This is a genomic window from Hydrogenophaga sp. GW101-3F08, assembly GCF_059424585.1.
Map to the genome: position 1 here is coordinate 1 of NZ_JBWKZP010000004.1, position 54,262 is coordinate 54,262.

General features: G+C 65.8%; 56 protein-coding genes and 4 tRNA genes. 37 read left to right on the forward strand and 23 right to left on the reverse strand.

The window, feature by feature from the left end; translation table 11 throughout:
* The first annotated feature begins 391 nt into the window (after positions 1-391).
* From AC07YZ_RS12055 to AC07YZ_RS12075, 5 genes are all read left to right on the forward strand, one after another.
* The gene (locus AC07YZ_RS12055; protein ID WP_494794904.1) at positions 392-1,417 is read left to right on the forward strand and encodes a putative phage abortive infection protein; all 1,026 of its coding nucleotides are present in this window, start codon (positions 392-394) and stop codon (positions 1,415-1,417) included.
* Positions 1,418-1,492: 75 nt separating this feature from the next.
* Positions 1,493-1,792 (forward strand): DUF705 domain-containing protein, encoded by a 300-nt coding sequence (locus tag AC07YZ_RS12060; RefSeq protein WP_494794905.1) that lies wholly within the window; start codon positions 1,493-1,495, stop codon positions 1,790-1,792.
* Positions 1,793-1,884: 92 nt separating this feature from the next.
* Positions 1,885-2,583 carry a tetratricopeptide repeat protein gene (locus tag AC07YZ_RS12065; RefSeq protein ID WP_494794906.1) on the forward strand — a complete coding sequence of 233 codons (699 nt, stop codon included), beginning with the start codon at positions 1,885-1,887 and terminating at the stop codon, positions 2,581-2,583.
* A gap of 61 nt (positions 2,584-2,644) precedes the next feature.
* Complete coding sequence (locus tag AC07YZ_RS12070; protein WP_494794907.1) at positions 2,645-3,085, forward strand: DMP19 family protein; 441 nt, start codon at positions 2,645-2,647, stop codon at positions 3,083-3,085.
* 61 nt (positions 3,086-3,146) lie between these two features.
* Positions 3,147-3,482, forward strand: coding sequence for a hypothetical protein (locus AC07YZ_RS12075; RefSeq protein ID WP_494794908.1), 336 nt, complete (start codon positions 3,147-3,149; stop codon positions 3,480-3,482).
* An 18-nt stretch (positions 3,483-3,500) separates the two neighbouring features.
* Here AC07YZ_RS12075 and AC07YZ_RS12080 read toward each other — a convergent pair whose 3' ends face one another.
* Complete coding sequence (locus AC07YZ_RS12080) at positions 3,501-4,391, reverse strand: IS110 family RNA-guided transposase (protein WP_494794909.1); 891 nt, start codon at positions 4,389-4,391, stop codon at positions 3,501-3,503.
* A 1,015-nt stretch (positions 4,392-5,406) separates the two neighbouring features.
* Between AC07YZ_RS12080 and AC07YZ_RS12085 the strand changes: the two genes are divergently transcribed.
* Positions 5,407-6,042 carry a L,D-transpeptidase gene (locus AC07YZ_RS12085; protein WP_494794910.1) on the forward strand — a complete coding sequence of 212 codons (636 nt, stop codon included), beginning with the start codon at positions 5,407-5,409 and terminating at the stop codon, positions 6,040-6,042.
* A gap of 142 nt (positions 6,043-6,184) precedes the next feature.
* Here the strand turns inward: AC07YZ_RS12085 and AC07YZ_RS12090 are convergent, their stop codons facing one another.
* Both AC07YZ_RS12090 and AC07YZ_RS12095 read right to left on the reverse strand, forming a co-directional pair.
* Positions 6,185-6,862 (reverse strand): helix-turn-helix transcriptional regulator, encoded by a 678-nt coding sequence (locus AC07YZ_RS12090; protein ID WP_494794911.1) that lies wholly within the window; start codon positions 6,860-6,862, stop codon positions 6,185-6,187.
* A 181-nt stretch (positions 6,863-7,043) separates the two neighbouring features.
* Positions 7,044-7,172, reverse strand: a complete 129-nt coding sequence (locus tag AC07YZ_RS12095; RefSeq protein WP_494794912.1) for a hypothetical protein — start codon at positions 7,170-7,172, stop codon at positions 7,044-7,046.
* Positions 7,173-7,221: 49 nt separating this feature from the next.
* Here AC07YZ_RS12095 and AC07YZ_RS12100 point away from each other — a divergent pair, with 49 nt between their 5' ends.
* Positions 7,222-7,779, forward strand: coding sequence for a DUF2127 domain-containing protein (locus AC07YZ_RS12100; protein ID WP_494794913.1), 558 nt, complete (start codon positions 7,222-7,224; stop codon positions 7,777-7,779).
* 96 nt (positions 7,780-7,875) lie between these two features.
* On the forward strand, positions 7,876-8,235 hold the full coding sequence (locus AC07YZ_RS12105) for an RcnB family protein (RefSeq protein WP_494794914.1): 360 nt from the start codon (positions 7,876-7,878) through the stop codon (positions 8,233-8,235).
* A 15-nt stretch (positions 8,236-8,250) separates the two neighbouring features.
* Here AC07YZ_RS12105 and nifA read toward each other — a convergent pair whose 3' ends face one another.
* Positions 8,251-9,978 carry a nif-specific transcriptional activator NifA gene (nifA, locus tag AC07YZ_RS12110; RefSeq protein WP_494795171.1) on the reverse strand — a complete coding sequence of 576 codons (1,728 nt, stop codon included), beginning with the start codon at positions 9,976-9,978 and terminating at the stop codon, positions 8,251-8,253.
* Between the two features lie 292 nt (positions 9,979-10,270).
* On the opposite strand from nifA, the gene AC07YZ_RS12115 reads away from it, so the two are divergent.
* From AC07YZ_RS12115 to AC07YZ_RS12195, 17 genes are all read left to right on the forward strand, one after another.
* A complete protein-coding gene (locus AC07YZ_RS12115; RefSeq protein WP_494794915.1) occupies positions 10,271-11,515 on the forward strand; it encodes an IscS subfamily cysteine desulfurase in 1,245 nt (414 codons plus the stop codon).
* Between the two features lie 45 nt (positions 11,516-11,560).
* Entirely contained in the window at positions 11,561-11,998 is a 438-nt protein-coding gene (iscU, locus tag AC07YZ_RS12120) for a Fe-S cluster assembly scaffold IscU (RefSeq protein WP_494794916.1), read from the forward strand.
* 28 nt (positions 11,999-12,026) lie between these two features.
* On the forward strand, positions 12,027-12,401 hold the full coding sequence (erpA, locus tag AC07YZ_RS12125; protein ID WP_494794917.1) for an iron-sulfur cluster insertion protein ErpA: 375 nt from the start codon (positions 12,027-12,029) through the stop codon (positions 12,399-12,401).
* A 128-nt stretch (positions 12,402-12,529) separates the two neighbouring features.
* On the forward strand, positions 12,530-12,853 hold the full coding sequence (gene iscA, locus AC07YZ_RS12130) for an iron-sulfur cluster assembly protein IscA (RefSeq protein WP_494794918.1): 324 nt from the start codon (positions 12,530-12,532) through the stop codon (positions 12,851-12,853).
* Between the two features lie 9 nt (positions 12,854-12,862).
* Complete coding sequence (gene hscA, locus AC07YZ_RS12135; RefSeq protein WP_494794919.1) at positions 12,863-14,737, forward strand: Fe-S protein assembly chaperone HscA; 1,875 nt, start codon at positions 12,863-12,865, stop codon at positions 14,735-14,737.
* Between the two features lie 46 nt (positions 14,738-14,783).
* Entirely contained in the window at positions 14,784-15,119 is a 336-nt protein-coding gene (gene fdx / locus AC07YZ_RS12140; RefSeq protein WP_494794920.1) for an ISC system 2Fe-2S type ferredoxin, read from the forward strand.
* A 217-nt stretch (positions 15,120-15,336) separates the two neighbouring features.
* Positions 15,337-16,503, forward strand: coding sequence for a homocitrate synthase (gene nifV, locus AC07YZ_RS12145; RefSeq protein WP_494794921.1), 1,167 nt, complete (start codon positions 15,337-15,339; stop codon positions 16,501-16,503).
* Positions 16,500-17,294 carry a serine O-acetyltransferase gene (gene cysE / locus AC07YZ_RS12150; protein WP_494794922.1) on the forward strand — a complete coding sequence of 265 codons (795 nt, stop codon included), beginning with the start codon at positions 16,500-16,502 and terminating at the stop codon, positions 17,292-17,294. Before nifV ends, cysE begins: the two co-directional genes overlap by 4 nt.
* An 8-nt stretch (positions 17,295-17,302) precedes the next feature.
* Entirely contained in the window at positions 17,303-17,641 is a 339-nt protein-coding gene (nifW, locus tag AC07YZ_RS12155; RefSeq protein WP_226492193.1) for a nitrogenase stabilizing/protective protein NifW, read from the forward strand.
* A gap of 13 nt (positions 17,642-17,654) precedes the next feature.
* On the forward strand, positions 17,655-18,503 hold the full coding sequence (locus tag AC07YZ_RS12160) for an electron transfer flavoprotein subunit beta/FixA family protein (protein WP_226492192.1): 849 nt from the start codon (positions 17,655-17,657) through the stop codon (positions 18,501-18,503).
* Positions 18,500-19,600 carry an electron transfer flavoprotein subunit alpha/FixB family protein gene (locus AC07YZ_RS12165; RefSeq protein ID WP_226492191.1) on the forward strand — a complete coding sequence of 367 codons (1,101 nt, stop codon included), beginning with the start codon at positions 18,500-18,502 and terminating at the stop codon, positions 19,598-19,600. Before AC07YZ_RS12160 ends, AC07YZ_RS12165 begins: the two co-directional genes overlap by 4 nt.
* Positions 19,597-20,931 carry an FAD-dependent monooxygenase gene (locus tag AC07YZ_RS12170; RefSeq protein ID WP_226494692.1) on the forward strand — a complete coding sequence of 445 codons (1,335 nt, stop codon included), beginning with the start codon at positions 19,597-19,599 and terminating at the stop codon, positions 20,929-20,931. Before AC07YZ_RS12165 ends, AC07YZ_RS12170 begins: the two co-directional genes overlap by 4 nt.
* Positions 20,928-21,227 (forward strand): ferredoxin family protein, encoded by a 300-nt coding sequence (locus AC07YZ_RS12175; protein ID WP_226492190.1) that lies wholly within the window; start codon positions 20,928-20,930, stop codon positions 21,225-21,227. The genes AC07YZ_RS12170 and AC07YZ_RS12175 overlap by 4 nt, the downstream gene beginning before the upstream one ends.
* Positions 21,228-21,529: 302 nt before the next feature.
* On the forward strand, positions 21,530-22,384 hold the full coding sequence (locus tag AC07YZ_RS12180; RefSeq protein WP_494794923.1) for a c-type cytochrome: 855 nt from the start codon (positions 21,530-21,532) through the stop codon (positions 22,382-22,384).
* A 67-nt stretch (positions 22,385-22,451) separates the two neighbouring features.
* A complete protein-coding gene (locus tag AC07YZ_RS12185) occupies positions 22,452-23,831 on the forward strand; it encodes a cbb3-type cytochrome c oxidase subunit I (RefSeq protein ID WP_494794924.1) in 1,380 nt (459 codons plus the stop codon).
* An 8-nt stretch (positions 23,832-23,839) separates the two neighbouring features.
* A complete protein-coding gene (locus AC07YZ_RS12190) occupies positions 23,840-24,673 on the forward strand; it encodes a CbbQ/NirQ/NorQ/GpvN family protein (RefSeq protein WP_494794925.1) in 834 nt (277 codons plus the stop codon).
* 15 nt (positions 24,674-24,688) lie between these two features.
* Positions 24,689-26,722 carry a nitric oxide reductase activation protein NorD gene (locus AC07YZ_RS12195; RefSeq protein WP_494794926.1) on the forward strand — a complete coding sequence of 678 codons (2,034 nt, stop codon included), beginning with the start codon at positions 24,689-24,691 and terminating at the stop codon, positions 26,720-26,722.
* Positions 26,723-26,775: 53 nt separating this feature from the next.
* Here the strand turns inward: AC07YZ_RS12195 and AC07YZ_RS12200 are convergent.
* From AC07YZ_RS12200 to pip, 10 genes are all read right to left on the reverse strand, one after another.
* Positions 26,776-26,852, reverse strand: a tRNA-Asp gene (locus AC07YZ_RS12200).
* 54 nt (positions 26,853-26,906) lie between these two features.
* A tRNA-Glu gene (locus AC07YZ_RS12205) sits at positions 26,907-26,982 on the reverse strand.
* 74 nt (positions 26,983-27,056) lie between these two features.
* Positions 27,057-27,132: transfer RNA gene (locus tag AC07YZ_RS12210), tRNA-Ala, on the reverse strand.
* A gap of 75 nt (positions 27,133-27,207) precedes the next feature.
* Entirely contained in the window at positions 27,208-28,590 is a 1,383-nt protein-coding gene (gltX, locus tag AC07YZ_RS12215; protein WP_494794927.1) for a glutamate--tRNA ligase, read from the reverse strand.
* 17 nt (positions 28,591-28,607) lie between these two features.
* Entirely contained in the window at positions 28,608-29,822 is a 1,215-nt protein-coding gene (locus AC07YZ_RS12220) for an O-succinylhomoserine sulfhydrylase (protein ID WP_494794928.1), read from the reverse strand.
* Positions 29,823-29,828: 6 nt separating this feature from the next.
* Positions 29,829-31,331, reverse strand: a complete 1,503-nt coding sequence (purF, locus tag AC07YZ_RS12225; protein WP_226492183.1) for an amidophosphoribosyltransferase — start codon at positions 31,329-31,331, stop codon at positions 29,829-29,831.
* 31 nt (positions 31,332-31,362) lie between these two features.
* Positions 31,363-31,848 carry a CvpA family protein gene (locus AC07YZ_RS12230; RefSeq protein WP_494794929.1) on the reverse strand — a complete coding sequence of 162 codons (486 nt, stop codon included), beginning with the start codon at positions 31,846-31,848 and terminating at the stop codon, positions 31,363-31,365.
* 34 nt (positions 31,849-31,882) lie between these two features.
* A complete protein-coding gene (locus tag AC07YZ_RS12235) occupies positions 31,883-32,650 on the reverse strand; it encodes an SPOR domain-containing protein (RefSeq protein ID WP_494794930.1) in 768 nt (255 codons plus the stop codon).
* A gap of 71 nt (positions 32,651-32,721) precedes the next feature.
* Positions 32,722-34,065, reverse strand: a complete 1,344-nt coding sequence (folC, locus tag AC07YZ_RS12240; RefSeq protein WP_494794931.1) for a bifunctional tetrahydrofolate synthase/dihydrofolate synthase — start codon at positions 34,063-34,065, stop codon at positions 32,722-32,724.
* A 26-nt stretch (positions 34,066-34,091) separates the two neighbouring features.
* A complete protein-coding gene (pip, locus tag AC07YZ_RS12245) occupies positions 34,092-35,039 on the reverse strand; it encodes a prolyl aminopeptidase (protein WP_494794932.1) in 948 nt (315 codons plus the stop codon).
* Positions 35,040-35,095: 56 nt separating this feature from the next.
* On the opposite strand from pip, the gene AC07YZ_RS12250 reads away from it, so the two are divergent.
* From AC07YZ_RS12250 to argG, 3 genes are read left to right on the forward strand one after another with little or no spacing between them, the layout of a single operon-like run.
* Positions 35,096-35,443, forward strand: coding sequence for an ArsC family reductase (locus AC07YZ_RS12250; protein ID WP_226492178.1), 348 nt, complete (start codon positions 35,096-35,098; stop codon positions 35,441-35,443).
* A gap of 58 nt (positions 35,444-35,501) precedes the next feature.
* Complete coding sequence (gene ppnP / locus AC07YZ_RS12255; protein ID WP_226492177.1) at positions 35,502-35,819, forward strand: pyrimidine/purine nucleoside phosphorylase; 318 nt, start codon at positions 35,502-35,504, stop codon at positions 35,817-35,819.
* Between the two features lie 8 nt (positions 35,820-35,827).
* Positions 35,828-37,159: an argininosuccinate synthase gene (argG, locus tag AC07YZ_RS12260; protein ID WP_226492176.1), complete on the forward strand. Its 1,332-nt coding sequence runs from the start codon at positions 35,828-35,830 to the stop codon at positions 37,157-37,159.
* A 194-nt stretch (positions 37,160-37,353) separates the two neighbouring features.
* On the opposite strand, the gene murB is transcribed toward argG, so the two are convergent.
* A complete protein-coding gene (gene murB / locus AC07YZ_RS12265) occupies positions 37,354-38,406 on the reverse strand; it encodes a UDP-N-acetylmuramate dehydrogenase (protein WP_494794933.1) in 1,053 nt (350 codons plus the stop codon).
* Positions 38,407-38,445: 39 nt separating this feature from the next.
* On the opposite strand from murB, the gene AC07YZ_RS12270 reads away from it, so the two are divergent.
* Entirely contained in the window at positions 38,446-38,931 is a 486-nt protein-coding gene (locus tag AC07YZ_RS12270) for a YajQ family cyclic di-GMP-binding protein (protein WP_226492174.1), read from the forward strand.
* Positions 38,932-39,030: 99 nt separating this feature from the next.
* The gene (locus AC07YZ_RS12275) at positions 39,031-39,681 is read left to right on the forward strand and encodes a retropepsin-like aspartic protease family protein (RefSeq protein ID WP_494794934.1); all 651 of its coding nucleotides are present in this window, start codon (positions 39,031-39,033) and stop codon (positions 39,679-39,681) included.
* 3 nt (positions 39,682-39,684) lie between these two features.
* Here AC07YZ_RS12275 and AC07YZ_RS12280 read toward each other — a convergent pair whose 3' ends face one another.
* From AC07YZ_RS12280 to AC07YZ_RS12295, 4 genes are all read right to left on the reverse strand, one after another.
* Entirely contained in the window at positions 39,685-40,050 is a 366-nt protein-coding gene (locus AC07YZ_RS12280) for a RidA family protein (RefSeq protein WP_226492172.1), read from the reverse strand.
* The gene (plsY, locus tag AC07YZ_RS12285) at positions 40,047-40,676 is read right to left on the reverse strand and encodes a glycerol-3-phosphate 1-O-acyltransferase PlsY (protein WP_226492171.1); all 630 of its coding nucleotides are present in this window, start codon (positions 40,674-40,676) and stop codon (positions 40,047-40,049) included. Before plsY ends, AC07YZ_RS12280 begins: the two co-directional genes overlap by 4 nt.
* A gap of 59 nt (positions 40,677-40,735) precedes the next feature.
* The gene (locus AC07YZ_RS12290; RefSeq protein ID WP_494794935.1) at positions 40,736-41,236 is read right to left on the reverse strand and encodes an aminoacyl-tRNA deacylase; all 501 of its coding nucleotides are present in this window, start codon (positions 41,234-41,236) and stop codon (positions 40,736-40,738) included.
* A 118-nt stretch (positions 41,237-41,354) separates the two neighbouring features.
* Positions 41,355-42,398 (reverse strand): aldo/keto reductase, encoded by a 1,044-nt coding sequence (locus AC07YZ_RS12295; protein ID WP_226492169.1) that lies wholly within the window; start codon positions 42,396-42,398, stop codon positions 41,355-41,357.
* A 262-nt stretch (positions 42,399-42,660) separates the two neighbouring features.
* Between AC07YZ_RS12295 and AC07YZ_RS12300 the strand changes: the two genes are divergently transcribed.
* Entirely contained in the window at positions 42,661-42,975 is a 315-nt protein-coding gene (locus tag AC07YZ_RS12300; protein ID WP_494795172.1) for an OmpA family protein, read from the forward strand.
* Here the strand turns inward: AC07YZ_RS12300 and AC07YZ_RS12305 are convergent, their stop codons facing one another.
* The gene (locus tag AC07YZ_RS12305; protein WP_494794936.1) at positions 42,976-44,772 is read right to left on the reverse strand and encodes an acetate--CoA ligase; all 1,797 of its coding nucleotides are present in this window, start codon (positions 44,770-44,772) and stop codon (positions 42,976-42,978) included.
* Positions 44,773-44,807: 35 nt separating this feature from the next.
* On the opposite strand from AC07YZ_RS12305, the gene AC07YZ_RS12310 reads away from it, so the two are divergent.
* The 6 genes from AC07YZ_RS12310 to AC07YZ_RS12335 all read left to right on the forward strand — a co-directional run bounded on the left by AC07YZ_RS12310 (position 44,808) and on the right by AC07YZ_RS12335 (position 51,369).
* Positions 44,808-45,716 (forward strand): alpha/beta fold hydrolase, encoded by a 909-nt coding sequence (locus tag AC07YZ_RS12310; protein WP_494794937.1) that lies wholly within the window; start codon positions 44,808-44,810, stop codon positions 45,714-45,716.
* Positions 45,717-45,798: 82 nt separating this feature from the next.
* Positions 45,799-46,903, forward strand: a protein-coding gene (prfB, locus tag AC07YZ_RS12315; RefSeq protein WP_226492165.1) for a peptide chain release factor 2 whose coding sequence is annotated in 2 segments (ribosomal slippage) — positions 45,799-45,879 and positions 45,881-46,903 — 1,104 coding nt in all. Because the reading frame shifts where the segments join, the coding sequence is not laid out codon by codon here.
* Positions 46,903-47,553 carry an HAD family hydrolase gene (locus AC07YZ_RS12320; protein ID WP_226492164.1) on the forward strand — a complete coding sequence of 217 codons (651 nt, stop codon included), beginning with the start codon at positions 46,903-46,905 and terminating at the stop codon, positions 47,551-47,553. Before prfB ends, AC07YZ_RS12320 begins: the two co-directional genes overlap by 1 nt.
* A complete protein-coding gene (pepN, locus tag AC07YZ_RS12325; protein ID WP_494794938.1) occupies positions 47,550-50,252 on the forward strand; it encodes an aminopeptidase N in 2,703 nt (900 codons plus the stop codon). Before AC07YZ_RS12320 ends, pepN begins: the two co-directional genes overlap by 4 nt.
* An 8-nt stretch (positions 50,253-50,260) precedes the next feature.
* Positions 50,261-51,280: a class 1 fructose-bisphosphatase gene (locus tag AC07YZ_RS12330; RefSeq protein ID WP_226492162.1), complete on the forward strand. Its 1,020-nt coding sequence runs from the start codon at positions 50,261-50,263 to the stop codon at positions 51,278-51,280.
* 13 nt (positions 51,281-51,293) lie between these two features.
* Positions 51,294-51,369: transfer RNA gene (locus AC07YZ_RS12335), tRNA-Thr, on the forward strand.
* 67 nt (positions 51,370-51,436) lie between these two features.
* On the opposite strand, the gene AC07YZ_RS12340 is transcribed toward AC07YZ_RS12335, so the two are convergent.
* The 3 genes from AC07YZ_RS12340 to soxX all read right to left on the reverse strand — a co-directional run bounded on the left by AC07YZ_RS12340 (position 51,437) and on the right by soxX (position 54,262).
* A complete protein-coding gene (locus AC07YZ_RS12340) occupies positions 51,437-51,667 on the reverse strand; it encodes a hypothetical protein (RefSeq protein ID WP_226492161.1) in 231 nt (76 codons plus the stop codon).
* 80 nt (positions 51,668-51,747) lie between these two features.
* The gene (gene soxB, locus AC07YZ_RS12345) at positions 51,748-53,472 is read right to left on the reverse strand and encodes a thiosulfohydrolase SoxB (protein ID WP_494794939.1); all 1,725 of its coding nucleotides are present in this window, start codon (positions 53,470-53,472) and stop codon (positions 51,748-51,750) included.
* A gap of 133 nt (positions 53,473-53,605) precedes the next feature.
* On the reverse strand, positions 53,606-54,262 hold the full coding sequence (gene soxX, locus AC07YZ_RS12350; protein WP_494794940.1) for a sulfur oxidation c-type cytochrome SoxX: 657 nt from the start codon (positions 54,260-54,262) through the stop codon (positions 53,606-53,608).

The window sequence follows — 54,262 nt, forward strand, 5'->3', positions numbered from 1 at the left end:
AGGCGCGCCAATCGCCCATCAAGGGCACGGCGTTACGTTGCGAATAGGACGGGTCCGGGAATACGGGGGCAAGATCACAGACAATCCCGCACCTTCCGCAAAGCGGTCACTCCACACTCCAAATAGGCATGGACTCACTCGTTGCTGAGGCTATAGTGGATGTAACGAATACGTACTCGCGCCAGTTTCAAGGTACCGATGGAGCCAACGGCGTGGTGCCGGGTTTCGCAGAATTTTTATAACTGGATGTATAGACAGTTAATGCAGTCAGAATCAAGACTACAAGCCACATCCAGGAGAAATCGATGACCAACTTATGGAGCAGCGCCCAACTTATAGAGCAGGTTTTGCTCTGGACATTACGTTGGGCGTCACTAGAACCGCAAGCGCGATGAACAAGCCCGCAAAGAAAAGCCTACTCGCAGAGCATCCTTCTTTAGTTCTGCTAATAACGCTTTTTGCTGCTGCAGCTGTTTGGACTTCGTGGCTGTGGTTTGGCGTTGAATCAGTCCACAAGCGCATCGCAAGCCTTTCCGGCCAACATGCAGCTTCGTCCCCTTCAAGTCAAGCCTCTGGCGCATCTGTGCCTCTTCAGCAAGCAGATCGCCAAACTTACTTCACAGAGGTTGGACTGGCGGGAGACTCGTTTGGCGGCTTGAACGCTCTGCTTACGGCCATAGCAGGCGCTTTAGTGGCGTGGGCAGGGTTCATGCAGTACCTGTCTCTTCGCGAATCCCGGGAAGAGAACAGAGAGGAGCGGCGCGCACGACAACGACAGGAATTCGAATCTCTCTTTTTCAGAATGCTCGATCTAAGTCGAGACCTAACTGAGAGGATTCAGTCTTCAAGCGGAAGCTATCTTCTTGCCAAAGGGCCAGTGCTCGGCGATTCCACCAGGAGTGGTGCGGCAGCACTTGATAGCTTTGCTGCCAATATGAAGCAAGGCTGGAAGGAAGGCGTAGACGCAGAAGAAGCCATGCGAGGGCTCGTTCAGCACTTTCGCAAGCATGCATACAACGCAAATCCATCGGCGTTTGGTCCGTACTTCCGACTTCTGTTTCAGACCTTTAAACACGTGGCCGAGTCATCTCTCGAAGAGAAAGAGAAGATTCAATACGCGAACATCGCCCGCGGCCAAATCAGCGAGGGCGCGGTGCTACTTCTTGCGCTGAACGGCCTAACTCCTTTTGGTCACAGGTTTATTCGCTATATCGAGGAGTTCGGGTTGCTTGAGCACATGCACACCGGCTACCACAAGGCCTACAAGGCGGCTCTACAAACAGGGTACAGACCTAGAGCATTCCTCGGCAGCAAAGAGCGCGCCGCCTATCCGCTTGAGATTGTTCCTATGCACGGCCCAAAGCACTTCGTGCAGAAACAGAGTTCGGAAGAAAGTACGCCACCCGTATCGCAATGACGCCCAACCCTTCCATCGAGAGGACGGCGCCCGGCAAGCCGGGCGCCGTCCTCTCATGTCAAACGTTAAACATCTATGCCCCAGCAAGTTATCTTTGTGGATATTGACGACACCATGGTGCGGTCTGTGGGCGTCAAGCGCATCCCAATGCCCGCGGTAATTGCGCAAGTGCGACGGCTCAAGGCAGAGGGAGCAACTTTGTACCTTTGGAGTTCCGGCGGTGCCGAATACTGCAAAACCACGGCGGTCGAGCTTGGTATTACCGATTGTTTCGATGGCTTCCTGCCCAAGCCCACGGTGTACATTGACGACCAGCCCGTCCATGAGTGGCGGTTTTGCAAGCATCTGTATCCGTCACAGGCCGAGAATGTTTAACATGCCAATCGACTCGGACCCACAACAGCAGAAGGCGGCTTTGCCGCAAGTTGTTGCGGCCCGGTCATCTTCACGTTAGAACGCTTCCTCCCATGGAAATCATCCACCGCAGACATTGGACAAGCCTAAACTCGGCTGCTGAAAATGGCGACCCAGAGGCTCAATGGGAAGTCGGCTACTTCCATCAGACCGGCGCAAAAGACAAATCTGGGAACGTGTTAGCCTCGGTGAGCCTCGCCACGGCAATGAAGTGGTATCAAGCATCAGCTGCACAGGGAAATGCTCGAGCTCAAAGCACATTGAGCACAATATTTAGTTCTGGAGGAGAAATCGTCCAAGACTTTCCGCTTGCAATTAACTGGGCGAGAAAGGCTGTGGCACAAGGCGATTCATCGGCTGCATTCAACCTTGCGACCATTTACCGAGATTTGGGAAAACCGAAGTTGGCATTTCGTTGGTACCAACGTGCCGGCTCCATGGACGACACTGATGCATTCTTGCAAATCGGATTGTGCTATCTCTTTGGCTTCGGCACCAAACAAGACTTTGGCTCTGCCTTGTCAGCTTTTGAGCGCATCATCATTTGCGACCCAGCCACCTCCTGCCAACGCTCGAAGGAAAATGCGCGGTACTGGATTTCTGTACTCCGTCTCATCCGTGGACCGGGAACAAAGAACGCTATCGCACAAGTTCGATCATTGCTTGAGATTGCAAATGCTGACGATGATCACGAACAAGCCAACGAACTTCTCAACCTCATCGGGAAGAACTGCTATCTCACAGCGGTCTAACACTACAATCCACCGGACCGGCCTAACGGCCTTCTGGTGATTTTCAACGTTATACGGCTCTATGAGCTCTCTGCTTGACCGAGCATCAGACTTCGCGTTCGCACGCCTCAAGGAGGCGGGCAACGACATTTCGCGATTGCCGATACCCCTCCAGACGGTCGCTGTCATTTACTCCGTTCAGGGGATCATCGACAACGGTGGCCTTGAGTATCTCTTTGAGAGCGACTTTGATGGCACACCGGAATACTCGTTCTTTGTAGAAGCGTACCGGAGAGTCGGCGCAGAAAGCGCCGCCTCATGTATTGAAACGGCTGCAGCGATGTTTCCGTTTCCGCAACCACACCTCCATGAGGACAAACGCCAGCAGTGGCTCGAAAACGTTCGCGATGATGAGGGCCATCTATTTGTGAAACTAAGCCGTAAAGTGTGTGGTGATGAAGCAGTATTTGCCAAGCTTGCTGAGTATGTGGACTCGAACCAAAATGCTTTCCAATCCGTATAACGGGTCGGCCCAGAGGCGACGGCCTTCGGCCGCGCCTGGCCTCCAACGTTAGAGCGCATTCATGGCCTCGGCATCCTCAGAACTCCTAGCCTATTACGCTTCAGGCAAGCCACTCGTCTGTGAGCTTGAGGTCAATCCTTACCTCTGCGAGTTTTGGCCGGTGGAAGAGCTGAACAAGTACAACGCCGAGTACCAAGTCCCGCAGTACGCCCCGGGCTTCTTCGGCTTTGCTACCAGCGGCGGAGGAGAAATGTTTGCGATCTCTCCAACAGGTGAAATCGTTTGCCTGCCATTCATTGGCATGGAGCCAGCCGTTGCGTTACCCATTGCTCAGTCCTGGGCTGCTTTCGAGGGCATGCTAAAAAATGCGCTCTCTCAAGAAACACCAGACAACTGATTGATTTCCATGGTGTTTTCAAGCGGTGCTGTCGGAGGGGACGAGCTGCATGCCCATGGTTTTGGCCTTCTGGGCGAGGTTGTGCAAGACGCGCTGACGGTAGCGTTCCTCGAAGTAGTCCTGCCCCTGATCGGTGTATTCCTCGCCGTTGGTGAGCATGGCGTAGATCAGTCGGGCCAGCTTGTGGGCAGCGGCTGTCACTGCCTTGGGTTTGTCCATGCGTGCACACATGCGACGGTAGTACGCGCCCAGCGCCGACTGGCTCGAACGCAAGGCCGCAGCGGCCAGACGCAGCGCCTGGGCCGCTCGGTTGGCGCACCGTTTGGTCTTGCCGCTCATGACCTTGCCTCCGGTGATCTTGGTGCCCGGACACAAGCCCAGCCAGGACGCGAAGTGCTTGTCCGTTTCGAAACGACTCATGTCCGCACCCACCTCGGAGACCACCACCAGCGCGGTGGTCACATCAATGCCGTCGATGCGGGTGAGGTCTACGCCGCACATCTGGAAGAGCTGCGTGCGCAGATCGAACTTCGGGGCATTGCGAGCGCGCCCGCGCTTTTTGCCTTTGGCTGGCTCGTCTTCGCGCACATGCAGGGCTTGCAACTGCGCCTGAACCTGCGCGTCGCACTCGGCCAATTGGGTGCCACAGAAGTCAAACGCGTCCAGTGCCTGCTTCAAGGCAAAGAGGTGTTCGGCGCGCCAACTGCCTTGCAGGCTCTTGGCGATCTCGTCCTCGCTTGCGCGGATGCGCGCGTTCCTGAGCTTGGCCAAAGCCAGGCCATCGCGCTCACCGGCGACGATGGCGCGCAGGATCTTCTGGCCCGTCTCACCAGCCACGTCGGAGATGACGTTGGCCAGCTGGATGTTCATCTGGGTCAGGGCCCGGCTCGGGTACGTCGTCTTGATCACTCTCTCAAACGGGATGCCTGTGCGAGGCGTCAATCGCCAAACGCAGGCTCACCAATGTCGATGACGCAGCCCATGACCACGCTAACCCGCGGGCAATGTGCACCATTGCTACTTCGGTCTTCGCCAGTGCTGCGTTCCACCATCCCACATTCCGCGCGCCAACGCCACGTGTTTCTTCGGAACGATTTGCGGCGCGGGCGGGCCGATTACTTCGCTAATCCCTCGCTCAAGCGGAGCGCCAACGGCAGGACACCAGGTACGCGCCACATTTTCGACATCCCGGGCCTGGCGTCCTGCCGTCGCCGCCCGCTTGGCTCGAACTTGAGCGACCGCTTTCCACTTTGTCATCCGGCTGCTCTTGGCCTATTCTGTTGAAAAACTCCCCTGAGTAAGTGTTCATCACATTTTCGGGGGTGCTTTACCCCTTGCCTTAAGTGAGATCGTCGATCCTGGGCCCTTCTATGGGGTCGATTTTCCAGTTACGACGACCCCGAGGGCGGCGCTCGAGTTTTTCAACACAATAGGCCGAAAGCGGAAAGTCAGCCGAGCGTACCCTATGTCCGACAGCATTTTGAGCGGTTGGTGAGTTGATCTGCTCAAGCATTTTGGGCCTCCTAAGAATCGTAGAAGCCGGCTGGTCAAAGTCAGGCAGCGATTGTGACCTGACTGTCGAGTTGAACGGAAGAGGGTTCACGCCGGAGATCCAGTCGTAAGAACTTTGGCGGCGAAGTAAGCCAGTCGCATCAACTTTGACCCAAACCGGGCCGACCCTACGGCGCGCGGTTTTGGAAGCCCTTGATTTTTTGAATCTCCCAGAGCAGTTACTGTGGCGCCCTACGATGAATGCGCCCTTGGACTGAAGGAGCATTTGCGCTGCTTTTCGCCTGCTTTTGCGCGCTTTGCCATCCCGCAGGGCCAATAGCATCTGTCCACACGGCGGTCTTTCGGGGTCGTCACTCGTGGCAGTCGCGGGAGGTGCAAGCCTTCCCGCGTTCAAATGCGGTGGCTTTGCAACATGCGGTTCTCGATCCCTGGGCTCACAGTCGCGCTATTCGTCGCCCTGCTCGGCGGGCCGGCCCTGCCGGCAGGGGCCGCGCCATCACCCAACATGCCAACTGTCGCTGCGTTGGCGCTGGCCCGACAGGTGATTGCCTCGGCAGACCACGGAGGCCTGCCTTTCGCCGTCGTCGACAAAAAGGCGGCCGTGATCGCGGTTTTCCTGGGCAACGGCCAACTCGTCGGCTCCACGCCGGTGCTGCTGGGGGCGGACTATGGCGACCGGGCCGTGCCGGGCGTAGGGGAACGCACCCAGAGCGGACAACTGCGAAAGGGCGACCGGGTGACCACAGCAGGGCGATTCGTCTCCCAGACTGGCCGCAACCTCGGGGGCGAATCCGTGGTCTGGATCGACTACGACAGCGCACTGGCTATCCACCGATTGCGCCCAGGACCGTCGCAGCGGCACCGCGCGACGCGCCTGGCCTCGGCTGACCCGCAAGCGCGCCGCGTATCGGCCGGCTGCGTGGTGGTGCCGGTGGCCTTCTATGAAGCTGTCGTATCGCCTGTGCTTGGTCGCAGCCGCGCTGTCGTTTACGTGATGCCTGAAGCCGGCGCGGCGGCGGACAAACTATTGGCCCCCAGCAACGCCTGAGCATGTCGCCGCTGAGCCCCGCAGTTTCTGCAGGGACTGGTTGGCATAAATAGAGGCCGAGTGGCAGCTGTCTTTGGCCAACGAGTGCGTGCAGACCAACGCCGTCGGGCAGGTCGACCCCACGCTCATGACGCCCTGGCCCTCATGACTCGGCCTTGTTCGTGTCGTCGCCCAGTACCACGCCTTTGCGCAATTCACGCACCTGAGCCAGGATGTTCTGGCGCACGTCTTCGGGCAACACGGTGGTCAGAGGCGAGGCCTGGCGCAGCTCCTGCGCGCGGCGGGTGCGGCCCAGGGCCTTGCGCCACCGGCCTTGGGCCAGGATGGTTTGCCACTCTTTCCAGAGAGTGCTGGAGCGCGACGGGCTGCCCTGCAGCCAGCGCTCCAGCGTGGCCTGCGCCTGTTGCAGCAGCGCGGGGTCGGCGCGCACGCGGCGCACGGCTTCTTCGTGCAGCGCGAGGCTTTGCAGGTCTTGTATCTGGTGGCGTGTGTCGTCGGCCGTCACCAGCACCTGAACCGCTGGCTTCGCCCGGCGCGAGCGCGCGGCGGCTGTGTCGGGCGGCGGCGGTTGCAGGGTGTCGCCGGCCAGCAAGGCCAGTTCGCCAGCCACCCCGAGGAGGGACATGACCCGCAGGTAGGTGCCGATGGAGGGGCCGGGGTCGCCGGCTTCGACGGCGCTGAGCGTGGTGCGCGAGATACCGGCGCGCTGGGCCATGGCGACCGTGCCCAGGCCCTGCGCCTTGCGCAGGCGCTTGAGGCGGTCGCCCAGCTGCAGGAGCAGGTGGCGTTCCAGGACAGCGGAGTGGTCGGAGGCGTTCATTTGTTCAGAATTTTAGGCAATTCATATAGTTTTGTCTATTTTTCTGGACAAACAATAACCTTCTGAAAAGCTGCCGCCACCCAAAACACCGCAGCTCATGCGGCGATTGCGCTCCACATTCACCGCGTTCGGTGCGGCGAATTGGCCGGACATTCACCGCACAGCACCGCACCGCACAGCGTCACGCCCGCAGCAAAAAGTCGCCCACCGACAGAACCTCGATCCCGCGACACGGGTGCATGGCGATCAGGTGGGCCTTGTCACCCGAGACGATGGTGACCACTTCGCCGCTCTTGGCGATGTCCCGCAATGGCTACGATGCGCACATCAGAACAAGCCTGAACCACAAGAAGGAACCCATGTCATCACCCACCCCAACCTCGCCAGCCCGGCTGTCCACTTTCGTCACCACACTCGCCTGGTTCGTGATCGTCCCGGCGGTGCTGGGCGGTGTCATCACGACACTGCAGAACATTCTTGTCTGGACCGTGATGCCTCTGGATCAGATAGCGCTGCCGTCCGGGCCAGGTACAGAGCACATGCCGCCGTTCGCCACTTTCATGTTTGAACACATTCGCGCAGTGCTTGCGGCGTTCTGGCTGATGACCGTCGTGTTGCTGGTGTCTGGCATCGGCCTGTTGCGGCGCAAGGAATGGGCGCGGCTGATGGTCATTGCCCTGATGGGGCTGAGCATCGTGTGGAACATCGCTGGCCTCTTCTTCCAGCAATCGGTTTTCTCTTCCATGACGGCCATGCCTGAAGTACCGCCGGAATTCCGCGCGCAGTTCGAGGGCATGGCCTCAACGCTGTGGGTCGTCTCAATTGCAATGGCGGTGGGCTTTTCGGCGGTGTCGGGCTGGCTGATCTGGCGCCTGAGTTCGGCGCCGATCAAGGCGGAGTTCGGGGTGGCGTCCTGAATTTGTAACCGCGCTTTGCGAACACTTGCATTGATGCTGACAACTCAACAACGAAGCTGGCCCACCATGCGGCTTCGACTTCGAAAGGAAAAAACCATGCAACGACGACTCCTCTTTCAGGCCCTGTTCGCAACCGGTGTCGGTGCCTTCGCGCTGCCCGCCATGGCGAAGGACCACAAGGACTGGCCGCCATCTGCGCAACGCGGCCACGGGAAGGGCAAGCCGCCCAAGTTCGACAAGGACCACCCCCGCCACTACAACGCCCGCGGCCACGCGTTCGGCCGCGGAAAGCGGCTGCCGGGTGAGTTTCGCGGTCGGCATTACGTCGTGACGGAATACTGGCGTTACCGCCTGCCGCGGCCGGCTGGGCACCAGCACTGGGTGCAGGTGGGGCCCGACTTCGTACTGGTCGTGGCCACCACGGGCCTCATCGTCAGCGTGGTCCTGGGCAACTGAGGCAGCGCCCTCAGATCAGAACTTCCTCACCTCGATCCCATGCTTCTGCAGCGCATACCCCATCTGCCGCGGCGTGATCTTGAGCAGGCGGGCGGCTTTGGCTTGGACCCAGCCGCAGCGCTCCATGGCCCAGACCAGGCGCTCGCGTTCGCCTTCGGGTTTGTCGTCGGCGCGTGGCGCGCTGGCGCTGCTGCCGGCTGAGGGGGACAGGGGCGCGTCAAAGCCGCTGTCCAGCGCTTCCAGGTCGGCCGGGCGGCTGTCGCCGGGGTCGAAGCCGTGGGGGACCGCGCTGGCGCCGTTGAACGCCGGCTGGCGCGGTGGCGGGTTACCCGGGATTTCGGTGATCGGGATTTCGGCCAGGCGGCTGGGGCGCACGGCGTCTTCGCGTTCGATGTGGTGCAGCACCTGCGTGAGGCAGCGGTTCTCGCGGCAGGGAAACGCCAGGTCGGTGATGAAGTCGTTGGCCGCCATGGTGGCGGTGCGTTCGACGCAGTTTTCCAGCTCGCGCACGTTGCCGGGCCAGTAACAGCTGGCGAGCACGCGCATGGCCTCGGGGCTGAATTTGGTGGCCTTGTCGTTTTCGCGGTTGAAGCGGTCCAGGAAGTGCTGCGCCATGGCGGGGATGTCTTCGCGGCGCTCGCGCAGCGGCGGCAGCTGGATGCTGACGACGTTGATGCGGTAGTAGAGGTCGGCGCGGAACTCGCCGGCCTGCACCATGCGTTCGAGGTTGCGGTTGGTGGCGAGGATGAGGCGCACGTCCACCTTCACCGGCGCACCGCCGCCCACGCGCTCGAAGCTACGTTCCTGCAGCACGCGCAACAGCTTGGCCTGGAAGGCGGCGGAGATGTCGCCGATTTCGTCGAGGAAGAGCGTGCCGCCGTGGGCCATTTCAAAGCGGCCCTTGCGCTGGCCCTGCGCGCCGGTGAAGGCGCCCTTTTCGTGGCCGAAGAGTTCGCTCTCCAGCAGCGATTCGGTGAGCGCCGCGCAGTTGACGCCGACGAAGGGCTCCTTGGCGCGCGGCGAGAGGCTGTGGATGGCGCGGGCCATCACTTCCTTGCCGGTGCCGCTTTCGCCGCGCAGCAACACGGTGGTGCGCGAGGGCGCCACCTGGTGAACCTGCTCGAAGACATTGAGCATGGGCTTGGAGACGCCGACGACCTGTTCGATCTTGGCGCGCTGGCCGCCCAGGGCCTTGTGCATGCGGCGGGTCTCGTCCTGCAGGGTTTCGGCGGCGGCGGTGACGCTGCGGTGCAGCAGCAGCGACTGGCCCATGAGCGTGGCGACCATGCGCAGCAGGCGCAGGTCGTCGGCGAACACGCGGCGTTCCTCGGGGTTGAGGCAGTCGATGACGAGCACGCCCAGGGTGCGGTGGTCGGCCCGTATCGGGGTAGCGAGCATGGCGACGGGGATGCCCGGGCTCTGGTCGGCGCCGCCGGTGCGGTTGAGGAACAGGGGCTCGGCGCGCACGTCGGGCACGGTGGCGGGCACGCCGCTGGCGAACACGCGGCCGACAATGCCTTCGCCCGCCTCGAAGCCCAGGCGCTGCTGCTCGGCCTGGGTCAGGCCGATGGCGCACAGGCCGGTGAGCCGGTTGTCGCCCTCGGCGACCACCACGAAGGCTCGGCGCCAGTCGAAGGCGTGGGTCAGGTAGTTGAGGGCCTCGCGGAAGGTCTTGTGGACATCCAGCGAGGTGGCCAGCGTTTTGCTGACTTCGTAGACCGCGTCCAGCTCGCGCCGGACCATGACAGGTGATGTGTTCACGATGGGGCTCCCATCTCCGGGTCGCTCGTGGGTTGCACCAGCAGTGGGACTCCACCGCAAAGTGACGACCTTGGGTTTGCTGCATTGCAAAAAACGTGCCGACGACATGCGTCGCAGGCTTTGCAACAAACCCGACAAGGCTCGCGGCGACGAACGGCGTTCTCCCGGCACAAAGCCCACACAAAACCCGCCAAAACCGCCTTTCGGGCGGTCCGAAGCGCATGGCACAGACGTTGCAAAAGGGGCTGCAACCCATCAATGCCAGGAGCCTGCCATGCCGGACCCCAGCCGCCCACAAGCACCTGCCCGCAGCGAGTCGCCCATCTATCTGGACTACGCCGCCACCACCCCGGTGGACCGCCGCGTGGCCAGCAAGATGTGGCCCTACCTGACGGAGCAGTTCGGCAACCCCGCCAGCCGCTCCCACGCCTACGGCTGGGTGGCCGAAGAGGCGGTGGAGCTGGCGCGCGAACAGGTCTGCTCGCTGATCAACGCCGACCCGCGCGAGATCGTCTGGACCAGCGGCGCCACCGAGTCGAACAACCTGGCGATCAAAGGGGCGGCCCACTTCCACAAGGCCAAGGGCAAACACCTGGTGACGGTGGCCACCGAGCACAAGGCTGTGCTCGACAGCATGCGCGAGCTGGAGCGCGAAGGCTTCGAGGTGACGGTGCTGCCGGTGCTGCCGAGTGGCCTGCTCGATCTGGACCAGTTCAAGGCATCGCTGCGCCCCGATACGGTGCTCGCCTCGGTCATGTTCGTGAACAACGAAACCGGCGTGGTCCAGGACATCGCGGCCATCGGCGCGATCTGCCGCGAAAAGGGCGTGCTGCTGCACGTGGACGCGGCGCAGGCGGCTGGCAAGGTGGTGATCGATCTGGACGTGCTGCCGGTTGATCTGCTTTCACTCTCGGCCCACAAGATCTACGGACCCAAGGGCATCGGCGCGCTGTACGTGCGCCGCAAGCCGCGCGTGCGCATCGAGGCGCAGATGCACGGCGGCGGCCACGAGCGCGGCATGCGCTCGGGCACCCTGCCCACGCACCAGATCGTGGGCATGGGCGAGGCCTTCTGGCTGGCGCGCGAACAGATGGCGAGCGACAACGCCCGCATCACCGCGCTGCGCGAGCGGCTGTGGGCCGGCATCAGCCAGCTGGAGTGCGTGGAACTGAACGGCGACCCGGTGCACCGCGCCTGCGGGTACCTCAACGCCAGCTTCAACTACGTGGAAGGCGAGTCGCTGCTGATGGGCATCAAGGGCGTGGCGGTGTCGTCGGGCTCGGCCTGCACCTCGGCCAGCCTGGAGCCCAGCTACGTGTTGCGCGCCATGGGCCGCACGGATGAGCTGGCGCACAGCTCGGTGCGCTTCTCCATCGGCCGCTTCACCACCGCCGAAGAGATCGACTCGACCATCGCGCAGGTCAGCGAGGTGGTGACGCGGCTGCGCGGCATGAGCCCGCTGTGGGACATGGTGCAGGCCGGTATCGACCTCAGCACGATCCAGTGGTCTGAACACTGATCTGGTCCCCATTCGATTTGTCACACACCCACCAGGAGCAACACCATGGCCTACAGCGAACAAGTCGTTGACCACTACGAGAACCCGCGCAATGTCGGCGCGTTCGATGCGAACGACGACAGCGTGGGCACCGGCATGGTGGGCGCGCCCGCCTGCGGCGACGTGATGAAGCTGCAGATCCGCGTGAACGCCCAGGGCGTGATCGAGGACGCGAAGTTCAAGACCTACGGCTGCGGCTCGGCGATCGCGTCGAGCTCGCTGGTGACCGAGTGGGTGCGTGGCCGCACGCTGGACGAGGCGCTGGCGATCAAGAACTCGGCCATTGCCGAAGAGCTGGCGCTGCCGCCCGTGAAGATCCACTGCTCCATCCTGGCCGAAGACGCCATCAAGGCGGCCGTGGCCGATTACCGCTCGCGCCACGGCGGACCGACGTCGGAGCCGACGACGGTCGAAAAGGACGCCTGCGAACCCCGCGGCCATTGAGGCCGAAACACTCCTGAGGAGAAATGCCATGTCCGCTGTGTCCGAAGCCGTCGTCGCCGAAGCGGCGCCCATCCCCGCCCTGCTCGACTTCACGCCGCAGGCGGCCGCCAAGGTGGCCGAGCTGATCCAGGAGGAAGGCAACCCCGACCTGAAGCTGCGCCTGTACGTCACCGGCGGCGGCTGCTCGGGTTTCTCGTACGGCTTCGTGTTCGACGACCAGATCGCCGAAGACGACACCGTGGTCTCGACCGGGGGCGTCTCGCTGGTGGTGGACGCGATGAGCCAGCAGTACCTGCTGGGCGCGCGGGTCGATTTCGAGGACGGCCTGGAAGGCTCGCGCTTCGTGATCCACAACCCGAACGCGCAGACCACCTGCGGCTGCGGCAGCTCGTTTTCGGTATGAAATGCCCCCCTGCGCCGCTTCGCGTCTTCCCCCACTCCAGTCACCTCTCGGGTTTTGCCCCCTCGCCCCTCTGGGGAGAGGGTTGGGGTGAGGGGCCCGCCCGCCACAGACAGCTGAAAGGAAATGCCATGCACGTCTCACTGACCCCCGCCGCCGCGCGGCACGTTGAAAAGTCGCTGGCCAAGCGCGGCAGCGGCATCGGTCTGCGCCTGGCGGTCAAGACCAGCGGCTGCTCGGGCTTTGCCTACGCGCTCGAATTCGTCGACACCGTCAACCCGGACGACCACTGCTTCGACAACCACGGCACCAAAGTCATCGTGGACGCCAAGAGCCTGGCCATGCTGGACGGCACCGAACTCGACTTCGTGCGCGAGGGCCTGAACGAGGGCTTCAAGTTCAACAACCCCAATGCCAAAGCCAATTGCGGCTGCGGCGAGAGCTTCGCGGTGTAGGAATGACACATGGCACTGCTGCAGATCGCTGAACCTGGCCGGGCTGTTGCTCCCCACCAGCACCGGCTGGCCGCGGGCATCGACCTGGGCACCACCAACTCGCTGGTCGCCACGGTGCAGAGCGCGGTCACGCGGGCGCTGCCCGACGAGGCGGGCCGCAACCTGCTGCCTTCGGTGGTGCGCTACCTGCCCGAAGGCGGCATCGTGGTCGGGCACGAGGCCCAGGCCAGCCAGGCCGAGGATCCGCAGAACACCATCGTCTCGGTCAAGCGCTTCATGGGCCGCCACCTGGCGGACCTGCGCGACGCCACCGGCCTGCCCTACCGCTTCACCGACGGCGCGGGCATGGTGGGCATCCAGACCGCGGCGGGCGAGCGCTCGCCGGTGCAGGTTTCGGCCGACATCCTGAGCGCCCTGCGTGTGCGCGCCGAAGCCTCGCTCGGCGGGCCGCTGGCGGGCGTGGTGATCACGGTGCCGGCCTACTTCGACGACGCCCAGCGGCAGGCCACCAAGGACGCCGCGCGCCTGGCCGGCCTGACCGTGCTGCGCCTGCTCAACGAGCCCACCGCGGCGGCCATCGCCTACGGCCTGGACAAGGCGGCCGAAGGCACCTTCGTGGTCTACGACCTGGGCGGTGGCACTTTCGACGTGTCGGTGCTGCGCCTCACGCGCGGCATCTTCGAGGTGCTGTCCACCGGCGGCGACTCGGCGCTCGGCGGCGACGACTTCGACCGCGCCATCGCCGAGTGGTTCTGCGCCCGCCACGGCATCGCCGGTGTAGCGGCCCTTTCGCCCGTGGCCCAGCGCGCGCTGCTGACGGCGGCGCGCGCGGCCAAGGAAGCGCTGTCGTCCCACGAATCGACCTCGCTGGCGCTGAGCCGCACCGAAGGCGACGCGCTGCAAGCCATCCTGAGCCGCGCCGAGTTCGCTCGGCTCGGCGCACCGCTGATCGCACGCACCCTGTCGGCCACCAGGCGCGCCCTGCGCGACGCGCGCCTCTCCACCGCCGACATCACCGGCGTGGTGCTGGTGGGCGGCTCGACCCGCATGCCGATCGCGCGCAGCGCGGTCAAGGACCACTTCGGCGTCGAGCCGCTGGCCGACATCGACCCCGACCAGGTGGTGGCGCTGGGCGCGGCCATGCAGGCCGACGTGCTGGCCGGCAACGGCAGTGGCGACGGCTGGCTGCTGCTCGACGTGTGCCCGCTCTCGCTCGGCATCGAAACCATGGGCGGCCTGGTCGAGAAGATCATCCCGCGCAATTCCACCCTGCCCACGGCGCGCGCGCAGGAGTTCACCACCTTCAAGGACGGCCAGACCGCGATGACGCTGCACGTGGTGCAGGGCGAACGCGAGGCCGTGGCCGACTGCCGCTCGCTCGCGCGCTTCGAGCTGCGCGGCATTCCCCCGGCGGTGGCGGGCGCGGTGCACGTCCGCGTGAGCTTCCAGATCGACGCCGACGGCCTGCTGTCGGTGACGGCGCGCGAACAGGGCACGGGCATCGAGGCGCACATCGAAGTCAAACCCACCTACGGCCTGGGCGACACCCAGATCGCCGCCATGCTGCAAGACGCCATCGGCGCCTCGGCGGCCGATATGCAGCTGCGCGCCCTGCGCGAAGCCCAGGTGGACGCCCGCCGCCTGCTCGACGCCACCGAAACCGCGCTGCAGGAAGACGGCGCACTGCTGAGCGAAACCGAAATGGGCACGATCCGCCAGGCCCTGTTCGCGGTGGCCGATCGGCTCGAAACCGAGGCCCCGGTGACCGAGCTGCGCGAGGCCACCAACGCCCTGTCGGCCGCCACCGACGCCTTCGCCGCGCGCCGCATGAACGCGTCCATCCAGCACGCGCTGGCCGGGCGCACCATGGACAGCCTGGCCTAGCGGCGGGGCGGGTCGTATGAACGCATTGACGCATTGAAAGACCGACATGCCCAAGGTTCGCATCCTGCCCCACCCCGACCTCTGCCCCGAGGGCCGCGAGCTCGACGTCCGGCGCGGTGCCTCGTTGTGCGAGAGCCTGTTGACCCACGGCGTGGCGATCGAGCACGCCTGCGAGATGGTGGCGGCCTGCGCGACCTGCCACGTGCACATCCGCGAAGGCGGCGCCTCGCTGGCCGCGCCCGACGACGAAGAAGACGACCAGCTCGACCACGCCTGGGGCCTGGACGCGCAATCGCGCCTGGCCTGCTGCGTGAAGCTGCGAGACACCGACCTCGTGGTCGAATTCCCGCGCCACACGCGCAACCATGCGCGCGAGCACTGACGGGGGTTCCTTCCTGCCGCAGCCGCGCGGTGCCAAACACGAGAAGCACCGAGCCCTGTCCGAAACAACACATTTCCGACATGGGCCAGAGGCCAGCCAATGCCTCCCGCTGACCAGACCCGACAAACCGGCCCGGCCAGGCGCTTCAGAAGGTGGTTTGAGAGGGAAAAACGGGTGGCATGCACCTTGCGATGAGGTAGGCAAAGGAAGCCGCCACATGCCCCGCAACCTCATCATCAACGACACCACGCTGCGCGACGGTGAACAAACCGCCGGGGTGGCGTTCACGGAGCACGAGAAGTGCGCCATCGCCAGCGCGCTGTCGGACGCGGGGGTGCCGGAAATGGAGATCGGCATCCCGGCCATGGGCGACGACGAGATCGCCTGCATCAACAGCATTGCCGCCCTGCGTCTGCCCGCGGCGCTGATGGTCTGGGGCCGCCTGACCGACGCGGACCTGGCCAGCGCGCTGCGCTGCGACGCCCACATCGTGCACCTCTCCATCCCCGTGTCCGACATCCACCTGCGGCACAAGCTCAAGCAGTCGCGCGAGTGGGTGCTGGCGCAGGTCACGCGCGTGATCGAGAAGGCCGCGGCGAGCGGGCGCCAGGTTTCGCTCGGCGCCGAAGACGCCTCGCGCGCCGACATCGGCTTCCTGATCGAGGTGGCGCAGCGCGCCCAGGCCTGTGGCGCGAACCGCCTGCGGTTTGCCGACACCCTGGGCGTGCTCGACCCGTTCAGCACTTTCGACGCCATCGCCCGGCTGCGCGACGCGCTGCACATCGACATCGAGATCCACGCCCACGACGACCTGGGCCTGGCCACGGCCAACACCCTGGCCGCGCTGCGCGCCGGCGCCACCCACGCCAACACCACCGTCAACGGGCTGGGTGAGCGCGCCGGCAACGCCGCGCTGGAAGAGATCGTGATGGGCGTGCGCCACCTGCACCACGGCGACACCGGTGTGGACACGCAGGCCCTGGTGCCGATCTCGCACCTGGTGGCGCGCGCCTCGGGCCGCCAGGTCGCGTTCAACAAGAGCATAGTGGGCGAGGCCGTGTTCACGCACGAGTCGGGCATCCACATCGACGGGCTGCTCAAGCACCCGTCCACCTACGAGGGCTTCGACCCGGGCGAACTCGGCCGCCAGCGCCGCACCGTGCTGGGCAAACACTCGGGCTCGCAGGCCGTGCGCCAGGCCTATGGCGCCCTGGGCGTGGCCATGGACGACGAAGCGCTCACCGGGCGCGTGCTCGCGCGCATCCGCGACCACGCCATGCGCGTGAAACAGGAAGCCACGCCCGACGAGCTGCGCGGCTTCCTGCGGGAAGCCCACGGCGCGGCACCGCAGACGGCCCACACAACGGCCATGGGGCTGGCATGAAGGCCGCGCTGAACACCACCACCAACGCGCCCACCCGGGGCACGCCCCGGGCCTCGTGGTGGTCGCTGCTGCGCGAGGACGCGCGCTGCGTGCTCGCCCGCGACCCGGCCGCGCGCAGCCTGCTGGAGGTCTGGACCATCTACCCGGGCGTGCAGGCGATCGCGCTGCACCGCCTGGCCCACGCGCTGTGGGCGCGCGGCTGGCGCTACCTGCCGCGCTGGCTGTCGTTCGCCGCGCGCTGGTTCACCCAGGTGGACATCCACCCGGGCGCGAGCATCGGCGCGCGCTTCTTCATCGACCACGGCACCGGCGTCGTGATCGGCGAGACCGCCGAGATCGGCGACGACGTGACGCTCTACCACGGCGTCACGCTGGGCGGCACCAGCTGGAACCCCGGCAAGCGCCACCCCACCCTGGGCCATGCGGTGGTAGTGGGCGCCGGCGCCAAGATCCTCGGGCCGATCCGCGTGGGCGACGGCGCGCGCGTCGCAGCCAACTCGGTCGTCATCGAGGCCGTGCCGGACGGCGCCACCGTGGTCGGCATTCCGGGCCGGGTGGTGGCGCCGGGACGGCGCACCACGCACGGCTTCGACCTTGACCACCACCTGATCCCCGACCCGGTGGGCAAGGCCATCGCCTGCCTGCTCGACCGCGTGGCCCAGCTCGAACGCCAGCAGGCCGCGTCGTCGCCCGCCTTCGCCAGCGCGGACGCCAGCTGCGGCGTCTGCGACGACCACTGCGCCGAGCCCAGCTTCTCGCACCCGCTTCGTCAACCCGCCACCATGGAATGAGAGACCCGATGGAAAACTTCATTCAACAACTCAAGGCCCTGTCGTCCGCCGAGGACTTCCTGCAGTACTTCGGCGTGCCGTTCGATCAGGCGGTGGTCAACGTCAGCCGGCTGCACATCCTCAAGCGCTTCTTCCAGTACATCCGGCAGCAGAACCTGCAGGACCAGAGCAACGAGGTGCTGCTGTTCACCAGCTACCGCGAGCAGCTGATGAAGGCCTACGCGGACTTCGTCAGCTCCACCCCGGCCCAGGAAAAGGTGTTCAAGGTGTTCCAGGACGTGGGCGGCCGGCAGCACGTGTCGGTCGACAACCTCAAAGCCTCGCTTCCACAACGCGCCACCGCCTGAAAGGAGCATGGACATGCACATCGTCGTCTGTATCAAGCAGGTACCCGACTCGGCGCAGATCCGCGTCCACCCGGTCACCAACACCATCATGCGCCAGGGGGTGCCGGCCATCGTCAACCCCTACGACCTGTTTTCGCTGGAGGAAGCGCTGCGCCTGAAGGACAAGTTCGGTGGCAAGGTGACCATGCTCTGCATGGGCCCGCCGCAGGCCGAAGAGGCGCTGCGCAAGTGCATCAGCTTCGGCGCCGACGACGCGGTGCTGGTGACCGACCGCGCCTTCGCCGGTGCCGACACGCTGGCCACGTCCTACGCGCTGGCCGCCGGCATCCGGCAGATCGCCAGCGAGCAGGCGGTGGACATCGTCTTCACCGGCAAACAGACCATCGACGGCGACACCGCGCAGGTGGGGCCGGGCATCGCCAAGCGCATGGGCCTGCAGCTGCTGACCTACGTCTCGCGCATCGTCGAGACCGACCTGGAGGCCCGCACCATCACGGTGGAGCGGCGCGCCGAGGGCGGCGTGCAGGTGCTCAAGACCGCACTGCCCTGCCTGATCACGATGCTGGAGAACACCAACGAGATGCGCTTCGCCAACCTGCCCGCCATGATCCACGCCGCCGGCTACCCGGTGCGCAAGTGGAACAAGGAGCAGGCCGGCATCGAAGACATCGGAAAGATCGGCCTCAAGGGTTCGCCCACGGTGGTGAGCAAGGTCTTCGGGCCGACGCCGCGCAGCGAAAAGGCCGACATGCTCGACATGGAAACGACCACCCTGCGCGACATGTCGCTCAACCTGCTGCAGAAGGTGTTCACCCGCCATCCAACCCTGGAATCCGACCTGTTGATGAAGGAGCTGTCATGACCGAACCCGCCGCACCCGCCAAACGCCCCGCCGGCCGAGGCCGCAACCTGGAGCTGTCGGACGAACTCAAGGCCTACAAGGGCGTCTGGGTCTTCATCGAACACGACCGGGGCCATGTGCACAGCGTGTCGTGGGAACTGCTGGGCGAAGCGCGCAAGCTGGCCGACAAGCTGGGCAGCGCGGTGGGCGCCGTGCTGCTCGGCGGCCCCGACGAGCAGCTGGAGAAGTTCGCCGCCGAGGCCTTCACCTTCGGCGCCGACACCGCCTACATCATGAAGGACCCGGTGCTCAAGGGCTACCGCAACGAGCCCTTCACCAAGGGCCTGACCGATCTGGTCAACAAGTACCAGCCCGAGATCCTGCTGCTGGGCGCCACCTCGATGGGCCGCGACCTCGCAGGCTCGGTGGCCACCACGCTGCTCACCGGCCTGACGGCCGACTGCACCGAGCTCAACATCGACCCGGCCACCCGCGCCCTGGCGGCCACGCGGCCCACCTTTGGTGGCTCGCTCTACTGCACCATCATGACCCTGGCCTACCGCCCGCAGATGGCCACGGTGCGCCCGCGCGTGATGCTCATGCCCAAGGCCGAGCCCGGCCGCGGCGGCGAGACGGTGCAGGAGACGCTGGGCATGGTGGAGACGCAGATCGTCACCAAGCTGCTCGACTTCATCGCCGACGCCAACAGCCACCAGATCAACCTGCCCTACGCCGACGTGATCGTCAGCGGCGGCAAGGGCATGAAGAACCCCGAGAACTTCAAGCTGCTGTTCGAGCTGGCGCGCGTGCTCGGCGGCGAAGTGGGCGCCACCCGGCCCTGCGTGCAGGCCGGCTGGGTGGAGGCGGAGCGCCAGGTCGGCCAGACCGGCAAGACCGTGCGGCCCAAGCTCTACATCGCCGCGGGCATCTCGGGCTCGGTGCAGCACCGGGTCGGCATGGACGCGTCGGACGTGATCGTGGCGATCAACACCGACGCCAATGCGCCCATCTTCGAGTTCGCGCACTACGGCATCGTGGGCAACGCGATGCAGGTGCTGCCCGCGCTGACCCAGGCCTTTTCCGCCCATCTGGCGCTGCGCAGCCGGCAGGTGGCCTGACCCGCTCACAGGAGAACGCGATGAAAAAACCCTCTCAATTCGATGCCATCGTCGTGGGCGCGGGGCCCTCGGGCAACGCCTGCGCCTACACCATGGCCAAGGCCGGCCTCAAGGTGCTGCAGATCGAGCGCGGCGAATACCCGGGCAGCAAGAACGTGCAGGGTGCGATCCTGTACGCCAAGGCGCTCGAAGAGATCATTCCCGATTTCCGCGAAGACGCGCCGCTGGAGCGCCACATCATCGAACAACGCATGTGGCTGCTCGACGAGAGCTCCTTCGTCGGCACGCACATCCGCAGCGAGGACCACAACAAGCCGCCGTACAACCGCTACACCATCATCCGCGCGCAGTTCGACAAGTGGTTCAGCTCCAAGGTGCGCGAGGCCGGCGCGCTGCTGATCTGCGAGACCACGGTGAACCACCTCATCATGGACGGCGACCAGGTGGTGGGCGTGCAGTGCGACCGCGAACAGGGCGACATCTACGCCGACGTGGTGGTGCTGGCCGACGGCGTGAACTCCACGCTGGCGCGCAAGGCCGGGTTCCACGGCGACATCCAGGCCGGCGACGTGGCGCTGGCCGTGAAGGAAATCCTCTTCATGCCCGAAGAGACCATCCGCCAGCGCTTCAACATCGGCGAAGAATCGGGCGTCGTCATCGAGATGATCGGCCGCATCACCGACGGCATGATGGGCACCGGCTTCCTCTACACCAACAAGGAGTCGCTGACCATCGGCGTGGGCTGCATGCTGGGCGACTTCAAGAACAACCCGAACCGCACCAGCCCCTACGTGCTGCTCGAACAGATGAAGCGCCACCCCGCCATCGCCCCGCTGATCGAGGGCGGCGAGATGAAGGAGTACTGCGCCCACCTGATCCCGGAAGGCGGCTTCCATGCCATTCCGCAGGTCTACGGCAACGGCTGGATGATCGTGGGCGACTCGGGTGGCTTCGTCAACGCGGTGCACCGCGAAGGCTCCAACCTCGCCATGACCACCGGGCGCCTCGCGGGCGAAGCGGTGATCGCCGCCAAGGCCGCGAACCGGGGTTTCGACAGCAAGGCGCTCAAGAGCTACAAGACCGCGCTCGACGCCAGCTTCGTGATGAAGGACCTGCACAAGTACCGCGACATGCCGGCCGTGCTGCACAAGAACCCGCAATTCTTCACCAGCTACCCCGACATGGTGGCGCAGGCCGCGCGCACCATGATCACCGTGGACGGCGTGGACAAGAAAACCAAAGAGCGCGAAATCTTTGCCCACTTTCGCAAGACCCGCAAACTCACCGGACTGGTGGGCGACGCGTACAAACTCTGGAAGGCCATCCGATGAACGCCATCACCGTCAATGTGGAAGAAAAGCTCTTCCAGAACCGCTACCGCGTCGACGCCGGACGGCCGCACATCCGGATCAAGGACGCCAGCGTCTGCACCAACGACTGCGTCGTCAAGAGCTGCACCTTCGTCTGCCCGGCCTCCTGCTACAAGACCGAAGGCAACGGCGCGGTGACCCTGATCACCGACGGCTGCCTGGAGTGCGGCAGCTGCCGCGTCATCTGCAGCGAACACCTGAACGTGGACTGGGAATACCCACGCGGCGGCCACGGCATTCTGTTCAAGTTCGGGTAGCGGTCCCACCCCGTTGCCTGCTCATCGCACGCAGCGGGCCATGAAAAGCGGCCAGCGCTCCATGTGTGCGTTGCCGTACGGACCGCAAGAATCGGACTGGTCACCATGCACCGTCCGCCTGCCTCTCTCGCCCCTGAGAGAACGCAGGCGCAACTGCCGAGGTGCCTCCCATGACCGCGTACCGAAGTCTCCAGGTGTTCAGCCATATCGTGCTCGGTTTGATGGCCACCGGCATCGCGTACGCCGCCGCCATCAGCGTCATTCACTGGACGGGCATCAGCGTCTGACGCGGGTGCAGACACATGAACAAGCGCCAGGCACGGTATTTCGCGATCGGCTCCACGCTGCTCGCCACGCTGATCTTTCTCGGCCTCACCATCGACAGCCACCGCCAGTTCCCGAAGCTGACGAACGCGCAGAACATCACGCCCGCGGTCACGCTGGGCAAGAACACCTGGCACAAGAACAACTGCATCAACTGCCACACCATCTTTGGTGAAGGTGCGTATTACGCGCCCGACCTGACCAAGATCGCACAGCAGCGCGGCGCGCCCTACCTGCGGGCCTTCCTGAAAGACCCGTCGAAGTTCTACGACGAGCAGCGCCACCGGCGGCTCATGCCCCAGCAGAACCTGAGCGATGCCGAGATTGACGGCCTGATCGCGTTTCTCGACTGGGTGAGCCAGGTGGACAACCAGGGCTGGCCACCGCGGCCGATCATGGTCACCGGCCTGGGCGCCACAGGAGGGAACGCGACTGTCCCCGCCGTGGCGGCGGCTTCGACGCCCGCAGGATCGACCTCAGCGGCAGCCACCTCCGACAAAGACCCGGTGGCCCTGGGCGAGCGGATGTTCAGAACCGCCGCCCCCGCCTGCACCGCCTGCCACTCCCTCACGGCGGGCGCCGACATGGCGGGCCCCTCGCTGGCGGGCATCGCCACACGCACGCAGCAGACCCTGGCCTCACCCGGCTACAAAGGCACCGCCACCGACCTGGCGAGCTACCTTCGCGAGTCCATCACCCAACCCAGCGCACACCTGGTCGCGGGCGCCATGTACTCGGCCAACGGGGTCTCGTTCATGCCGAACACCTACGGCAAGGACCTGACGCCCGAACAGGTCACCCACCTCGCGGCGTACCTGGCGACCTTCAAGTAACGGGCTGCGAAGCCGCCAAGCCCACACCGGCAGCGGGCCACCGCCGCCCCTCTGCAGGAGTTTCGACATGCGCTACAGGTCTCAATCGGTTGCCTACTGGTATTTCGCCGTGGCCATGGTGTTGTTCGGGTTGCAGCTGGTGTTTGGCCTGCTGTCGGCCGCCAAATACCTCGGGCCCGATCCGCTGCTCAACATCCTGCCCTTCGATGTGACCAAGGTGATCCACACCAACCTGCTGATCGTGTGGGTGCTCACTGGCTTCATGGGCGCCACCTACTGGATGGTGCCCGACGAATCGCGCACCGAGCTCTACAGCACCCGGCTCGCCTATGTGCAGCTGATCCTGTGGACCCTGATGGGCGTGACCGCCGTGGTGGGTTATCTGTTTCGCTACGGCACCGGCAACAAGCTGCTGGAGCAGCCCCTGCCGCACAAGATCGTGATCGTGATCTGCATGCTGATCTTTCTCTACAACATCGGCATGACGATCTGGCGCTCCAGGCGCTTCACCACCACGGAGGGCGTACTTGTGCTCGGCCTCGGCCTGGCCGCGCTGCTGTACCTGCCCGCGCTGCTGGAGTACGAGAACTACACGGTCTCCATCTACTACCGCTGGTGGACGATCCACCTCTGGGTGGAGGGCGTGTGGGTGATGATCCAGGGCGGCTTCCTGGCCTACCTGTTGATCCGCTTGTCCGGCGCCGACCGGGAGGTCATGGAGAAGTGGCTGTATGTGATCGTGGGTCTGGTCTTCATTGCTGGCATCCTGGGCACGGCGCACCACTATTACTGGGTGGGCGTGCCGTCGTACTGGTTGCCCATCGGTGGCATCTTCAGCGCGCTGGAGCCCGCGGCGCTGGTGGGCATGGCGATGTTCGCGTATTCGGCCATGCGCCGCGCGGGCCTGTCGCACCCCAACACGCTGGCCCTGCACTGGACCATCGGCAGCGCGGTGTTCACCCTGTTCGGGGCCGGCCTGCTGGGCCTGGCGCACACGTTCCCTGACGTCAACAAATGGACCCACGGCACGCTGATCACTGCCATGCACGGGCACGCCGCTTTCTACGGCGCCTACGCCATGATCGTGCTGGCCATGATCACCTACGCGCTGCCAGCGATGACGCCGGGGCGCAGCGAACAAGGCAGCAGCCTCGGCTACTGGGCGTTCTGGATGCAGGTCGGCGGCATGTTCGGCATGACGCTGTCGTTTGCCACCGCCGGCATCGCGCAGGTCTATCTGGAGCGCATCATGGGCATGGGCTATCTCGACGCCCAGCTGAAGATACAGGTGCACTTCGTCATGCTGATCGCCACCGGCTCGCTGTTCGCGACCGGCGTGGGGCTGTTCATCTACGACTTCTTCCGCCATGCACCCCGCTTCGACCTCGACAAGGAGGCCAGGGCAACAGGCGCTCCCACCGCCGGGACGGTCTTGCCCACCACGTGAGTACCGCCATGACCGCCGCGCTGCTCCACACCGTTGACCCGCTGGACCGGTCAGAACCATCGACCGGCAGCGAGCCGTATTACCTGCCATCGGGCGCCGAGGTGGCCATCTTCGAGCACTGCCATGCCTTGCGGCTGGCCGTGATGCTCAAGGGCCCCACCGGGTGTGGCAAGACGCGTTTTGTCGAACACATGGCCTGGAAGCTCAAGCGCCCCCTGGTCACGATCTCCTGCCACGACGACCTGAGCGCGAGCGATCTGATCGGCCGCTTCCTGATCCGCAACGACGGCACAGCCTGGCAGGACGGGCCCCTGACCCGCGCTGTGCGCGAGGGCGCCATCTGCTACCTCGACGAAGTGGTCGAAGCCCGGCAAGACACCACGGTGGTGCTGCATTCCTTGACCGACCACCGCCGCATGCTGCCGATCGACAAGACCGGCGAGACACTGGTGGCGGCACCCGGCTTTCAGCTGGTCATCTCCTACAACCCGGGCTACCAGCGCATGCTCAAAGACCTCAAGCCCAGCACGCGGCAGCGCTTCGTGGCGCTCGACTTCGACTTCCCTCCCGCTGCGCGTGAGGCGGCCATCATCGAGAGCGAGGCCGGTGCCGACCATGCCACGGCCGTGGCGCTGGTGTCGCTCGGGCAGCGCTTGCGCCAACTGCGCGACCGCGGATTGGCGGAGGTGCCGAGCACCCGCTTGTTGATCGCAGCGGCCGCGCTGGTGGCCAGTGGCGTCCCCACGCGGCAGGCTTGCCACAGCGCCGTGGTGTCGCCGCTGTCGGACGACGAAGCGCTGGTGGGAGCGATGCGCGACCTGGTCGACGCCACCTTCGTCTGATCGAGGAACGCCCCCATGGCCGAAGCCGAGGACGTGATCACTGACGTGGCCCGCCACGCGACCGTTTTCACACAGACCATGTGGCGACGGCATCGGGCCAGGACACCGCCCCGGCCCATGACCCTGCTGGCCGATGTGGCGCCGCGCCTGGGCCTGCTGATCAAGGCGGTGTTCGGCACGGCCTACCGCTTGCGCACGGCGCAAATGCCAGCACGGCCCACCTGGCTCGCCAAGACCTTCCAGCGCAACGGTTTCCCGCAGGCGCGCATGGCGCTGCCGGCCACCGACGGCCAGTGCATCTGGTTGCCGTCTGAAACCGGCCTGACCGACACCACGCTGGCCATGGACCGCTTTCGCACCATGGCCCTGGTACAGGCCATGCGGGCGAGCCGGGGCAGCGCCGCGTGCGTGGACCTCTGTGACTCGCCGCTGGTTCTCGACATCTACCTGCTGCTGGAAGCCATTGCGGCCGACGCGGCGCTGGCCCGCCTGTTGCGCGGCATGTCCAGCTCCTTGAACAGCTGGCGCCGCGCAGCGCTGGCTGCCCGTCCGCCGCTGGCACAGTTCCCCGCAGCGCGCCGCCCTCTGGAGGCCTGGGTGCGCGGCTTGATCGCGCAGCCTTGCGATGGGCCGAATAAGCATGCGCCCATCGATACATCGCCGGAAGAATCGGCCTGCATCGCACATCTTCTTGCGGCCGAGATGGTCCGGGACTTGGCCAGAGCGGGACGCCAGGGCGCCCCGTCCCTGTTCCTGGACGGCTGGACCGGCGCGTTGCGCAAGCCGGGCGATGCCATGGACCCACGCCTTGAAGGCAGCGACCCGATCGGCAACACCGCCGAACGCACGACTCGCAGCGCGCGCCTGGTGCGTCGCCCCGAAGTGCGTGAAGGCGCCGAGCAGGAAGATGACACGGAGCAGGGCGCCTGGATGATCCCGCCCGAAGCACCCCACGAACAGGCCGAGGACCCGTTCGGAATGCAGCGGCCAACCGACCGCGACCAGCATGCGGCGGCCGACGAGTTCGCCGACCTGGTCTCCGATCTCGCCCAGGCGCGGCTGGTCTGGACGCCGGACCAGGCCCCGGAGGTATTGCTGTCCGACGACCCGCCCACGGTACATCCCCGTCACACCAAGGCCGCCGCGTCCGACGCGCCCCAGGCGTTCTGCTACCCAGAGTGGGATTGCCGGATCGAGGCCTACCGCCACCCCGGCGCCACGGTGCGGGTGCTGGCAGCACCGGTCGGAACGCAGCAGTGGGTGGACGACACCCTGGCCGAGCATCGCCCGGTGCTCGGCGCCATACGCCAGCGTTTCGCGGCACTGCGCCCCCAGCGCACGCTGCGGCGCCGCCAGACAGACGGCGACGACATCGACCTGGAGGCCTGCGTCGAAGGCCTGGCGAACATGCGCGCCGGTTGGCCGATGACCCAGGACCTGTATTGCTCGCAACAGCGGTCCCGGCGGAACATGGCGATCCTGCTACTCATTGATGTCAGCGGATCCACCGATGGCTGGATCTCGAACCGCCGCAGGGTCATCGACGTCGAGCGCGAAGCCTTGCTGCTCGTGTGCATCGCCCTCGGGGCGATGGGCGAGCCCTTCGCGGTGCAGGCCTTCTCGGGCAATGGGCCCAATGCGGTAAGCGTGTGGGACATCAAGCGCTTCGAGGAGTCATACAGCCCCGCCGTGGCGCTGCGCATCGCGGCGCTGGAGCCCGACCAGTACACGCGGGCGGGCACCGCCCTGCGCCACGCCAGCGCCGCGCTCATGCGCGAAAGCGCCACGCACCGGCTGCTGCTGCTGTTGTCCGATGGCAAACCGAACGACAGCGACGTCTATGAAGGCCGCTACGGCATCGAAGACACCCGCCAGGCCGTGACCGAAGCGAAGCTGCAGGGCATCTCGCCGTTTTGCCTGGCCGTGGACCGGCAGGCCACCAGCTACCTGTCCACCGTGTTTGGTGCCCACCAGTACGCGCTGCTGCCGACGCCGGACGCACTGCCGACTGCGTTGCTGGACTGGATGCAGCGGCTGGTGAAGAGGTAGCCAGAAAAACAAAAAGGGTTAGCAGATACGTACCTGCTAACCCTTGTGCTGACTGGCGGAGTGGACGGGGCTCGAACCCGCGACCCCCGGCGTGACAGGCCGGTATTCTAACCAACTGAACTACCACTCCGCAGTGGTGCAGCTTTTGCCTGAGGCTTTCGCTTCAGGCCAAGTGCCACAAACTTGGCGACCCTACGGGGATTCGAACCCCGGTACTCACCGTGAAAGGGTGATGTCCTAGGCCTCTAGACGATAGGGTCAAAACCTTGGAACTAACCGAACTTCGCATTGTATCAGCGCCTTTAACAAGTACCGACACAAGCTTCACAAATTGTGGTGGAGGTAAGCGGGATCGAACCGCTGACCTCTTGCATGCCATGCAAGCGCTCTCCCAGCTGAGCTATACCCCCACAGTGTTTGTTGATTCACGCTTCGCATGTCACCGCTTGGTGTGAATCAGCAAGCCTCAAATTATAGGACATTTTTCAGCGATTTTGAAGCCGCGTCAAAACTGTTTGTTGATTTTGCAATTCGAGCACCGCGTCGAGCGACGGCGTCTGCGCCGTGCCCATCACCAGCACGCGCACCGGCATCGCCAGTTGCGGCATCTTGATGCCATGGGCGGTGATGGTTTCCTTGATGGCCGCCGAGATACTGGCCTTGTTCCAGGCACTGGCGGCGAGCTTCTCGGACAGCGTGGCCAGCGCGGGCTGAATGGCGGGCGTGACGTGTTGCGCACGCTCTTCGGCGCTGGGCGCAACGTCGGCGTAAAACGCGGCGGCCCAGCCGGCCAGCGCCACCGTGGTGTCGCAGCGGTCCTTGAACAGACCGCAGATGGCGGCCAGGCGCTCATCGGCGGTGATGCCGCGCTTGAGCAGTTGCTCGGCCACCAGCGGCGCCAACGCGGCATCGTCCATGGCCTTCAGGTGCTGGGCGTTGACCCAGCGCAGCTTGGCTTCGTCGAACTGGGCGGCGCTGCGGCCCAGGTGGTCCAGGTTGAACCATTCGAGGAACTGCGCGCGGCTGAAGATTTCGTCGTCGCCATGGCTCCAGCCCAGGCGCGCGAGGTAGTTCACCATCGCATCGGGCAGATAGCCTTCGTCGCGGTATTGCGTGACCGGCTTGGCGCCGTTGCGCTTGCTCATCTTCTCGCCCTGCTCGTTGAGCACGGTGGGCAGGTGGGCATAGACCGGCGGCTCCTTGCCGAGCGCGCGGAAGATGTTGATCTGGCGCGGCGTGTTGTTCACGTGGTCGTCGCCACGGATCACGTGGGTGATCGCCATGTCGATGTCGTCCACGACCACACAGAAGTTGTAGGTGGGCGTGCCGTCGGGCCGCGCGATCACCAGGTCGTCGAGTTCGTCGTTGCGGATCTCGATCAACCCTTTGACCTTGTCGTCCCAGGCCACCACGCCACCTTGCGGGTTCTTGAAGCGCAGCACCGGCTTCACGCCCTCGGGGATGGCAGGCAGCACCTTGCCCGGCTCGGGGCGCCAGGTGCCGTCGTAGCGTGGCTTCTCCTTGTTGGCCATCTGGCGCTCGCGCAAGGCATCGAGCTCGGCCATGCTCATGTAGCAGGGATAGACATGGCCCGCGGCCACCATCTCGGCCAGCACCGTTTTGTAGCGGTCCATGCGCTGCATCTGGTAGAACGGCCCTTCGTCGTGGTCCAGGCCCAGCCACTTCATGCCTTCGATGATCACGTCCACCGCGGCCTGCGAGGAACGTTCGAGGTCGGTGTCTTCGATGCGCAGCACGAAAACGCCGCCGGTGGCGCGGGCGAAGGCCCAGGGGTACAGGGCCGAGCGGATGTTGCCCAGGTGGATGAAGCCGGTGGGCGAGGGAGCAAAGCGGGTACGGACGGTCATGTGAGGGATCGCAAAAATCAGAGGCTGGAGAGACCGCGGTCCAGGTCGGCGCGGATGTCGTCCAGGTGTTCGAGGCCGACGGCCACGCGGATCAGTCCCTGGCCGATGCCGGCGGCCTGGCGCTGCGCCTCGGACAGCTTGCCATGCGAGGTGCTGGCGGGGTGGGTGCACAGGGTCTTGGTATCGCCCAGGTTCGTGCACAGCGAGAGCACCTGCATCTGGTCCAGCACGTGGAAGGCGCGCTGGCGCGCCTGCTCGGGGCTGGCGGCTTTCACATCGAAGGACAGCACCGCGCCGCCGATTCCGTTCATCTGGCGCATAGCCAATGCGTGCTGGGGATGGCTGGCCAGGCCGGGGTAGTACACCCGGGCCACCGCGGGATGCGCTTCCAGCCACTGAGCCAAAGCCAAGGTCTGCGCGCTCTGGGCTTTCATGCGAAGGTCCAGTGTCTCCAGGCCCTTGAGCACCACCCAGGCGTTGAAGGGCGAGAGCACCATGCCGGAGTTCTTCTGCACCGGCAGGAACTTGTCGCGCACCATGGCGGCGCTGGCGCACAGGGCGCCCGCCATCACGCGGCCCTGCCCGTCCAGGTATTTGGTGCCGGAGTGCATGACGATGTCAGCCCCGAAATCCACCGGCCGTTGAAGGGCGGGCGAAGCGAAGCAGTTGTCCACGGCCAGCAGCGCGCCTGCGCCGTGAGCAAGGTCGGCCAGGGCCTGGATGTCGCACACCTCGCCCAGCGGGTTGGTGGGCGTTTCGGCGAACAGCAGCCGGGTACTGGGCCGCATGGCCGCGCGCCAGGCGGCCAGATCGGTTTGCGGCACCACCGAGGTTTCCACGCCGAAGCGGCCGAACTCGGAGCCGACCAGCTTGAGCGTGGATCCGAACATGGACTGCGAAATGATGACGTGGTCGCCCGCCTTGAGCAGGCTGAAGCACATCAGCATGACCGCGGCCATGCCCGAGGCGGTGGCCATGCAGGCCTCGGCACCTTCCATGGCGGCCAGGCGCATCTCGAAGCTGGTGACCGTCGGGTTGCCAGAGCGGCCGTAGGTGTAACCGTCGTCTTCACCAGCAAAGCGGCGTGCGGAGTCTTCGGCGGACGGCTGCACATAGCCGCTGGTCAGGTACAGGGCCTCGGAGTTCTCGCCGTACTGGCTGCGCTCGGTCGCCAGCCGCACCGCCAGGGTTTCGCGGTGCAGGGCGTCAGCGGATTTCGCGTTCGATGACATAACGGATCAGGCGGTCTGCGCGTTGGGCAGCGCCAGGCGCGAGGTGTCTTCCTCGCCTTCTTCGGTCTGGTCGCGCCCGGCGTTCAGGCGCGCGATGTCTTCGAGCGTGATGTCTCCGGTGACGTACACGCCGTCAAAACAGGACGCATCGAAACCGGCGAGTTTGGGGTTGAGCGAGCCAATGGCCAGCTTCATGGCGTCCACGTCCTGGTAGATCAGCGCATCGCAACCAATGCTCAGGCGCACCTCTTCGACCGTGCGGTTGTGCGCCACGAGTTCGTCGGGCGTGGGCATGTCGATGCCATAGACGTTGGGGTAACGCACCGGTGGCGCGGCACTGGCCAGGTAGACCTTGCGGGCCCCGGCGTCGCGCGCCATCTGCACGATTTCGCGGCTGGTGGTGCCGCGCACGATGGAGTCGTCCACCAGCAGCACGTTGCGGCCCTTGAATTCACTGGCGATCACGTTGAGCTTCTGGCGCACCGACTTCTTGCGCACGCCCTGCCCCGGCATGATGAAGGTGCGGCCCACGTAGCGGTTTTTCACGAAACCCTCGCGGTACGGCAGACCGAGCAACTGGGCCAGCTCCATCGCGCTGGGTCGCGACGATTCGGGGATCGGGATGACCACGTCGATCTCGTTCGGCGGCACGGTGGAGACCACGCGTTTGGCCAGGGTTTCGCCGAGGTTCAGACGCGCCTGGTAGACCGAGATGCCGTCGAGCACGGAGTCGGGACGGGCCAGGTAGACGAACTCAAAAATGCAGGGGTTGTGGCTGACCTTGTCGGCGCACTGCTGGAACTGCATGTTGCCCTCCAGGTCCACGAACAGCGCCTCACCGGGCATCACATCGCGGTCCAGCTCGAAACCGTTGCCTTCGAGGGTGACGGATTCGCTCGCCACCATCACGCCGGCGTCGCTGTGGCCCACGCAGAGCGGGCGGATGCCGTAGGGGTCGCGAAACGCCACCAGGCCATGGCCGGCGATGAGCGCCACCACCGCATAGGAGCCGCGCACGCGCTGGTGCACGCCGCGCACCGCCGCAAACACGTCGGCCGGCTTGAGGGTGATGCCGCGCGTGACTTTTTCCAGCTCGTGCGCCAGCACGTTGAGCAGCACCTCGGAGTCGCTCTCGGTGTTGATGTGGCGGTGATCGGCCTGAAACAGTTCCTGCTTGAGCGCGTGGGCGTTGGTCAGGTTGCCGTTGTGCACCAGCACCAGGCCAAACGGCGCGTTCACGTAGAAAGGCTGCGCCTCTTCTTCGGAGTAGGCGTTGCCGGCGGTCGGGTAACGCACCTGGCCCAGGCCGCAGTTGCCCGGCAGCGCACGCATGTTGCGGGTGCGGAACACGTCGCGCACCATGCCCTTGGCCTTGTGCATGAAAAACTTGCGGCCCTGTTGGGTCACGATGCCGGCCGCGTCCTGGCCCCGGTGCTGCAGCAGCAGCAACGCGTCATAAATCAATTGGTTGACCGGCGCTTTGCTCACCACGCCCACGATTCCACACATGTTCGGATCCTTACGGAAAAAGACAAAAACCCTACGTCAGGTAGCGCGACAGCGCCTCGGGCAGCAAGGGCTTGAGCGCGTGCAGCGTGTCGGTGAGCGTGTCCGCCACCACCGACTCCCGCCACCAGTCCTGCGTCTGCAGGGACGTCATGCTCACCACCACCGTCACACCCAGCAATATCACCAAACCGCGGACCAGGCCAAAGGCCCCGCCCAGAATCCGGTCCACGGGCCGCAGGCCCACGGACTCCACCAATTTCTTCACCAGCCACGCCACCAGTCCACCGGCAAACGCCGCGACCAGAAACACCACCACGAAACCCGCGGCCAGCCGCACCGGCGGCGACGCGCCCTCCATGGGCAGCCAGGCCCCCACCTCGGCGGCATAAGCCTGCGCCAGCACGAACGCCACCACCCAGCCGGCCACCGACAGCACCTCGTAGACCAGCCCGCGCCACAACCCCAGCAACGCCGACAACAACAACACGGCCAACAGGGCCCAGTCCAACCAACTCATCGGCATCAGATCCTGGCCGGACCGGCGGCGTTCCTCACAGGGTCAGCACGGCGGCGGGCAGCCCCAGCGCCTTCACGCGCGACGCCGCCTTTTCAGCCTCGGATTTGCTGGCAAAAGGGCCCAGACGCACACGGATGCGCTTGCCATCGGACGTTTCGGCCACATGGGTGTAGGTCTTGAGCCCGGCGCGCTCCAGTTTCAAACGCACTTCACGCGCCCGCACCGCATCGGCAAAAGCGCCCACCTGCACCACGGCGCGCACGGCCGCAGGGCTGGTGGCTTTGTCTTCAGGCAACGCTCGCGCCCGGTCGGCTTCGGCAGACTTGGCAGGAGCGGCGGCCGGCGCCGACGGTTTGGCCTCGGGCTGCGGCTTTTCAAGAGGGGTGGGATCTGCCTTGGCGGGCTCGGTCTTGGCCTGGGGCGATTTGTCGGCTTCCGGCGTCGCGGCCGGATCGGAGCGCGTCGGCTCCACGATCTCTTCGCGCGCCCCCAGGCTTTCGCCGGTGGACAGCGCGGCGGTTTCAACGGGCGCCGGTGCGGGCTTGGGCTCGGTCTTGCTGCTGGTGGCCGCCTTGGGGGCCGGCAGCGCCGGGGCCGGGTTTCTGGCGGGAATTTCGATCGGAATGTCCACCGAGATCGGGCGCGGCTGGGTGTCGAACAGCAGCGGAAAGCCCAGCACGCCCAGCAACACCAGCACGCTGGCACCGATCAGGCGATGGCGCGCACGGCGCCGCACAGCCTCGATGCTCTGCGGCGGGGGTGTTGTTGGATTGCCCTGGGAGCCTGAACGGGAAGTGATCATTCGGGGTGGACCAATGCGCCATCAATGCCTGGCGGGGAGCGCGACACGGCATTCGCGCTGTGTGGGAGGCTTCAGGAAGCCAGGTGTTTTGCAGACATTCGCGGGACGCCGTCCTGCAAAACACCACCCACGGTGAAGAACGAACCGAAGACCACGATTCTATCAGCGGGGTCCGCCGCCGACACCGCGGCGCGCAAGGCGTCCATCGGGCTGGCGTGGACGCCCGCCACCCGGCTTTTCCCGCCGGGCGCGGTGGCCGGCGAGGCCTCCAGCAACTCGGCCAGCGCCCGGCCCGTGCTGGCCCGGGGCAGCGGCAGGTCGGTCACATGCCAGCGGTCGATCAACGGTGCGATGCGTTCCAGCATGGCGCCCAGGTCCTTGTCGGCCATGGCGCCGAACACGGCATGGGTGGTCGGGTAATAGCCCATGGCATCGAGGTTTTCGGCCAGCGCCGCCACGGAATGCGGGTTGTGGGCCACGTCCAGCACCAGTGTGGGCGTGCCGGGCACGATCTGGAAACGCCCGGGCAGCTCCACCATGGCCAGCCCGTTGCGCACGGCCTGGGCCGTGACCGGCAGGCGCGGGCGCAGGGCCTCGATGGCCGCCAGCACGCCCGAGGCGTTGACCAACTGGTTGGCGCCGCGCAGCGCCGGGTAGGCCAGGCCGCCGTAACGCCGGCCACCGTGGGACGGGTGCATGGCCCAGCCCCATTGCTGCTGGTCGCCGGCGAAATGGAAGTCCTTGCCCAGGCGCCACAGCTCAGCGCCCACTTCCAGCGCCCGATCCAGCACGCTTTGCGGCGGCACCGGATCGCTCACCACCACCGGACGGCCGGTGCGCATGATGCCGGCCTTCTCGTAACCGATGGCTTCGCGGTCCGCGCCCAGGATGGCCATGTGGTCCAGCGCGATGCAGGTGATCACGGCGCAGTCGGCGTCCAGAATGTTCACGGCGTCCAGCCGACCGCCCAGACCCACTTCCAGAATCACCACCTCCAGCCCGCTGCGCGACAAGGTCCGCAGGATCGCCAGCGTGGTGAATTCGAAATAACTCAGGCTGATTTCATCGCCGCCGCCCTGCCCCAGCCGGGCCACCTCCACCTCGGCGAACGCGGGCAACAGCGCGTCGGCGGCCACCGCCTGGCCCTGGATGCGGCAACGCTCCTCGAAGTGCACCAGGTGCGGCGAGGTGTAGACACCGGTGCGGTAGCCCGCTTCGCCGTAAATGGCTTCGAGCATGGCGCAGGTGGAGCCCTTGCCGTTGGTGCCCGCCACGGTGATCACCGGGCAGTCCATCGCCAGCCCCATGCGCTGCGCCACGCGCTGCACGCGGTCCAGGCCCATGTCGATGGTGACGGGGTGCAGGCGCTCGCAGTGCGCGAGCCAGTCTTCAAGCGTTTTCATAGAGTCCGGCATTGTCGCGCACCGGCGGGCTCAGCGCCTCAGGTCGCGAAGCGGTCGGTGGCTTCGATCAGGCGCGTGAGGATGCCGGGTTCGTTGAACGCGTGCCCGGCGTCTGGCACCAGGTGGAATTCGGCCTGCGGCCAGGCCCGGTGCAGCGCCCAGGCCGTGCGGGCGGGGGTGCAGACGTCGTAACGGCCCTGCACGATCACGCCGGGAATAGCGGCCAGTTTGCCGGCGTCGCGGATGAGCTGGCCCTCGTCCATCCAGCCGTCGTGTACGAAATAGTGGTTTTCGATGCGCGCGAAGGCCAGCGAAAACGTGTCGTTCGAATGTTTGGCGGTGTTGGCCTCATCGGGCAGCAGGCGGATCGTCTGCCCTTCCCACAGGCTCCAGGCGCGCGCGCAGGCCAGTTGTTCGCCCGGGTCCGCCCCGGTCAGACGCCGGCGGTAGGCGCCGATCAGGTCGCCGCGCTCGGCCTCGGGAATCGGCGCCACAAAACCTTCCCACAGATCCGGGAACAGCCACGAAGCGCCCTCCTGGTAGTACCAGAGCAGCTCCTCGCGCCGCAGCGTGAAGATGCCGCGCACGATCAGCGCCGACACACGCTCGGTGTGCGTCTGCGCATAGGCCAGCGCCAGCGTGCTGCCCCAGGAACCGCCAAACACCAGCCAGCGGTCCACGCCCAGCATCTCGCGCAGGCGCTCCATGTCGGCCACCAGGTGCCAGGTGGTGTTGTTCTCCAGCGAGGCGGCGGGCAGGGAACGCCCGCAACCGCGCTGGTCAAACAGCAGCACGCAATAGCGCTCGGGATCGAACAGCCGGCGGTGATCGGCCGAACAGCCCGAGCCCGGCCCGCCATGCAGGAACACTGCCGGTTTTCCCTTCGGGTTGCCACACAGCTCCCAATAGACCGAGTGGCCGTCGCCGGTGTCGAGCACGCCGGTCTGAAACGGTTCGATGGGCGGATAAAAGTCGCGCTGGGCCATGGTGATCTCTTCCGGTTTGGCCGCGCCTGCCGAGAGACGCGTGCCAGAATTCAAGGATGACCACACTCTACGGCATCCCCAACTGCGACACCGTCAAGAAGGCCCGCGCCTGGCTGGCGGAACACGGCGTCCAGCACACGTTCCACGACTTCAAGAAACAGGGCGTTCCCGAGGCCGACCTCGACCGCTGGCTGGCCTCAGCGGGTTGGGAAAAGCTCGTCAACCGCAAGGGCACGACCTGGCGCGGGCTGGACGATGCCACGCGCAACGCGGTGGTGGACAACGCCAGCGCCAACGCCTTGTTGATGGCCCACGCCAGCGTGATCAAGCGTCCGGTGGTGGTGTGGGCGGACGGTGCCATCACCGTCGGCTTCGACGCTGCCGACTGGCAACACCGCGCCTGACTGGCCCCACCCGCCTAAAATTGCGGTTTCGCCTCCACTTTTCACACTTCTCCTCCCCATGAGCACCACCCAGATCAGCGGCGTCACCGTCAACACCCAGGCCAGCGTGTACTTCGATGGCAAATGCGTCAGCCACGGAATCACCTTCCCGGACGGCACCAAGAAGTCGGTCGGTGTGGTGCTGCCCGCCACGCTCACCTTCAACACCGGCGCGCCCGAGATCATGGAATGTGTGGCCGGCGGCTGTGAATACAAACTGGCCGGCACCGACGCCTGGCTCAAATCGGCTCCCGGCGACAAGTTCAGCATTCCCGGCAACAGCAGCTTCGACATCCGCGTGACGGAACCCTACCACTACATCTGCCACTTCGGCTGAGCACACACATGGCCACCATTCTTCAAAACCTGCCCACGCAACAAAAGGTCGGCATCGCCTTCTCCGGCGGCCTCGACACCTCCGCCGCCCTCCTGTGGATGAAGCAGAAGGGCGCGATCCCCTACGCCTACACCGCCAACCTGGGCCAGCCCGACGAGCCGGACTACGACGAGATCCCGCGCAAGGCCATGCAGTACGGCGCCGAAAAAGCGCGCCTGATCGACTGCCGCACCCAGCTGGCCCACGAAGGCATTGCCGCGCTGCAGTGCGGCGCCTTCCACATCAGCACCGCGGGTGTGACCTACTTCAACACCACGCCGCTGGGCCGCGCCGTGACCGGCACCATGCTGGTGGCCGCGATGAAGGAAGACGACGTCCACATCTGGGGCGACGGCAGCACCTACAAGGGCAACGACATCGAGCGCTTCTACCGCTACGGCCTGCTGACCAACCCCAGCCTGAAGATCTACAAGCCCTGGCTGGACCAGCTGTTCATCGACGAACTGGGTGGCCGCGCCGAGATGAGCGCCTTCATGACGGCCAACGGCTTCGGCTACAAGATGAGCGCCGAAAAGGCCTACTCCACCGACAGCAACATGCTGGGCGCCACGCACGAGGCGAAAGACCTGGAGCACCTGAACAGCGGCATCACCATCGTCAACCCCATCATGGGCGTGGCGTTCTGGAAAGACGAGGTCGAGGTCAAGCGCGAAACCGTGACGGTGCGTTTCGAAGAAGGCCAGCCCGTCGCGCTGAACGGCAAGACCTTTGACAGCCCGGTGGAGCTGATCCTGGAAGCCAACCGCATCGGCGGCCGCCACGGCCTGGGCATGAGCGACCAGATCGAAAACCGCATCATCGAAGCCAAGAGCCGCGGCATCTACGAAGCCCCGGGCCTGGCGCTGCTGCACATCGCCTACGAGCGGCTGGTGACCGGCATCCACAACGAAGACACGATCGAGCAGTACCGCATCAACGGTCTGAAGCTCGGCCGCCTGCTCTACCAGGGCCGCTGGTTCGATCCGCAGGCGATCATGCTGCGCGAGACCGCCCAGCGCTGGGTGGCACGCGCCATCACCGGCGAGGTGACGGTCGAACTGCGCCGCGGCAACGACTACTCGATCATGAACACCGAGAGCCCGAACCTGACCTACGCGCCGGAACGTCTGTCGATGGAAAAGGTGGAGGACGCGCCGTTCACGCCGCTGGACCGCATCGGGCAGCTGACCATGCGCAACCTCGACATCACCGACACGCGCGCCAAGCTCGGCATCTACGCCAAGACCGGCCTGCTGTCGCTGGGCGAAGGCTCGCAGATGCTCAAGATCGAAGGCGAGTGATTTCCCGCTCGCCGCGTTTCTCGCCTTGACCTCGCGGGATCGGGGCGCCCTCTCGCTGGCTGACCGATGGCGTGTGGTGGATGGCGCAGCGAAGTAAAGGAGGAGGCAACGGCGCAGCCGTTGACGGGGGACATGAGCGGAGTCAGCCACCACACGCCATCGGGCGAAGTGGTCTCCGCGCTACGACCGAGGCTTCAAACCACCACAGGCTCCGGCTCCAGCCGGATGCCAAAGCGCTCGTACACACTGGTCTGGATCGCCTTGGCCAGCGTCATCACCTCACCACCGGTGGCGCCGCCCCGGTTCACCAGCACCAGCGCCTGTTTTTCGTACACGCCGGCGTGGCCCACGCTCTTGCCCTTCCAGCCACAGGCATCGATCAACCAGCCCGCGGCCAGCTTGATGCTGCCGTCTGCCATGGGGTAATGCACCACTTTCGGATCGCGCGCGATGATGTCGGCGCACTGCTCGGGCGTCACGGTCGGGTTCTTGAAGAAACTGCCGGCGTTGCCGATCACCGCCGGGTCGGGCAGCTTGGCACGGCGGATCGCCACCACCCAGTCAAAAATCTGGCGCGCGTCGGGCGCGTGGATACCGGTTTCGGCCATCTTGCGCTCCAGATCCAGGTAACCCAGCACCGGCTTCCAGGGCTTGGGCAGCCAGAAACGCACCCGCGTGATGAGCGCGCGGCCCGCCAGGCCCAGCCCCTTCTCACCGGCCGGCGCGTGCTTGAACACCGAGTCGCGGTAGCCAAAACCGCATTGCGCGGCGTCGAGCGTGAACGCCTGACCGGTCTGCAGGTCGATCGCGTCGAGCGAATGAAAGCGGTCCTGCAGCTCCACACCGTAGGCACCGATGTTCTGCACCGGCGAGGCCCCCACCGTGCCCGGAATCAGCGCCAGGTTCTCCAGACCCGGCCAGCCCTGCTCCAGCGTCCAGGCCACGAAGTCGTGCCAGTTTTCACCGGCACCGCCCTCCACCACCCAGCCCCTGGCGTTGTCTTCGACCAGACGGCGCCCGGCGATCTCGACCTTGATCACCAGAGGCTTGATGTCGCCCGTGATCACCAGGTTGCTGCCGCCACCCAGCACAAAGGCCCGCGCAGCGGCGCCGCCGTCTACCCACTCGGGGCTGTTCATGAGCTGCGCCACCTCGGCGTCCGAGCCCACGCGCACCAGCCGCTGCGCACGCGCGACGATGCCAAAACTGTTGTAGGGCTGGAGCGCCACGTTGTTCTCGACTAACATCCCCGGATTGTCTCATTCACGCTCTGCGAATCCACCACCATGCCCTCTTTTGACACCGTACTCGAAGCCGATTTTGTGGAAGTGAAGAACGCGATCGACCAGGTCTCGCGCGAGATCGGCACCCGTTTCGACTTCAAAGGCACCAGCGCCGCCATCGAACTCAAGGACAAGGAAATCATCCTGCACGGCGACGCGGACTTCCAGCTCCAGCAAATCGACGACGTGCTGCGCAACAAGCTGACCAAGCGCGGTGTGGACGCGCGGTTCCTGGACGTCGGCAAAGTCGAGAAGGTCGGTGGCGACAAGGTCAAGCAGGTGGTCAAGGTGCGCAACGGCATCAGCACCGAAGACGGCAAGAAGATCCAGCAGGCCATCAAGGGCAGCAAGCTGAAGGTGCAAGGCGCCATCCAGGGCGACGCCGTGCGCGTGACCGGCGCCAAGCGCGACGACCTGCAGGCCGCCATGGCGCTGATCAAGAGCGAGCTGAAAGACCTGCCCCTGTCGTTCAACAATTTCAGGGATTGAATGGTGCCCCCCGCGCCGCGCTGCGCGCGTCACCCCCCAGGGGGCGGCGTTGGCGGCCCGGCAAAGCCGGTTCCGCGACGCCCTGGACCCAGACCCCTCATGCCCACGTCTTTGCTGACCGCACTCGTCCTTGCGCTCGCTGCCGGAACTTCGTACGCGCAGTCGGTGGCGCTGTCGGGTGTTGCCAGCGGCAAGGCCCTGCTGACCATCGATGCCGCGGCACCGAAGTTTGTGAGCCCGGGGCAGACGCACCAGGGTGTGAAGCTGTTGAAAACGCAGGGCGAAACGGCGGAGGTGGAGGTCGATGGTCAGCGCCAGACCCTGCGCGTGGGCGATGCGCCGGTGAGCGTGGGTCGAGGGGTCTCCAGCGGTGGCGGCGGTGCACAGCGCATCGTGCTCACGGCCGACGCCCAGGGCCACTTCATGCCGTCGGGTCAGATCAACGGCAAGACCGTTCAGTTCATGGTGGACACGGGCGCCACGCAGGTGGTCTTGAGCGAGTCCGACGCCAAGCGCATCAACCTGAAATACGAACAAGCGCAGAAGGTCCAGGTGAGCACGGCCAATGGCGTCGTGGTCGGCTACCAGCTGAAACTGGACTCGGTGAAGATCGGAGACACCCAGGTGTATGGCGTGTCAGGCATCGTGCTGCCGCAGCCCATGCCCTATGTGCTGCTGGGCAACAGCTTTCTGACCCACTTTCAGATGCAGCGCAACAACGACCAGCTCACGCTGGAAAAACGCTTCTGAAAATCAAAGTGACGCTTTCTGCGCCGCTGTGACCACGATCTCGATCTTCCAGGCCGGATTGGCCAATGCGGCCTGGACCGTGGCACGTGGCGGCGCGGTGCCCGGCACCACCCAGGCGTCCCACACCTCGTTCATGGTGCCGATCTCGCGGATGTCGGTCAGGTAGATCTGGGTGCGCAGGATGCGCGACTTGTCGCTGCCCGCATCCAGCAGGCGCTGCTGGATCTGGTCCAGCACGTCCTGGGTCTGGCTGCGGATGTCGGTGTCACCGCGCTCGGGCACCATGCCCGCGAGGTAGACCACGCCGTTGAACACGGCTGCTTCGCTGTAGCGGGCGGCCACGCCGTGGCGCACGATGTCATGGTTCATGTCTTTTTGGCTCCGAGTTTGCTTTCTTTGCCGGCCAGCAGCCGGTTGATGTTCTCCGCGTGGCGCCACACCAGCAGGATCCCCATGACCGCCAGGCTCAATACCATCACGCCCGGTGCGTCCCAGGCCACATGGTTGCCAAACAGGTAATAGGCCGGCGCGAACAGCGCCGTGACGATGGAGGCCAGCGAGGAATAGCGGAAGAAGAAAGCGATGATGACCCAGGTGGCCAGCGCCGCCAGCCCCAGCCAGGGGTTGAAGCCCAGGATCACGCCCGCGGCCGTGGCCACGCCCTTGCCGCCCTGGAAACGGAAGAACACCGGGTACAGGTGCCCGAGGAACGAGGCCAGTCCCACCAGCGCCACCGTTCCGTCGCCCAGGCCCCAGGTCGCGCCCCACCCCATCACCACCACCACCGGCAGCCAGCCCTTGAAGGCGTCCAGCAGCAGCGTGACGATGGCCGCGGCCTTGCTGCCCGAGCGCAGCACGTTGGTGGCACCGGGGTTCTTGCTGCCGTAGGTGCGCGGATCGTTCAGGCCCATCAAGCGGCTGACCAGCACGGCGAACGACAGCGAGCCGATCAGGTAGGCGGCCACCGTGGCCAGCAGCGGATAAACGAATTCCAACGGGAGCTCCTCGTGTTGTGCGTGGCCGGACACAGCGGCGCGCGCGCCCGGCGGTGCGCCTATTCTGCCAGCGCGCAATGCACCGGCCTGGCGCCCAGCGGACCGGCCAGCACCGCCGGATCGATGCCCACCAGAAAACCCCGCCGCCCGCCATTGATCCAGATCCGGGGCAGCTCCAGCACCGAGGCCTCCACCCAGACCGGCATGGCTCGCTTGAGACCGAACGGCGAAGTGCCGCCCACGAAGTAGCCGCTGTGGCGGTTCGCCACCTCGGGCTTGCAGGGCTCGATCGACTTGGCCCCGGTCTGTCGCGCGAGGTTCTTGGTAGACACCGTGCGGTTGCCATGCATCAGCACCGCCAGCGGCCGCGCCTGCTCGTCCTGCATGATCAGCGTCTTAACCACCGCGAACGGGGCCAGCCCCAGCACCGCCGCGCTGTGCTGCGCACCCCCGTGCTCCAGGTACTCGTAGGGATGCTCGGTGAACACCACGCCACGGGCCTTGAGCCAGGCGGTGGCGGGGGTTTCGGAGACATGGGACTCCCCCCTGCGCCGCTTCACGGCTTCCCCCCTCTCTGGCGCGCTTTCAGCGCTGGGAGGGAGGACGGCACCTGCGGCCTGGCAGAGCCAGTTCCGCGGCGCCTCTCGACGCCCCCCCCGCATGCGGCACACCGATGCTTCATTGGGCAGGGTCGCGAACTTCCCAGCGGATTTTGTCAATCTCTTTGAGCAGTTCGGGTGAGAGCGTGGTGCCCCAGGCGTCCAGGCATTCGTCGAGCTGGGCCAGCGAGGTCACGCCGATGATGGTGCTGGCCACGCGCCAGTTGGTGTAGCAGAACGCCAGCGCCATCTGCACCGGGGTCAGGCCGTGTTCGCGTGCCAGCGCGTTGTAGCGGCGCGCGGCGTCCAGCGCCTCCGGGCGGCCCCAGCGCTGCTTGCGCATCGAGTCGTAGAGGGCCATGCGACCGGCGTCGCCCACCAGGCCGGTGGCATCGTATTTGCCGCTCAGCAGGCCAAAGCCCAGCGGTGAATAGGCCAGCAGCGACACCCCGAGGCGGTGGCAGGTTTCGTCCAGCCCGTTCTCAAAGCTGCGGTTGATCAGGCAGTACGGGTTCTGCACCGTGGCCACGCTGGAGAGCCCGTGTTGGGCGGCCAGCCGCACGAACTCGTGCACGCCGTAGGGCGACTCGTTGGACAGGCCGATCGCGCGCACCTGGCCCGCCTGGACCAGCCCGCTCAGGGCTTCGAGCTGCTCCAGAACGGAAGGCATGGGCCGGTCTTTCGAGGGATCGAAATAGAGGGCGCCAAACGTGGGCATGTTGCGCGCCGGCCAGTGGATCTGGTACAGGTCGATCACGTCGGTCTGCAGGCGGCGCAGGCTGGCTTCGCAGGCCTCGACGATGCCGGCCTTGCTCACCTCGGGACGCAGCCAGGGCATGCCGCGCGCCGGGCCGGCCACCTTGGTGGCGAGCACCACTTTCTGGCGCGCGCCCGGGTTCCTGGCGAACCAGTTGCCGATGATGGATTCGGTGGCGCCGCAGGTCTCGGCCTTGGCCGGCACGGAGTACATCTCAGCGGTATCGACGAAGTTGATGCCGCGCTCCAGGGCGCGGTCTAGGATGGCGTGGGCGGCGGCTTCCTGGACCTGTTCGCCAAAGGTCATGGTGCCCAGGCAGATGGGGGTGACTTGCAGGCCGCTGGAGCCCAGTGCAACAGTGTTCATGGAGGGGTGTGCAAATGCGTATGGGGTGATAAAAAGGGACCGGATCGGTCTATAAGTTTATGGCCGACGGCGGGGCCGGGTTGTCTCCGCCGAAACCCGTCCACACGCCCCTTCAGGAGACTTGCCCATGCGCCGCTTGTTCACGCCCGTCCACGGGGCCTTGTGCGCCCTTCTGTGCCTGGCCTTCGCGGGTTGTTCGTCGTTGCCGGGTCGGGGCACGCCAGACGGGTCGCCGGGCACGTCAGCGGAGCCAAGCCCCGTGATGGCATTTCCCGCGGCGATGGCCTTCGATGCGGGGCGCTCGACCGTGAAGCCCGCCCTGGCGCGCCAGCTCAATGCGCTGGCCAACCGGCTCAACACGAGCCCGGGCACGCGGGTCAACATCCTGGGGCATGGCGACGACAAGCGCAGCGATGCGGCCAACCGCCTGCTGGCGCAGGACCGCGCGCTGAGCGTGCGCGATTACCTGATCGCCCGTGGCGTGTCGATCATCCGGCTGCGCGCCGAGGGTCGAGCGGCCAACCGGCAGCTGGAGATCCACCTCAGCGATGCCGCACCACCCAAGGCCGCGCGCTGATCAGGCCCGCGCACGGGCACGCTCCTCTTCCTGCAGCCGCAGCACGCGCCGCTGCACCTTGCCGGTGGTGGTCATGGGCAGCGCGTCCACAAACTCGATCTCCTTGGGGTACTCGTAGGGCGCGAGCTTGCCTTTCACGTGCGCCTGCAGTTCGGCCGTGAGCGCCCGCTCGAACGCCGGCTCACCCAGGACCCGGCCGGCTTGCGCCGCCAGGTATTCCTGCGCCAGCACTACGTAGGCCTTGACCACCGCGCCGCGCTCGGCGTCGGGCTTGGGCACCACCGCGGCGTTGGCCACGGCCGGGTGTTTGACCAGGCAGTTCTCGATCTCGCCCGGCCCGATGCGGTAGCCCGCGGCCTTGAACACGTCGTCGGCTCGCCCCTGGTACCAGAGGTAGCCATCGGCATCGCGCACCGCCATGTCGCCGGTGCGGCACCAGCTGTTGCTCATGTCCCCGGTGAACTTGGCGCGCGTGGAGGCTTCGTTCTTCCAGTAGCCGAGGAAAAAGATCGGATCGGGCTGGCCATGCACGTCCAGCCGGTGCACCGCCACGTCGCCCGGCACGCCCACCGGGCACTCCTGGCCCTCGTCGTCGATCACGGCCACGCGGTGGCCCGGATAACCCTTGCCCATGCTGCCCGGTTTGGCAGGCCACAGGCGCGCGCAGTTGCCCACGATGTAGTTGATCTCGGTCTGGCCGAACATCTCGTTGACCGTCACGCCGAGCTGCCGCTGGCAATAGGCGAACACGGCATCGCCCACCGCCTCGCCCGCGCTCATGATGGCCTGCAGCCGCAGCGTGTAGCGCTGGCGCGGCTCGGGAAGGGCTTTCATCATGGCCTTGAGCGCGGTGGGAAACAGGAAGCTGTGCGTCACGCCGTGGCGCTCCAGCAGCTCGAACGCGGTCTGTGGACTGAAGCGCCCGTTGTAGCCCACGATGGGCCGGCCGAAGTACAGCGTGGGCAAGAGCGCGTCCATCAGGCCACCGGTCCAGGCCCAGTCGGCCGGCGACCAGAACACCGCCTGCGAAGGCACCGAGGTGTCGAACGGATCGAAGCCGAACCAGTTCTGGCTGCAGACAAAACCGGTGAGGTTGCCGATGAGCGCGCGGTGCGGAATCAGCGCGCCCTTGGGGTTGCCGGTGGTGCCGCTGGTGTAGATCAACACGGCGGCCTCGTCGGCCAGGGTGTGCACCAGGGCAAAGTCGGGCGCGGCCTGCGCCAGCACGGCCAACCAGTCCAGCGCCCCCGCCCGGGCAGGCTGCACACCCACCGCGACCACGGTGTGCAGCAGCGGGCAGGCGCCGCTCACGGACTGCACGGCGTCGAGCGTGCTGGCGTCGCAGATCGCCACCACGGCCTCGCTGTCGTGCAGGCGGTATTCCAGCGCCTCGGGGCCGAACAGCTGCGACAGCGGCATGCCCACGGCCCCCATCTGCAACACCGCCATGTAGGCCACCGCGGTTTCAAAGCGTTGCGGCAGCACGATGGCGACGCGGTCGCCGCGCTCCACCCCCATGGCCACGAGCGCGTTGGACAGGCGGTTGGCCTGGTCCTGCAGCTCGGCGTAGCTGTGGTGGCGGTCGGACTGGCCCGTGGCGCAGGCAATGACCGCGGTGCACGCGGCGCTGGCGGGCTGCGCCGCCCAGCGCCTCAGACAGACCTCGGCCATGTTGAAACGATCGGGCACCTGCCAGCGAAACCCGCTGTGCAGCGCGTCGTAATGGTCCACCGCCGCCGGGCGGCGCGTGGGCGTGGGCGTGGGCGTGGTCTTGTCCCGGCCTTGACTCTGCGGCATCGCCTGTCTCCATCGTGTTCTCTATGATCCGGCGAATGTACCAAGCCCTGAACCCATCCCGCAGCGAGTTGGTCCCGATCCGCGGCCTGTCCTATCACGTGCGCGTCTGGGGTCAGGCCGACGCCGCAACGCCGCCCCTGGTGCTGGTGCACGGCTGGATGGACGTGTCCGCGTCGTGGCAGTTCATGGTGGACGCCTTGCAGGCCCGGCGCTGGATCATCGCGCCGGACTGGCGTGGTTTTGGCCTGACGCGCGGCGAGGGGCCTGCGCCCGACAGCTACTGGTTCCCGGACTACCTGGCCGATCTGGACACCCTGCTCGACCACTACGCCACCGGGCAGCCGGTGGATCTGGTGGGCCACAGCATGGGCGGCAACGTGGCCATGATGTACGCCGGCGTGCGGCCGCAGCGCATCCGCCGGCTGGTCAACCTCGAAGGCTTCGGCCTGCCCGAGACCCGCCCGGCCCAGGCACCCGAGCGCTATGCGAAGTGGATGGACGAGATCAAGGCCCTGCACCGCGGCGAGATGGAGCTGAAGGCCTACGACTCGGTCGAAGGCGTGGCGCGGCGCCTGATGAAGACCAACCCGCGCCTGCCGGCCGACCAGGCCGAGTGGCTGGCCGCACACTGGGCCGCGCCCGACGCGCAAGGGCGCTGGGTGGTGCTCGGCGACCCCGCGCACAAGGTGGTGAGTGCCCACCTCTACCAGGTCGAAGAGGCCCTGGCCATCTACCGGCGCATCAGCGCGCCGGTGCTCAGCGTGACCGCCAGCGACGACAGCCTGGGCCAGTGGTGGAAGGGCCAGTTCTCGCTGGCGCAGTACCACGAGCGGCTCCAGGCCGTGCCCCGGTTGCACAGCGCCGTGGTCAACGATGCCGGCCACATGCTGCACCACGACCAGCCCGCCGCGCTCGCCGGACTGATCGAAACCTTCCTGGCGTGAGAAAATCGCGGTTTCGGCCGGGCGCCGCACATGTGCGGTGCCGGCCGACCCATTTTCCGCACATCGACAGAAGGCACCCATCATGGAAGCAGAACGCGTCAACTCCATCCGCAACCAGCTCGACGACCTGACCACCCGGGTGGTCGAGCTCCGGAGGTATCTTTGACTACGATGCCAAAGCATCGAAGCTGAAGGAAGTCGAGTCCGCGCTGGAAGACCCCACGGTCTGGAACGACCCCAAACGCGCCCAGGACCTGGGTCGCGAGAAGAAATCGCTCGAAGACGTGGTGCTGGTGCTCGACCGTCTGAGCAACGAGCTGTCCGACAACACCGAGCTGTTCGAGATGTCCAGCGAAGACGGTGACGACGCCGGGCTGATCACCATCGAAGGCGAAGCCGCCAAGGTGGCCGCCGAGGTGGAGAAGCTCGAATTCCGCCGCATGTTCAACAACCCGGCCGATCCGCTGAACTGCTTCCTGGACATCCAGGCCGGCGCCGGCGGCACCGAAGCCTGCGACTGGGCCAGCATGCTGCTGCGCCAGTACCTGAAGTACTGCGAGCGCAAGGGTTTCAAGACCACGATCGAAGACGAGACCGCGGGCGACACCGCCGGCATCAAGGGCGCCACGATCAAGATCGAGGGCGAGTACGCCTTTGGCCTGCTGCGCACCGAAACCGGGGTGCACCGCCTGGTGCGCAAGAGCCCGTTCGACTCCTCGGGCGGGCGCCACACCTCGTTTGCCTCGGTATTCGTCTACCCCGAGATCGACGACTCGATCGAGATCAACATCAACCCGGCCGACGTGCGCACCGACACCTTCCGCGCTTCGGGCGCCGGCGGCCAGCACATCAACAAGACCGACTCGGCCGTGCGCCTCACGCACATCCCCACCGGCATCGTGGTGCAATGCCAGGACGGCCGCAGCCAGCACAGCAACCGCGACGTGGCCTGGAAACGCCTGCGCTCGCGCCTGTACGACTTTGAACTGCGCAAGCAGCAGGAAGAGCAGCAGAAGCTCGAAGACAGCAAGACCGACGTGGGCTGGGGCCACCAGATCCGCAGCTACGTGCTGGACAACAGCCGCATCAAGGACCTGCGCACCAACGTCGAAATCTCCGCCACGCAGAAGGTGCTGGACGGCGACCTCGACGCCTTCATCGAAGCCTCGCTCAAGCAGGGCGTCTGATGGTCCAGGCCCTGATCTTCGACATGGACGGCACCATGATCGACTCCATGCCGTCGCACCAGCGCAGCTGGGTCGAATTCACGCGCCGGCGTGGTCTCGCCATCGACGTGCCCGACCTCATGCGCCGCACCACCGGCCGCACCGGCGTGGAGTGCATGCGCGAGCTCTTCGGCGACCTCACCGACGCGCAGGCCCAGGCTTTCGTCGATGAGAAGGAGGCCGTCTACCGCGAGCTGTTTGCGCCCGTTTTCAGCGAGGTCGCGGGTTTCAAGGCCTTCCTGGGGGCCGCGCAACAGCGCGGGCTCGCGGTCGGCGTGGGCACGGCGGGTGACCGCCACAACCAGGCCTTTGCCTACCAGCATCTGGCGCTGGGCCAGCCCCTGCCCACGGTGGGCGGCGACGAGGGCCTGCCCGGCAAGCCCGAGCCTGCCATCTTTCTGGAAGTCGCGCGCCGCCTGGGTGTGGTGCCCGAGCGCTGCATCGTGTTCGAAGACGCGCCACTGGGCATCGAGGCCGCGCGGCGCGCCGGCATGCGCGCCGTCGCCATCTGCAGCTCACACCCGGCTCAGGAACTCGGTGGCCCGCACGTGCTGGCCCGCGTTCCCGACTACCACGCCCTGATCACATCCCGTTTCCTGGAGACACTATGACCCCCTTGCGTGAAGCCAGCGGCCCGACCACCGTGGTCCGTCGAGAAGACTACGTTCCTCCGGCGTTCTGGATCGACACGGTCGAACTGGTGTTTGACCTGGACCCGGCCAAGACCCGGGTACTCAACAAGATGCGCCTGCGCCGCAACCCGGACGTGGCCGCGCAAGCGCTGCGGCTCGATGGCGAGGACCTGAACCTCGCGCGCGTGCTGGTCAACGGCGCGGGCTGCTCGTTCAAGCTCGACGGCCAGACCCTGGTGCTGGAGAACCTGCCCGAAGGACAGGACCCTTTTGACCTGGAGATCTTCACCACCTGCGCGCCCGAGAAGAACACCCAGCTCATGGGCTTGTACGTGAGCCAGAGCACCTTCTTCACCCAGTGCGAGGCCGAGGGCTTTCGCCGCATCACCTATTTCCTGGACCGCCCGGACGTGATGGCCAGCTACACCGTCACGCTGCGCGCCGACAAGGCCAGGTACCCGGTGCTGCTGTCCAACGGCAATCTGGTGGAACAAGGTGACCTGCCCGACGGGCGCCACTACGCCCGGTGGATCGACCCGCACAAGAAGCCCTGCTACCTGTTCGCGCTGGTGGCGGGCCAGTTGGTGGCGCGCGAGCAGCGCATCGTGGCGCGCAACGGCCGCGAACACCTGCTGCAGGTCTATGTGCGCCCCGGCGACATGGACAAGACCGAACACGCCATGAACTCGCTGATCGCCAGCGTGGTCTGGGACGAGGCCCGCTTCGGCCTGCCGCTCGATCTGGAGCGCTTCATGATCGTCGCCACCAGCGACTTCAACATGGGCGCGATGGAGAACAAGGGCCTCAACATCTTCAACACCAAGTATGTGCTGGCCAACAGCACCACCGCGACCGACACCGATTTTTCCAACATCGAGTCGGTGGTGGGCCACGAGTACTTTCACAACTGGACCGGCAACCGCGTGACCTGCCGCGACTGGTTCCAGCTGAGTCTGAAAGAAGGCCTGACCGTCTTCCGCGACCAGGAGTTCAGCATGGACCTGTGCGCCGAGGCCTCGGCGCGCGCGGTCAAACGCATTGAAGACGTGCGTGTGCTGCGCACCGCGCAGTTCCCCGAAGACGCCGGCCCCATGGCGCACCCGGTGCGGCCCGACAGCTACGTCGAGATCAACAACTTCTACACCGTCACGGTCTACGAAAAAGGCGCCGAGGTCGTGCGCATGATGCAGACCCTGGTGGGACGCGCCGGCTTCGCCGCGGGCATGAAGCTGTACTTCGAACGCCACGACGGCAGCGCCGTGACCTGCGACGATTTCGCCCAGGCCATGGCCGACGCCAACCCCTCGTCCGACCTCGCGCGCCTGCTGCCCCAGTTCAAGCGCTGGTACAGCCAGGCCGGCACGCCGCTGGTACAGGCCTGCGGTGTGTACGACGCAGCTGCGCGCAGCTACACGCTCACGCTCACACAAAGCTGCGCCCCCACGCCGGGTCAGGCCCACAAGGAGCCGTTCGTGATTCCGGTGGCGATGGGCCTGCTCGACGCCCAGGGCGCCGAGCTGCCGCTGCAACTGGCCCACTGGAGCCAGCCCGAGACCGGCACGCGCAGCTTCGTGCTGACCGAGGCGGTGGAGAGCTTCACCTTCATCAACCTGGACAGCGAGCCGGTGCCGTCGCTGCTGCGCGGCTTCTCCGCCCCGGTGGTGCTGGACTTCGACTACAGCGATGCGCAGCTGCTCGGTCTGCTGGCGCACGACACCGACCCGTTCAACCGCTGGGAGGCCGGTCAGCGCCTGGCGCTGCGCCGCGCGCTCAACGCGATCCACGCCGACGGCCCGGTGGCGCGCGAGCCGCTGGACGCGGCCTACCTCGACGCCATGCGCTCCGTGCTGCGCCACCCCACGCTGGACGCCGCGTTCAAGGAACTGGTGCTGACCCTGCCCAGCGAAACCTACATCGCCGAACAGCTCGACGTGGTGGACCCGCAGCGCGTGCACGCCGTGCGCGAGGCCATGCGCGAACAGCTCGCCCAGGCCCTGCACGACGACTGGGTCTGGGCCTATGAGGCCCACAAGGACAACGGCGCCTACCGCCCCGACCCGGTGAGCACCGGCCGGCGCGCGCTCGCCGGCATGGCGCTCGCCATGCTCTGCCTGGCGGCGAGAGAAAACGGCAACCCGGTCTGGCCCGGCAAGGCCTACCAGCGCTTCAAGGACGCTGGCAACATGACCGACCGCTTCAACGCCCTGGCCAGCCTGGTCGGCAGCGGCCAGCCGCTGGCGCAGGATGCCCTCGCGCGCTTCCACACCCTGTTCCGCCACGAGGCCCTGGTGCTCGACAAATGGTTCGCCCTGCAGGCCGGCGCCCCCGACCGCGGTGGCAACGTGTTGCCCGCCGTGCGCCGCCTGCTCGCCCACCCGGACTTCCACCTGCGCAACCCCAACCGGGCACGCAGCGTGATCTTCAGCTACTGCAGCGCCAACCCCGGCGCCTTCCACCGCGCCGATGCGGCGGGCTACACCTTCTGGAGCGAACGCGTGATCGAGCTCGACGCCATCAACCCTCAGGTCGCCTCCCGCCTGGCGCGCGCACTGGACCGCTGGAAGAAGCTCGCCGAACCCTACCGCGGTGCGGCGCGCGAAGCCATCGCCCGCGTGGCCGCCAGGCCCGACCTGAGCAACGACGTGCGCGAGGTCGTCACCCGCGCCCTCGCCGACTAAGGAGAACCATGACCAAACGCATCTCACTCACCCGCTACCTCGTCGAACAGCAGCGTGTCGACGGCCACATCCCCGGCGACCTGCGCTTGCTGCTCGAAGTGGTCGCGCGCGCCTGCAAGAGCATCAGCCAGGCCGTCAACAAAGGCGATCTCGGTGGTGTGCTTGGCGTCGCCGACACCGAGAACGTGCAAGGCGAAGTCCAGAAACAACTCGACATCATCGCCAACGAGGTGCTGATCGAGGCCAACGAATGGGGCGGCCATCTCGCCGCCATGGCCAGCGAGGAAATGGACAGCATCTACGTGGTGCCCAACCGCTTTCCCCAGGGCGAGTACCTGCTGATGTTCGACCCGCTCGACGGCTCGTCCAACATCGACGTCAACGTGTCCATCGGCACCATCTTCTCGGTGCTCAAGAAGGGCAACGACAACCCCGACACCATCGAGCCCGTCTGCGAACAGGACTTCCTGCAACCCGGCACCAGCCAAGTGGCCGCGGGCTACTGCGTCTACGGTCCCCAGACCACTCTGGTGCTGACCGTGGGCGACGGCGTGGCCATGTTCACGCTGGACCGCGAGCAGGGCTCCTTCGTGCTGACCCGGGAAAACGTGCAGATCCCGGCCGACACCAAGGAATTCGCCATCAACATGAGCAACATGCGCCACTGGGACGCCCCGGTGAAGCGCTACGTGGACGAATGCCTGGCCGGCAAGGAGGGCCCGCGCGGCAAGGACTTCAACATGCGCTGGGTCGCGTCCATGGTGGCCGACGTGCACCGCATCCTCACCCGCGGCGGCGTTTTCCTGTACCCCTGGGACAAGCGCGAACCCGAAAAGCCCGGCAAGCTGCGTCTGATGTACGAAGCCAACCCCATGAGCTGGCTGGTCGAACAGGCCGGCGGCGCCGCCACCAACGGGCGCCAGCGCATCCTCGACATCCAGCCCACCAAGCTGCACGAACGCGTCAGCGTCATGCTGGGCTCAAAGAATGAAGTCGACCGGCTGACCAGCTACCACAGCACGCTATAATCTTAGGCTACAAGCCGGTGTAGCTCAGTCGGTAGAGCAGCTCATTCGTAATGAGAAGGTCGGGTGTTCGATTCATCTCTCCGGCACCAACAAGTAAAAGCCCCTTCACAGCCATGCTGTGAAGGGGCTTTTTGCTGGTGGTCTCGGTTCAGCGGTTCAGCTGTCGTTGGCCAGCAGCCGGAAGCCTTTGCCGCGCATGCAGTGCGCCACCATGAGCTCTTGTTCGGACTTGGGGATCTTGCTCAGGCCCACCTGAAAGCGGCAGTCGGACAACTGGGTGTAGGTGTCGTCGGCGCTCACATTGGGCTTTTGCCAGGTGGGTGGCTTGGAAGAGGCGCATCCCGCGAGCACCAGCGCCGCGATCAGCATCCCTGCGGTCTTGATCATCGAAAAATCCTTGGGTAAAAAAACAGGCGGTCGCAGCATAACAAACGCCGCCCCGCCTGTTCCCCTTAGGGGCATGGCGCTCAGGCCACCATGCCCGGATTGCCTTCCATGCCGATGAGCTGCGGGGTGTTGATCTTCACGTCCTTGATGACCTTCTTGTCGCGCAGGTAGCCCGAGACCAGATCCCAGATCGGTTCGCCCTGCACGCCCTCTTGCACCGAGGCCCAGCCCGCGACCTTGTACTTCTTGTCGGCATCGATGGGTTTGCCTTTGAGGGTCATGTTGTTGATGCGCTGGCCAACCGCGGCCATGGGCGTCAGGCTGTAGCTCAGACCGCCCACGCGCACCATGTCGCCGCCCTGCTGGTAGTAGGGGTCGGGGTTGAAGATGTTGTCCGCGATGTCTTCGAGGATGCCCTTGATCTGTTCGCCGGTGAACTCGTTGAGCGTGGTGGCCGGGTAGGTGAGCGCCATCTGGTCCATCATGCGTTCGTAGGTGATCACGTCGCCGGGCAGCAGCGAGGTGCCCCAGCGCACGCCGGGCGAGAACGACATGTCGGCGCCCTTGCCTTCGATCAGGGCGTCGCAGATCACCTGGTCCCACGAGCCGTTGAAATTGCCGCGGCGGTACAGCAGGTCCTCGGTCACGGCGAGCTTCTCTTCGAGCTTGTCCTTGAACGGCGCGCGCACCTTGTCGATGTAGGCCTGCATGGCCTTGTCGGCCGGCAGCAGGTTGGAGAACACGGGCAGCAGCTTGTAGCGGAAGTCCTGCACCTTGCCGCCGCGCACGTCGAAGTCGAGCACGCCCAGGTACTTGCTGTTGGAGCCTGCGTTGGTCACCAGGGTCTGGCCGCCGGCGTTTTTCACGATCACCGGTGCGGGCATGCCGTCGTGGGTGTGGCCGCCCAGCACGGCGTCGATGCCGCGCACGCGTGAGGCCATCTTGATGTCCACGTCCATGCCGTTGTGCGACAGCACGACCACCACCTGCGCGCCCTTGGCGCGGGCTTCGTCCACCGTCTTCTGCATGTTCTCGTCCTGGATGCCGAAGGACCAGTCGGGCACCATGTAGCGCGGGTTGGCGATCGGGGTGTAGGGGAAGGCCTGGCCGATCACGGCCACCTTCACGCCGTTCATCTCGCGCATGGAATACGGCGAGAACACGAGGTCGCCGAAGTCGGTGGTCTTGACGTTCTGCGCCAGGAATTCGATGTGGCCCTTGAAGTCCTTTTCCACGATCTCCTGCACGCGCTTGGCGCCGAAGGTGAATTCCCAGTGGGGGGTCATCATGTTCACGCCCAGCAGCTTGCAGGCGTCCACCATGTCCTGCCCGTTGGTCCACAGCGAGGTGGCCGAGCCCTGCCAGGTGTCGCCGCCGTCGAGCAGCAGCGCGTGCGGGCGGCTGGCCTTGAGCTGTTTGACCAGCGTGCTCAGGTGCGCGAAGCCCCCCACCTTGCCGTAGGTCTTGGCGGCCTGCGAGAAGTTGAGGTAGGTGAAGGCGTGCGCCGCCGCGGTGTTGGGCTTGAAGCCGAAGTGCTTGAGCAGCTGTTCGCCCACGATATGGGGCGGGCGGCCCACCGCGTCGGCCACGCCGAGGTTGACGTTGGGCTCGCGGAAATAGATCGGCTGCAGCTGGGCGTGGCAGTCGGTGAAGTGCAGGAAGCTGACGTTGCCGAACTTGGGCACGTCGTACAGGCGCTCGCCCGCGCCGGGCGTGGCGGCCAACACATCTTTGTGGCTGAGCGCCATGCCGGTGGCGCCGGCCACGGCCAGCACCTGCATGAATTCACGGCGGCTGAAGCTCATAAACATTCCTTAAGAGAGGGATCACCCCCGCCGCGCTGCGCGCCCCCTCAAGGGGGCGGCATCCGCGGCCCGGCAAAGCCGGCCCCGCGATGCCCTGGGTTGCCAGGCACCGTGTGCGGTGGGGTGAAGGGGGTTATTGGTTGACCGGAGACTTCGGGTCGAGCAACAGCGCCATGACGTGCTGGATCTGCTTTTCGTTCAGGATCCCCATGTGGCCCGCGCGTGGCATCTGCGAACAGGCGTTGTAGGCACGCGAGTTCCACAGCTTGCCCCAGGTGTATTCCACGATGGCTTTGCCCGCCGGGCTGTTCAGGTCGGTCGCGCCGCGCAGCTTGCCGTAGTTGTAGAGGCTGGGGCCCAGGTTGCCGAAGGAGATTTCTTCCTTGCTGATCTGGTGGCAGTTGTAGCAGTTGCCGCCGTTGGCGTCGCCGGCCTTGTCGCTCCAGGTCAGGCCACGCCCGCTCTGGGCAATCTTCTCGCCCTCTTTCCAGTCACCGAGGAATTGGCCATCGCTGGGCATCTTCACGGTTTTCAGGTTGGCGGCTTCGATCGCCTTGGCGGTCACCTCGTCCAGCGGCTTGCCGGCCACGTCGGCGGCGCTGCACAGGCGGTTGGCTTCGTCTTGCTGCAGGCGGTCCACCTTGGCGATGCCGCGGTCCTGGAACGAGTTCTTCATCACCTCGGCCGCGGCCTTGTCGTAATCGGCCCCGGAAGGCGACGACGTGCAGCCGACCAGCGCCACCAGCGCAGCGGCCACGGGAATCAGGGCGTATTTCATGCTTGTGTTCAT

What these genes read in the sequence shown, in the direction of transcription:
- AC07YZ_RS12065 (WP_494794906.1), top strand. Translation starts at nt 1,885, where the DNA reads ATGGAAATCATCCACCGCAGACATTGGACAAGCCTAAACTCGGCTGCT.
- AC07YZ_RS12230 (WP_494794929.1), bottom strand. Translation starts at nt 31,848, where the DNA reads ATGAGTTGGTTGGACTGGGCCCTGTTGGCCGTGTTGTTGTTGTCGGCG.
- AC07YZ_RS12055 (WP_494794904.1), top strand. Translation starts at nt 392, where the DNA reads ATGAACAAGCCCGCAAAGAAAAGCCTACTCGCAGAGCATCCTTCTTTA.
- gltX (WP_494794927.1), bottom strand. Translation starts at nt 28,590, where the DNA reads ATGACCGTCCGTACCCGCTTTGCTCCCTCGCCCACCGGCTTCATCCAC.
- AC07YZ_RS12280 (WP_226492172.1), bottom strand. Translation starts at nt 40,050, where the DNA reads ATGAACCATGACATCGTGCGCCACGGCGTGGCCGCCCGCTACAGCGAA.
- AC07YZ_RS12165 (WP_226492191.1), top strand. Translation starts at nt 18,500, where the DNA reads ATGACCGAACCCGCCGCACCCGCCAAACGCCCCGCCGGCCGAGGCCGC.
- soxX (WP_494794940.1), bottom strand. Translation starts at nt 54,262, where the DNA reads ATGAACACAAGCATGAAATACGCCCTGATTCCCGTGGCCGCTGCGCTG.
- murB (WP_494794933.1), bottom strand. Translation starts at nt 38,406, where the DNA reads ATGTTAGTCGAGAACAACGTGGCGCTCCAGCCCTACAACAGTTTTGGC.
- AC07YZ_RS12310 (WP_494794937.1), top strand. Translation starts at nt 44,808, where the DNA reads ATGTACCAAGCCCTGAACCCATCCCGCAGCGAGTTGGTCCCGATCCGC.
- AC07YZ_RS12330 (WP_226492162.1), top strand. Translation starts at nt 50,261, where the DNA reads ATGACCAAACGCATCTCACTCACCCGCTACCTCGTCGAACAGCAGCGT.
- AC07YZ_RS12320 (WP_226492164.1), top strand. Translation starts at nt 46,903, where the DNA reads ATGGTCCAGGCCCTGATCTTCGACATGGACGGCACCATGATCGACTCC.
- pip (WP_494794932.1), bottom strand. Translation starts at nt 35,039, where the DNA reads ATGGCCCAGCGCGACTTTTATCCGCCCATCGAACCGTTTCAGACCGGC.
- AC07YZ_RS12195 (WP_494794926.1), top strand. Translation starts at nt 24,689, where the DNA reads ATGGCCGAAGCCGAGGACGTGATCACTGACGTGGCCCGCCACGCGACC.
- AC07YZ_RS12175 (WP_226492190.1), top strand. Translation starts at nt 20,928, where the DNA reads ATGAACGCCATCACCGTCAATGTGGAAGAAAAGCTCTTCCAGAACCGC.
- iscA (WP_494794918.1), top strand. Translation starts at nt 12,530, where the DNA reads ATGCACGTCTCACTGACCCCCGCCGCCGCGCGGCACGTTGAAAAGTCG.
- AC07YZ_RS12115 (WP_494794915.1), top strand. Translation starts at nt 10,271, where the DNA reads ATGCCGGACCCCAGCCGCCCACAAGCACCTGCCCGCAGCGAGTCGCCC.
- AC07YZ_RS12305 (WP_494794936.1), bottom strand. Translation starts at nt 44,772, where the DNA reads ATGCCGCAGAGTCAAGGCCGGGACAAGACCACGCCCACGCCCACGCCC.
- hscA (WP_494794919.1), top strand. Translation starts at nt 12,863, where the DNA reads ATGGCACTGCTGCAGATCGCTGAACCTGGCCGGGCTGTTGCTCCCCAC.
- AC07YZ_RS12235 (WP_494794930.1), bottom strand. Translation starts at nt 32,650, where the DNA reads ATGATCACTTCCCGTTCAGGCTCCCAGGGCAATCCAACAACACCCCCG.
- AC07YZ_RS12250 (WP_226492178.1), top strand. Translation starts at nt 35,096, where the DNA reads ATGACCACACTCTACGGCATCCCCAACTGCGACACCGTCAAGAAGGCC.
- AC07YZ_RS12060 (WP_494794905.1), top strand. Translation starts at nt 1,493, where the DNA reads ATGCCCCAGCAAGTTATCTTTGTGGATATTGACGACACCATGGTGCGG.
- AC07YZ_RS12180 (WP_494794923.1), top strand. Translation starts at nt 21,530, where the DNA reads ATGAACAAGCGCCAGGCACGGTATTTCGCGATCGGCTCCACGCTGCTC.
- AC07YZ_RS12085 (WP_494794910.1), top strand. Translation starts at nt 5,407, where the DNA reads ATGCGGTTCTCGATCCCTGGGCTCACAGTCGCGCTATTCGTCGCCCTG.
- purF (WP_226492183.1), bottom strand. Translation starts at nt 31,331, where the DNA reads ATGTGTGGAATCGTGGGCGTGGTGAGCAAAGCGCCGGTCAACCAATTG.
- AC07YZ_RS12075 (WP_494794908.1), top strand. Translation starts at nt 3,147, where the DNA reads ATGGCCTCGGCATCCTCAGAACTCCTAGCCTATTACGCTTCAGGCAAG.
- AC07YZ_RS12160 (WP_226492192.1), top strand. Translation starts at nt 17,655, where the DNA reads ATGCACATCGTCGTCTGTATCAAGCAGGTACCCGACTCGGCGCAGATC.
- AC07YZ_RS12220 (WP_494794928.1), bottom strand. Translation starts at nt 29,822, where the DNA reads ATGTCATCGAACGCGAAATCCGCTGACGCCCTGCACCGCGAAACCCTG.
- argG (WP_226492176.1), top strand. Translation starts at nt 35,828, where the DNA reads ATGGCCACCATTCTTCAAAACCTGCCCACGCAACAAAAGGTCGGCATC.
- ppnP (WP_226492177.1), top strand. Translation starts at nt 35,502, where the DNA reads ATGAGCACCACCCAGATCAGCGGCGTCACCGTCAACACCCAGGCCAGC.
- fdx (WP_494794920.1), top strand. Translation starts at nt 14,784, where the DNA reads ATGCCCAAGGTTCGCATCCTGCCCCACCCCGACCTCTGCCCCGAGGGC.
- AC07YZ_RS12190 (WP_494794925.1), top strand. Translation starts at nt 23,840, where the DNA reads ATGACCGCCGCGCTGCTCCACACCGTTGACCCGCTGGACCGGTCAGAA.
- AC07YZ_RS12070 (WP_494794907.1), top strand. Translation starts at nt 2,645, where the DNA reads ATGAGCTCTCTGCTTGACCGAGCATCAGACTTCGCGTTCGCACGCCTC.
- iscU (WP_494794916.1), top strand. Translation starts at nt 11,561, where the DNA reads ATGGCCTACAGCGAACAAGTCGTTGACCACTACGAGAACCCGCGCAAT.
- nifA (WP_494795171.1), bottom strand. Translation starts at nt 9,978, where the DNA reads ATGGTCCGGCGCGAGCTGGACGCGGTCTACGAAGTCAGCAAAACGCTG.
- cysE (WP_494794922.1), top strand. Translation starts at nt 16,500, where the DNA reads ATGAAGGCCGCGCTGAACACCACCACCAACGCGCCCACCCGGGGCACG.
- AC07YZ_RS12100 (WP_494794913.1), top strand. Translation starts at nt 7,222, where the DNA reads ATGTCATCACCCACCCCAACCTCGCCAGCCCGGCTGTCCACTTTCGTC.
- pepN (WP_494794938.1), top strand. Translation starts at nt 47,550, where the DNA reads ATGACCCCCTTGCGTGAAGCCAGCGGCCCGACCACCGTGGTCCGTCGA.
- AC07YZ_RS12295 (WP_226492169.1), bottom strand. Translation starts at nt 42,398, where the DNA reads ATGAACACTGTTGCACTGGGCTCCAGCGGCCTGCAAGTCACCCCCATC.
- AC07YZ_RS12300 (WP_494795172.1), top strand. Translation starts at nt 42,661, where the DNA reads ATGGCATTTCCCGCGGCGATGGCCTTCGATGCGGGGCGCTCGACCGTG.
- nifV (WP_494794921.1), top strand. Translation starts at nt 15,337, where the DNA reads ATGCCCCGCAACCTCATCATCAACGACACCACGCTGCGCGACGGTGAA.
- erpA (WP_494794917.1), top strand. Translation starts at nt 12,027, where the DNA reads ATGTCCGCTGTGTCCGAAGCCGTCGTCGCCGAAGCGGCGCCCATCCCC.
- nifW (WP_226492193.1), top strand. Translation starts at nt 17,303, where the DNA reads ATGGAAAACTTCATTCAACAACTCAAGGCCCTGTCGTCCGCCGAGGAC.
- AC07YZ_RS12275 (WP_494794934.1), top strand. Translation starts at nt 39,031, where the DNA reads ATGCCCACGTCTTTGCTGACCGCACTCGTCCTTGCGCTCGCTGCCGGA.
- AC07YZ_RS12340 (WP_226492161.1), bottom strand. Translation starts at nt 51,667, where the DNA reads ATGATCAAGACCGCAGGGATGCTGATCGCGGCGCTGGTGCTCGCGGGA.
- soxB (WP_494794939.1), bottom strand. Translation starts at nt 53,472, where the DNA reads ATGAGCTTCAGCCGCCGTGAATTCATGCAGGTGCTGGCCGTGGCCGGC.
- AC07YZ_RS12105 (WP_494794914.1), top strand. Translation starts at nt 7,876, where the DNA reads ATGCAACGACGACTCCTCTTTCAGGCCCTGTTCGCAACCGGTGTCGGT.
- AC07YZ_RS12090 (WP_494794911.1), bottom strand. Translation starts at nt 6,862, where the DNA reads ATGAACGCCTCCGACCACTCCGCTGTCCTGGAACGCCACCTGCTCCTG.
- AC07YZ_RS12185 (WP_494794924.1), top strand. Translation starts at nt 22,452, where the DNA reads ATGCGCTACAGGTCTCAATCGGTTGCCTACTGGTATTTCGCCGTGGCC.
- AC07YZ_RS12270 (WP_226492174.1), top strand. Translation starts at nt 38,446, where the DNA reads ATGCCCTCTTTTGACACCGTACTCGAAGCCGATTTTGTGGAAGTGAAG.
- folC (WP_494794931.1), bottom strand. Translation starts at nt 34,065, where the DNA reads ATGCCGGACTCTATGAAAACGCTTGAAGACTGGCTCGCGCACTGCGAG.